This window comes from Limosilactobacillus panis DSM 6035 (genome assembly GCF_001435935.1).
GTDB lineage: Bacteria > Bacillota > Bacilli > Lactobacillales > Lactobacillaceae > Limosilactobacillus > Limosilactobacillus panis.
Window position 1 is genome coordinate 1 of record NZ_AZGM01000150.1, and the last position, 49,576, is coordinate 49,576.

The 49,576-nt window shown below is 48.3% G+C and carries 51 protein-coding genes, 1 riboswitch and 1 other annotated feature; of the genes, 45 read left to right on the plus strand and 6 right to left on the minus strand.

Going from position 1 to position 49,576, the window contains the following annotated elements; translation table 11 throughout:
- Window positions 1–143: 143 nt before the first annotated feature.
- Window positions 144–638: an antibiotic biosynthesis monooxygenase family protein gene (locus tag FD32_RS09435; RefSeq protein ID WP_047767450.1), complete on the minus strand. Its 495-nt coding sequence runs from the start codon at window positions 636–638 to the stop codon at window positions 144–146.
- Window positions 639–834: 196 nt separating this feature from the next.
- On the opposite strand from FD32_RS09435, the gene spxA reads away from it, so the two are divergent.
- The 3 genes from spxA to FD32_RS09450 all read left to right on the plus strand — a co-directional run bounded on the left by spxA (window position 835) and on the right by FD32_RS09450 (window position 3,112).
- Window positions 835–1,236, plus strand: a complete 402-nt coding sequence (gene spxA / locus FD32_RS09440) for a transcriptional regulator SpxA (protein WP_047767452.1) — start codon at window positions 835–837, stop codon at window positions 1,234–1,236.
- Window positions 1,237–1,359: 123 nt separating this feature from the next.
- A complete protein-coding gene (locus FD32_RS09445; RefSeq protein WP_047767454.1) occupies window positions 1,360–2,040 on the plus strand; it encodes an adaptor protein MecA in 681 nt (226 codons plus the stop codon).
- A 40-nt stretch (window positions 2,041–2,080) separates the two neighbouring features.
- Complete coding sequence (locus FD32_RS09450; protein ID WP_047767456.1) at window positions 2,081–3,112, plus strand: competence protein CoiA; 1,032 nt, start codon at window positions 2,081–2,083, stop codon at window positions 3,110–3,112.
- Between the two features lie 115 nt (window positions 3,113–3,227).
- Here FD32_RS09450 and FD32_RS09455 read toward each other — a convergent pair whose 3' ends face one another.
- Entirely contained in the window at window positions 3,228–3,863 is a 636-nt protein-coding gene (locus tag FD32_RS09455; RefSeq protein WP_047767458.1) for a DsbA family protein, read from the minus strand.
- A 155-nt stretch (window positions 3,864–4,018) separates the two neighbouring features.
- Here FD32_RS09455 and yjbM point away from each other — a divergent pair, with 155 nt between their 5' ends.
- From yjbM to FD32_RS09470, 3 genes are read left to right on the plus strand one after another with little or no spacing between them, the layout of a single operon-like run.
- Window positions 4,019–4,708 carry a GTP diphosphokinase gene (gene yjbM, locus FD32_RS09460; protein ID WP_047767460.1) on the plus strand — a complete coding sequence of 230 codons (690 nt, stop codon included), beginning with the start codon at window positions 4,019–4,021 and terminating at the stop codon, window positions 4,706–4,708.
- The gene (locus FD32_RS09465) at window positions 4,590–5,504 is read left to right on the plus strand and encodes an NAD kinase (RefSeq protein ID WP_337588847.1); all 915 of its coding nucleotides are present in this window, start codon (window positions 4,590–4,592) and stop codon (window positions 5,502–5,504) included. The genes yjbM and FD32_RS09465 overlap by 119 nt, the downstream gene beginning before the upstream one ends.
- Window positions 5,504–6,391 (plus strand): RluA family pseudouridine synthase, encoded by an 888-nt coding sequence (locus FD32_RS09470; protein WP_047767464.1) that lies wholly within the window; start codon window positions 5,504–5,506, stop codon window positions 6,389–6,391. The genes FD32_RS09465 and FD32_RS09470 overlap by 1 nt, the downstream gene beginning before the upstream one ends.
- 67 nt (window positions 6,392–6,458) lie before the next feature.
- Here the strand turns inward: FD32_RS09470 and FD32_RS09475 are convergent, their stop codons facing one another.
- Entirely contained in the window at window positions 6,459–7,484 is a 1,026-nt protein-coding gene (locus tag FD32_RS09475; protein WP_047767466.1) for a lactonase family protein, read from the minus strand.
- A 113-nt stretch (window positions 7,485–7,597) separates the two neighbouring features.
- Here FD32_RS09475 and FD32_RS09480 point away from each other — a divergent pair, with 113 nt between their 5' ends.
- The 3 genes from FD32_RS09480 (at window position 7,598) to FD32_RS09490 (ending at window position 11,459) form a co-directional block, all read left to right on the plus strand.
- Window positions 7,598–8,455, plus strand: a complete 858-nt coding sequence (locus FD32_RS09480; RefSeq protein ID WP_047767468.1) for a methyltransferase domain-containing protein — start codon at window positions 7,598–7,600, stop codon at window positions 8,453–8,455.
- A gap of 169 nt (window positions 8,456–8,624) precedes the next feature.
- Window positions 8,625–9,134 carry a tRNA (cytidine(34)-2'-O)-methyltransferase gene (locus FD32_RS09485; RefSeq protein WP_047767470.1) on the plus strand — a complete coding sequence of 170 codons (510 nt, stop codon included), beginning with the start codon at window positions 8,625–8,627 and terminating at the stop codon, window positions 9,132–9,134.
- A gap of 15 nt (window positions 9,135–9,149) precedes the next feature.
- Window positions 9,150–11,459: an FtsK/SpoIIIE family DNA translocase gene (locus FD32_RS09490; RefSeq protein ID WP_047767472.1), complete on the plus strand. Its 2,310-nt coding sequence runs from the start codon at window positions 9,150–9,152 to the stop codon at window positions 11,457–11,459.
- 225 nt (window positions 11,460–11,684) lie between these two features.
- On the opposite strand, the gene FD32_RS09980 is transcribed toward FD32_RS09490, so the two are convergent.
- Entirely contained in the window at window positions 11,685–11,765 is an 81-nt protein-coding gene (locus tag FD32_RS09980; protein ID WP_082126020.1) for a DUF4044 domain-containing protein, read from the minus strand.
- A gap of 129 nt (window positions 11,766–11,894) precedes the next feature.
- On the opposite strand from FD32_RS09980, the gene FD32_RS09495 reads away from it, so the two are divergent.
- The 27 genes from FD32_RS09495 (at window position 11,895) to FD32_RS09625 (ending at window position 38,496) form a co-directional block, all read left to right on the plus strand.
- Entirely contained in the window at window positions 11,895–12,248 is a 354-nt protein-coding gene (locus tag FD32_RS09495; RefSeq protein WP_047767475.1) for a hypothetical protein, read from the plus strand.
- 127 nt (window positions 12,249–12,375) lie between these two features.
- A complete protein-coding gene (gene mraZ, locus FD32_RS09500; RefSeq protein WP_047767478.1) occupies window positions 12,376–12,804 on the plus strand; it encodes a division/cell wall cluster transcriptional repressor MraZ in 429 nt (142 codons plus the stop codon).
- Window positions 12,805–12,820: 16 nt separating this feature from the next.
- Entirely contained in the window at window positions 12,821–13,771 is a 951-nt protein-coding gene (gene rsmH / locus FD32_RS09505) for a 16S rRNA (cytosine(1402)-N(4))-methyltransferase RsmH (RefSeq protein WP_047767480.1), read from the plus strand.
- 14 nt (window positions 13,772–13,785) lie between these two features.
- A complete protein-coding gene (locus tag FD32_RS09510) occupies window positions 13,786–14,139 on the plus strand; it encodes a cell division protein FtsL (RefSeq protein WP_047767482.1) in 354 nt (117 codons plus the stop codon).
- The gene (locus tag FD32_RS09515) at window positions 14,139–16,277 is read left to right on the plus strand and encodes a penicillin-binding transpeptidase domain-containing protein (RefSeq protein WP_047767484.1); all 2,139 of its coding nucleotides are present in this window, start codon (window positions 14,139–14,141) and stop codon (window positions 16,275–16,277) included. The genes FD32_RS09510 and FD32_RS09515 overlap by 1 nt, the downstream gene beginning before the upstream one ends.
- Window positions 16,278–16,289: 12 nt before the next feature.
- Window positions 16,290–17,261, plus strand: a complete 972-nt coding sequence (gene mraY, locus FD32_RS09520; RefSeq protein ID WP_047767486.1) for a phospho-N-acetylmuramoyl-pentapeptide-transferase — start codon at window positions 16,290–16,292, stop codon at window positions 17,259–17,261.
- Window positions 17,262–17,286: 25 nt separating this feature from the next.
- Window positions 17,287–18,663, plus strand: coding sequence for a UDP-N-acetylmuramoyl-L-alanine--D-glutamate ligase (murD, locus tag FD32_RS09525; protein ID WP_047767488.1), 1,377 nt, complete (start codon window positions 17,287–17,289; stop codon window positions 18,661–18,663).
- Entirely contained in the window at window positions 18,663–19,769 is a 1,107-nt protein-coding gene (gene murG / locus FD32_RS09530; RefSeq protein ID WP_047767490.1) for an undecaprenyldiphospho-muramoylpentapeptide beta-N-acetylglucosaminyltransferase, read from the plus strand. The genes murD and murG overlap by 1 nt, the downstream gene beginning before the upstream one ends.
- A 16-nt stretch (window positions 19,770–19,785) precedes the next feature.
- Complete coding sequence (locus tag FD32_RS09535; RefSeq protein ID WP_235803802.1) at window positions 19,786–20,622, plus strand: cell division protein FtsQ/DivIB; 837 nt, start codon at window positions 19,786–19,788, stop codon at window positions 20,620–20,622.
- A gap of 127 nt (window positions 20,623–20,749) precedes the next feature.
- A complete protein-coding gene (ftsA, locus tag FD32_RS09540; protein WP_047767494.1) occupies window positions 20,750–22,117 on the plus strand; it encodes a cell division protein FtsA in 1,368 nt (455 codons plus the stop codon).
- A gap of 19 nt (window positions 22,118–22,136) precedes the next feature.
- Window positions 22,137–23,393, plus strand: a complete 1,257-nt coding sequence (gene ftsZ, locus FD32_RS09545; protein WP_047767496.1) for a cell division protein FtsZ — start codon at window positions 22,137–22,139, stop codon at window positions 23,391–23,393.
- Between the two features lie 76 nt (window positions 23,394–23,469).
- Complete coding sequence (locus FD32_RS09550; RefSeq protein ID WP_047767498.1) at window positions 23,470–23,892, plus strand: cell division protein SepF; 423 nt, start codon at window positions 23,470–23,472, stop codon at window positions 23,890–23,892.
- A gap of 11 nt (window positions 23,893–23,903) precedes the next feature.
- Window positions 23,904–24,167: a YggT family protein gene (locus tag FD32_RS09555; protein WP_047767500.1), complete on the plus strand. Its 264-nt coding sequence runs from the start codon at window positions 23,904–23,906 to the stop codon at window positions 24,165–24,167.
- 4 nt (window positions 24,168–24,171) lie between these two features.
- Entirely contained in the window at window positions 24,172–24,963 is a 792-nt protein-coding gene (locus FD32_RS09560; RefSeq protein ID WP_047767502.1) for a YlmH family RNA-binding protein, read from the plus strand.
- An 18-nt stretch (window positions 24,964–24,981) separates the two neighbouring features.
- Complete coding sequence (locus tag FD32_RS09565) at window positions 24,982–25,752, plus strand: DivIVA domain-containing protein (protein ID WP_047767504.1); 771 nt, start codon at window positions 24,982–24,984, stop codon at window positions 25,750–25,752.
- 23 nt (window positions 25,753–25,775) lie between these two features.
- Window positions 25,776–25,989 (plus strand) — a binding site (T-box leader).
- Between the two features lie 54 nt (window positions 25,990–26,043).
- On the plus strand, window positions 26,044–28,839 hold the full coding sequence (gene ileS / locus FD32_RS09570) for an isoleucine--tRNA ligase (protein WP_047767506.1): 2,796 nt from the start codon (window positions 26,044–26,046) through the stop codon (window positions 28,837–28,839).
- 207 nt (window positions 28,840–29,046) lie between these two features.
- Window positions 29,047–29,250 (plus strand): cold-shock protein, encoded by a 204-nt coding sequence (locus FD32_RS09575; protein WP_047767508.1) that lies wholly within the window; start codon window positions 29,047–29,049, stop codon window positions 29,248–29,250.
- A 10-nt stretch (window positions 29,251–29,260) separates the two neighbouring features.
- Window positions 29,261–29,812: an NUDIX hydrolase gene (locus FD32_RS09580; RefSeq protein ID WP_047767509.1), complete on the plus strand. Its 552-nt coding sequence runs from the start codon at window positions 29,261–29,263 to the stop codon at window positions 29,810–29,812.
- Window positions 29,805–30,059, plus strand: coding sequence for a hypothetical protein (locus tag FD32_RS09585; RefSeq protein WP_047767510.1), 255 nt, complete (start codon window positions 29,805–29,807; stop codon window positions 30,057–30,059). The genes FD32_RS09580 and FD32_RS09585 overlap by 8 nt, the downstream gene beginning before the upstream one ends.
- Window positions 30,060–30,073: 14 nt before the next feature.
- The gene (locus FD32_RS09590; RefSeq protein ID WP_047767511.1) at window positions 30,074–30,772 is read left to right on the plus strand and encodes a 5'-methylthioadenosine/adenosylhomocysteine nucleosidase; all 699 of its coding nucleotides are present in this window, start codon (window positions 30,074–30,076) and stop codon (window positions 30,770–30,772) included.
- Between the two features lie 14 nt (window positions 30,773–30,786).
- A complete protein-coding gene (locus tag FD32_RS09595) occupies window positions 30,787–31,953 on the plus strand; it encodes a cysteine desulfurase family protein (RefSeq protein ID WP_047767512.1) in 1,167 nt (388 codons plus the stop codon).
- 1 nt (window position 31,954) lies between these two features.
- Window positions 31,955–32,305 (plus strand): DUF1831 domain-containing protein, encoded by a 351-nt coding sequence (locus tag FD32_RS09600; RefSeq protein WP_047767513.1) that lies wholly within the window; start codon window positions 31,955–31,957, stop codon window positions 32,303–32,305.
- A gap of 102 nt (window positions 32,306–32,407) precedes the next feature.
- A complete protein-coding gene (gene mnmA, locus FD32_RS09605; RefSeq protein WP_047767536.1) occupies window positions 32,408–33,541 on the plus strand; it encodes a tRNA 2-thiouridine(34) synthase MnmA in 1,134 nt (377 codons plus the stop codon).
- A gap of 120 nt (window positions 33,542–33,661) precedes the next feature.
- Window positions 33,662–34,318 (plus strand): histidine phosphatase family protein, encoded by a 657-nt coding sequence (locus FD32_RS09610; protein ID WP_047767514.1) that lies wholly within the window; start codon window positions 33,662–33,664, stop codon window positions 34,316–34,318.
- Window positions 34,319–34,333: 15 nt separating this feature from the next.
- Window positions 34,334–35,023: a tetratricopeptide repeat protein gene (locus FD32_RS09615; RefSeq protein WP_047767515.1), complete on the plus strand. Its 690-nt coding sequence runs from the start codon at window positions 34,334–34,336 to the stop codon at window positions 35,021–35,023.
- A 20-nt stretch (window positions 35,024–35,043) separates the two neighbouring features.
- The gene (recD2, locus tag FD32_RS09620; RefSeq protein ID WP_047767517.1) at window positions 35,044–37,446 is read left to right on the plus strand and encodes an SF1B family DNA helicase RecD2; all 2,403 of its coding nucleotides are present in this window, start codon (window positions 35,044–35,046) and stop codon (window positions 37,444–37,446) included.
- A 75-nt stretch (window positions 37,447–37,521) separates the two neighbouring features.
- Window positions 37,522–38,496, plus strand: a complete 975-nt coding sequence (locus FD32_RS09625; RefSeq protein WP_047767518.1) for a ribose-phosphate diphosphokinase — start codon at window positions 37,522–37,524, stop codon at window positions 38,494–38,496.
- Between the two features lie 36 nt (window positions 38,497–38,532).
- Here the strand turns inward: FD32_RS09625 and dapF are convergent, their stop codons facing one another.
- Window positions 38,533–39,540, minus strand: coding sequence for a diaminopimelate epimerase (dapF, locus tag FD32_RS09630; RefSeq protein ID WP_056962185.1), 1,008 nt, complete (start codon window positions 39,538–39,540; stop codon window positions 38,533–38,535).
- Window positions 39,541–39,554: 14 nt separating this feature from the next.
- Complete coding sequence (locus tag FD32_RS09635) at window positions 39,555–40,913, minus strand: aspartate kinase (RefSeq protein WP_047767523.1); 1,359 nt, start codon at window positions 40,911–40,913, stop codon at window positions 39,555–39,557.
- 209 nt (window positions 40,914–41,122) lie between these two features.
- Window positions 41,123–41,307, plus strand: a riboswitch (Lysine riboswitch).
- Window positions 41,308–41,399: 92 nt separating this feature from the next.
- On the opposite strand from FD32_RS09635, the gene lysA reads away from it, so the two are divergent.
- The 9 genes from lysA to FD32_RS09675 all read left to right on the plus strand — a co-directional run bounded on the left by lysA (window position 41,400) and on the right by FD32_RS09675 (window position 49,468).
- Window positions 41,400–42,713 (plus strand): diaminopimelate decarboxylase, encoded by a 1,314-nt coding sequence (gene lysA, locus FD32_RS09640; protein WP_047767524.1) that lies wholly within the window; start codon window positions 41,400–41,402, stop codon window positions 42,711–42,713.
- 31 nt (window positions 42,714–42,744) lie between these two features.
- Window positions 42,745–43,455 (plus strand): 2,3,4,5-tetrahydropyridine-2,6-dicarboxylate N-acetyltransferase, encoded by a 711-nt coding sequence (gene dapD / locus FD32_RS09645; RefSeq protein WP_047767525.1) that lies wholly within the window; start codon window positions 42,745–42,747, stop codon window positions 43,453–43,455.
- Between the two features lie 2 nt (window positions 43,456–43,457).
- On the plus strand, window positions 43,458–44,606 hold the full coding sequence (locus FD32_RS09650; protein ID WP_047767527.1) for an N-acetyldiaminopimelate deacetylase: 1,149 nt from the start codon (window positions 43,458–43,460) through the stop codon (window positions 44,604–44,606).
- A gap of 13 nt (window positions 44,607–44,619) precedes the next feature.
- Window positions 44,620–45,540, plus strand: coding sequence for a 4-hydroxy-tetrahydrodipicolinate synthase (dapA, locus tag FD32_RS09655; RefSeq protein ID WP_047767529.1), 921 nt, complete (start codon window positions 44,620–44,622; stop codon window positions 45,538–45,540).
- A 4-nt stretch (window positions 45,541–45,544) separates the two neighbouring features.
- Window positions 45,545–46,324: a 4-hydroxy-tetrahydrodipicolinate reductase gene (gene dapB / locus FD32_RS09660; protein ID WP_047767531.1), complete on the plus strand. Its 780-nt coding sequence runs from the start codon at window positions 45,545–45,547 to the stop codon at window positions 46,322–46,324.
- An 11-nt stretch (window positions 46,325–46,335) separates the two neighbouring features.
- Entirely contained in the window at window positions 46,336–47,517 is a 1,182-nt protein-coding gene (locus FD32_RS09665) for an aminotransferase class I/II-fold pyridoxal phosphate-dependent enzyme (RefSeq protein ID WP_047767532.1), read from the plus strand.
- Between the two features lie 186 nt (window positions 47,518–47,703).
- Window positions 47,704–48,579 carry a LysM peptidoglycan-binding domain-containing protein gene (locus FD32_RS10375; RefSeq protein WP_235803803.1) on the plus strand — a complete coding sequence of 292 codons (876 nt, stop codon included), beginning with the start codon at window positions 47,704–47,706 and terminating at the stop codon, window positions 48,577–48,579.
- 213 nt (window positions 48,580–48,792) lie between these two features.
- A complete protein-coding gene (locus tag FD32_RS10380; RefSeq protein ID WP_268872424.1) occupies window positions 48,793–49,059 on the plus strand; it encodes a C40 family peptidase in 267 nt (88 codons plus the stop codon).
- Window positions 49,060–49,261: 202 nt separating this feature from the next.
- Entirely contained in the window at window positions 49,262–49,468 is a 207-nt protein-coding gene (locus tag FD32_RS09675; RefSeq protein ID WP_047767534.1) for a hypothetical protein, read from the plus strand.
- The last annotated feature ends 108 nt before the right edge of the window (window positions 49,469–49,576 follow it).

Here is a 49,576-nt window from a genome sequence, read left to right on the forward strand (position 1 = left end):
TCTCTTTTACCATGGGCAGAAGAAGTACAGCAGGTATGTCATGAATAGAAGAAGGGAGTGAACCACAAGAAGCCGTGGTTCACGCCCTTTCATTCGTTTTCAATACGTATCGTTATTGACTGCTTACTTTTTAGTGGCTACCTTTATGCAATTGGACGATAAGTTTCGTCATAGTAGTAGTTGTCTGATCCCATACTGGTGAAGTTAGTCAGTGCTGCAAAAGAATCACTGTTCTTCCAAGCAGTCAGGTCTTCGAAGCTATCCCAGACAGTCAGTAAGATAAGGGTAGCACTTTCTGCCTTGTTAGCGACCGACATCATCAGTCCGGCGTTCATATTGCCTGGCTTATCATTAACAACCTTCTGTAAACTATTGTAAAGGACCTGTTGACGGTCGCCGTTAACCTCAAAGGATTGATAGTAGAATAAGCCGTTGTAGTTACTATTCATGGTTTCGTCAAGGACGTTTAAAATAACGGGAGTCTTGAAGATGGTCTCCAGACTTGAAAGATCAAAGAGAGCTAACTTATTACTGTGGGTAGACGCCTGCATTAATTTGAACTTCCGGTCGGGGTGCTTACTCATGATCCCTTGCAGGATTTGATGTGACCCAAACGTAAAGCTGAGTTTTGTTAACACTGAAATTCCTCCTCATAACAATTGTCTCTTTAATTATAGTACATAATCGAATTTTTATTAAAAATATTTTTAACGATGTTACTTACAAAAAGTTAAGAAAAATTGTTAGAAGCCCTTTTATCAGCCTATAATACATAGTATAATACTAGTTGTATTGATGAATGTTGTCGTAGTTTAAAAAGGAGGCTTTTACTTAATGGTTATTCTTTATACGTCTCCAAGTTGTACCTCTTGTCGGAAAGCTCGCGCTTGGTTGCAAGAACACAACATTCCTTATAAGGAACGAAACATCTTCTCCGATCCACTGTCAGTCGATGAAATTAAGAATATTTTACGAATGACAGAAGACGGGACTGAAGATATTATCTCGAAGCGCTCAAAAGCTTATCACAATTTAAAAGTTGATTTAAACGCTTTACCGATGAAAAAACTGTATCAGTTAATTAGTGAAAATCCAGGTCTGCTCCGTCGGCCAATCATCATGGATGACAAGCGGCTGCAGGTTGGGTACAACGAGGATGAAATTCGTCGTTTCCTGCCCCGGAAGGTTCGTGAAATTGAACTGGCCGAAGCACAACGAAAAGCGGATTTAATCTAAAAATACGGGCTGGGAATCGTTCCCGGCTTTTTCTTTTGCCCACCGGTCAATCACCCGGCTTTACATTTAGGTGAAAACATTTAGAATAGTAGTAAGTATTTGTAATTAAGGAGGTGCTGCAGAATGGAAATGGAAAGAATCAATGAGAATACTATCCGCGTATTAATCAGTAATGAAGATTTAGACGCGCGAGGAATAACTATTCTCGACTTGCTTGGTGATCACCAGCAGATTGAAGATTTCTTTTACAGCATCTTGAGAGAGGTGGACACTGACCACCAATTTGCTGATAACGACTCCGTAACCTTTCAGGTCATGCCGACCGGGAATGGCTTAGAACTCTTCATCAGTAAAAATAATCCAGATGGTAAAGCAAACGCAGACGATAGTCAACAGGTTGCTAAATACATTCAGAAGCGTGTAATGGAAGTACACCGCCAGCAAGGTGAGGGTGGCGCCACGCAGCCGCTTTCTGGTACCCAGGAGAAGGCCAAACCGGCACCGGCGCAGCCAACTATTCGCTGGCAGATTGTTGATTTTCCTTCGTTTGAAGACCTAATCGATTTCGCCCGCATTCCTGAAGATCCCGATGTTAGCAGTGAACTTTATAAGTATAACCACCATTATTACCTTGCCCTGCGTTACCGCCAAGATGTGACAAACGACAATGCGGTTAAGGATAATCTGGCGGTGGCTTACGAGTACGGTAATCCGACAGCCACGACAATTGACTTTCTTAGCGAACACGCGAAAAAAATAATGTCGGGTTCAGCTTTGGCGACCGTCCGTCACTATTTTAATTAATTCTCAGAAATCTCCCGTTTTTAAAAAGTGGGGGATTTTTTTGTTAGTAGCAAAACATAATGGCCAGTTAATAATGGCCAACGTAGCGTACCCCGGCTTGAAGTATGCTTGCCCAGTTTGTAATCAAGAGGTTCACCTTCGCCGGGGAAAAATCAAGGTTGCGCATTTTGCCCATTGCCGGGGTGCGGGATGTTCCTACGGCGAGGGTGAGACGGAAGAACACCTGTTAGGAAAGCTGCAGATTCATCAGTGGCTGGCCCAAAAGGGAATTACGGCTCGGGTAGAGTATTATTTGTCCAAGATTTCTCAACGTCCAGACATCATGTTCCAGTGGCGGGGCCAACAGGTCGTAATTGAATTCCAGTGTAGTCCGTTAAGTGTTCAAAGAATAAGGGAGCGTAATCAGGGGTATCGTTTTCTGGGAATTCACCCCTATTGGTATCTCGGCAGTCCTTACCGGCGCCGGCTGGGCAGCGAGAAGGTGACCCAGTTCACACAGTTAATTAATGGAAGACCTGGAATCTGGTACTGGGATACCAAGCAGGGCCGATTAAGGGCTGACTTTAAACACTATCACTGCTCTTTGACCCGCCGCGCGAGAGTACCAAGGAGAATAATCAATGACCAGGTACAAAAGCTCATGTCCACTACCAGCCGGCAGCCAGCGGTTAGTCAGCTGGCTACACAAGTTTGGCAGCGTCACCAGGTCCCACTGAGTTGTTGCCCGTTGGTCTGTCATGATGTTAAGCCTAGCTGGCCCGTCACGCGGGCGCCGATTATTTTTTGGCGAATTAGGGTCGTTGATTGGCTAGGTGAGCAACCACTCTTTACTGCCTGGTCATCTAGTGCCTGGGGAGTGCGCCTGGCAGAAATTGGTCAGGCGGATTGGCTAAATTTCCCGTGTTTGGTAGATGGAGGTTTAATTCGTCAGCGGTTGATCACTGCCTTTACGCAAGAACTTTGCCAGTGGGGGATTATTGCTCTCGTTGACCAGCAGTATGTATTACTTAAGCACCCCCACTGGTTTGAACAGGTCAGCGATAAGATCCTAGTTAACAAGCGCGAGCACTAAAAGCTGGTTTTTTATCACCTTGTTTGCCAGCAACGGGTTAGCTAAACAGCTAGCAAATCCTAAAGAAAAAGGAGTATCACTGTTCTTCATAACGAACAATGGTACTCCTTATTTATCAATTACTTTTGATAATCCGGAACGGACCGGAATGGTATTGAGCGGCAAAGTCCTGGACAGACTGCTCAGAATTGAAGGTATGGTTACGGTACGATTCAATCAGGGTTTCATAATCGAACTGGGGGATCAAGTAGCCATAGTTTGGCTCCGTTGAATCGTAAATGACGGCGGTGGCCGTGGTCGTAATTCCTAACGAGTTGGCAATTGCCTGGTCTTTCTTGAAGGCCTGCTTGGCGATTGCTGAATGGCGGTCTTCCATAAACATTTCCAAATCTAGCTGGCTCTTTTCTGCCACTTTTTTGGCAAGGTGGTCAGAATAATGCCACCCCTTTTTGGTCATTACATCTTGTAACCGCAAGAGGTATTGGCGACCACGCCGGCCACCCTGAAAAAGTGCCGCTTTATAATCTAAAATTGTTTGGCCGAGGGTGGTACTAACTTCCTGACGAACTTTAAGACTGCAAGCATCGAGATGGTAAAGATCAATTGTGTCCGCAATCGTCTGCATGTTAAAGAGCGGAATGAATTGGTAACTAATCTTTGTATTCAAATCATGATCAACCCGTAAGACGTCGTTTTCACACCGAAAACAACACATTCCCAAAGGATTGACAAATAGATGAATCTCAAGCATTAACTGCCCCTCCGATCAAGAAATAGTAACATTAACAATTGTTATTGTGACAAATTGCCCGGCCTTTGTAAAGTAATTTGTTTCCAAGATAAAAGCATTCGAGAATGTTTTAAAGTATGCTAAAATAAGAGCGAGATTTAACAGGAGGCTAGATTATGATTGAAAATTGGCAGCACTTTTTATTGCCATATCAACAAGCCGTAAATGAATTGAAAGTTAAATTACGGGGGATGCGCAAGCAGTACCAAGATCAAAAGCAGCATTCACCGATTGAATTTGTCACGGGTCGGGTAAAGCCGGTCGAAAGCATTAAGGAGAAGATGGTCCGCCGCCACGTTCAAGAGGACCGCCTCGAACAAGACATGCAAGACATTGCTGGATTGCGGATCATGTGCCAGTTCGTTGAGGATATCTATAAGGTTGTTGACCTGCTGCGTCAGCGAAGTGATATGACAATCCTTGAAGAACGGGACTACATCTCAAACGTTAAGCCGAGTGGTTATCGTTCTTACCATATCGTGATTGAGTATCCGGTTCAGCTGGTGACTGGTGAAAAAAAGATCCTTGCCGAGATTCAGATTCGGACGCTGGCAATGAACTTCTGGGCAACGATTGAGCATTCGCTGAATTACAAGTATAAGGGGGCCTTCCCCGAAGAATTGTCGGCTCGTCTGCAGCGCGCGGCGGAGGCAGCGTTCAAGCTTGATAATGAGATGTCGGAGATTCGTGAAGAAATCAAGGAGGCACAGACCCTCTTCTCGTACAAGAAAAATGCCGAGCAAAACACGGCTGGTGATGAGGGCCATCGGTCAGAGGAGGAACAAAGTGAAAGTCGCAATATTTAATAATGAAACCAGTGAGTCCCAGCGGGTTACCAAGCTTCTCCGGGCAGAAATCGACCGTGTGGGCTTGGAATACGATGCCGCCCATCCGGAAGTGGTAATTACCATTGGCGGTGATGGGACCTTGCTATCGGCCTTCCACCACTACGTTGATAAGCTTGACCAGATTCGCTTTGTGGGGATTCACACCGGCCATTTGGGCTTTTACACGGACTGGCGGAACTTTGAAATTGATGACCTGGTCGATAGTCTCGTTCAGGATAGTGGGCAATCTGTGTCCTACCCGCTGCTTGATATGCAGGCAATCTATTCCGATGGAACGGTTGATAAATACATTGCCCTTAATGAGGCCACAATCCGTAATATTATTCGGACGATGGTGTGTGATGTGTATATCAACAACCAACTGTTTGAAAACTTCCGGGGGGATGGCCTCTGCATCTCAACGCCAACCGGCTCGACGGCTTACAACAAATCCGTCGGTGGGGCGATTATGGACCCGAACAGTATTGGCTTTCAGTTAGCGGAGATGGCTTCGCTTAATAACCGGGTCTTCCGGACGCTGGGCTCACCAATTATATTTGGTGCCCAGACCAAGCTAATGCTGCGCTTACGAGATGTTAATGACCATGTAATGACCTGTGACCGCGAAAAACTCCGCTTGAAGGTTCAAAAGGGGAGCCGGTATCTGATGGAGCTGTCGTTCCAGGTTTCCCAAAAGAAAATCTACTTTGCACGGTATCGGCACAGTAACTTCTGGAACCGGGTCAAGGACTCGTTCATCGGTGGCGCAAAATAATGCAGTTTACTTGGCAGTACAATCATCAGACCCCGCGTAAGTTGCGTTCGGCCCTTAAAATGAGTGGGGTTACTTCGACCCTTATGAAGGTGGCCATTTACCATGGTGGTAAGATGCTCATCAATGGTCAGGAAAAGTGGGCAATTGACATGGTCCATTACGGCGATACATATTCGCTGGTTCTCCCACCGGAAGTGGCAAATGACCAGGTTGACGAAAGCACGGCACCAATCAACATTGCATATGAGGACCGGGACTTTCTGGTTCTGAATAAACCGGCGGGCGTCGCCACGGTTCCTGCCCATAATGTTCCCGTGGCGGATAGCCTCGTTAACCGTGTCAAGTACTATTACCACCACCAAGGTTATGAGAATCAGGTGACCCACGTGGCGACCCGCCTGGATAAGGACACCAGTGGCTTGGTCGTCTTTCCTAAGCACCGTTTCGCCCACGCCGTCTTGGACCGGCAATTAAAGCGTTATGAGGTCAAGAAAAATTACCTGGCCCTGGTTAGTGGTCGTTTGCAAACCAGCCATGGTTACGTTGATGCGCCAATTCGCCGGGATCCAGAATCGTTTGTTAAGCGTGAAGTGGCGCCTGGGGGCAAGGCATCGGTGACTGAATACTGGTTGAAAGAACCACACCCGGCCTGGTCACTGGTGAAGGTCCGTCTACACACAGGAAGGACGCACCAGATTAGGGTCCATTTTGCGTTTCTTCACTACCCGCTAATCGGGGATGCAATGTATGGTCAGTCGACAAATTTGATTGGTCGTCAGGCCTTACACTGTTACTGGATCCAGTTTTACAGCCCTTTTAAGGAAAAAATGATTACGGTTGAAGCATCGCTACCTGCTGACTTTCGCCGGGTTTTGCATAAAAAATAAAAAAAGCGTCACCACTTGGTTGAAGTCAAGCGGTGGCGCTTATTTCTTACTTATTACTGTTTAGAACCTAGAACCGCATTACGCAGACAGGTTCAGGGCAGGCCACATCCTTTTGGAGCAGGGTCAGCTTACCAGTTGCTGAGTCGCGCTTGTAGAGGGTGAGGTTGTCGGTATTTTGGTTTGAAGCGAGCAGGTAAGACTCGTCTGAACTGAGGTTGAAGTCACGAGGAAAGTCACCCTCAGTTGAAATCGACTGAATGTGTTTGACGGTGAAGTCCGGCTGGATTGCGAAGACCGCGATGGTGTTTTCACCACGGTTGGATGTGTAGATGTATTTACCGTCCTTAGACATCCGGATGGCGGCAGCACCGTTGTGGGCGGTCCAATCGGTCGGAATGGTCTTCACTGTCTGCAGATGGGTGAAGCTGGCATCATTAGCGTTGTACTTGAGGACAGCCAGCTTACTAGATAATTCCCCGAGAACGTAGACGTACTTGCCGTTCGGGTGGAAGATCAGGTGACGGGTCCCAAAGCCCGGTTCGAACTGATAACGGGAAACAGCCGTCAGCTTTCCATCATCGCTAACGTTGTAAACCACGAGCAGGTCCATCCCCAGGTCACAAACAATCAATCGTTGATCAGGTGTTAGGTCGGCATAGTGAACGTGTGGTGCTTCTTGTTCTGGTTCAGGACCAGTTTCACCCTGGTGAGTGACCTTATCGGTTTCTACCAGTTGTCCGTCGTCCTTAATCTTAAATACTTCCACATTAGCAGTGTGGTAGTTGGCACTGTAGAGAAGGTGCCGCTTTTCATCCAAGCCAACGTATGCTGGTGCGGGACCAGTAGCGAGAACAGTACTCAAGGTCTTGGCAGTGCCGTCTGCTAGAGAGTAGTCAGCAACACCGGCAGAATCACCATCTTGCTTTACCGCGTAAACGCGCTTGTCGCTACCAACTTGCAGGTAAGCTGGCTTTTGGGAAGGGACAGCGAGACTAACATCGGTCAGCTTTCCTTCGTCAGTATCAAGGGTCACTTTATAGATTCCCTTGCTATCTTTCAATGTATATGTACCAATTAAAAATTGTTCAGTCATGGTTAATCATTTTCCTCCTTCTGAAAATGCTTACTCTATTAATATAACAATTCACCATGATTAATTCTACCGTATGTTAAACTATTATTAGAAATGCGAGGGGAAGATCAAAAATGAAGAAAAGTGAACGTCAGCGCCAGTTTGTTCAAAAACACATTGCCCTGTTCCGGTGTCCGGTATGTAAGGCGCCGATGGAAGAGGTCGATAAGAACAGTATTATTTGCCAGCGGGGCCACCGAATCGACTTTAACCGCCACGGCTACCTTCACTTCTTGAGTGGGGCCGCGGATACCGAGTACGGTCGGGAAATGTTTGTTGCCAGACGGCGGTTACTATCTGCCGGGCTCTTTTTACCAATCATTGAGGCGGTAAGCCAAAAGCTACCCGAGCAACCGTTACGGATCTTGGACGTTGGTACCGGAGAGGGGACACCCTTAGCGCAATTAGCGCAGATTCGAAAGTCACTTGCCGATACGTTAGTCGGCTTTGACATCGATAAGGCTGGCGTTACCCTGGCCACCCAACTACCGATAACGGCGTTTTCCTGTGTTGCTGACCTCAGACAGTTACCGTTTAACGGGGAATCATTCGATGCCCTAATAGAGCTATTCTCGCCGTCTGATTACGCTGAATTTAACCGGGTTTTGGCGCCGGGCGGCTGCCTGATAAAAGTTGTTCCTAACGCTGGTTACCTGAAGGAAGTGCGACAACTTTTGTATGGGGACCACCAGCAAAAGTCAAGTTACGACAACCGCCGGGTCCTTGACCTTTTCAAGCAGCACTATCCTGACTGTCAACAGCAAACGATTCACTACCAATTTACCGTTCCCCAGGATATGAAACAGGCGCTGGTGGAAATGACGCCCTTACACTGGGGGCGGGGGGGCCGCCGGTTAACCACCGCTGATTATGCTCAGCTCGACAAGGTGACGGTTGATGTCAGTTTATTAATTGCCAAAAAATTTGAATAATGTTTGCACTTTTTCAAAAATCGTGCTAAATTATATTGCAGAAATCGTTTAGCAATTGATATCGAACAGTGTCGTTAGTAATTGCTAAGGAGTACTTCACTAAAGCAGCGTTTCGCCGTGCCCACACCGAGACCCTGCTTTTTTTATTTATCTGAGGAGATATACTAAGATGACAAATCACATTGCACTTTTTGAACCGCTCTTTCCTGCTAACACCGGGAACATTGCCCGGACCTGTGCGGGAACTAATACTGAGCTTCACCTGATTAAGCCCCTGGGCTTTTCAACGGATGACAAGCACATGAAACGGGCTGGATTGGATTACTGGAATAAGGTTAAGATCACCTATCACGATGACCTGCCGTCATTTATTGACACAATCCCGGACATGAGTAAGCTTTACATCGTTTCCAAGTTTGCTAACCATGACTATACGGACGTCGATTACACGGGGGCGGGCGACCACTACTTCCTTTTTGGAAAGGAAACGACGGGGTTACCGGAACAGTTCATGCGTAAGTACCCGGATAACGCAATCAGGATTCCCCAAAATGACGATAATATCCGGGCACTGAACCTGTCTAACAGTGCGGCAATTGTGATTTATGAGGCCCTCCGGCAGCAAAGTTTCCCGAACCTTGCCCGGGTTCATACCTACCATTTTGATAAATTAAAGTAACGAGGAGGATTAAGGATGGCGAGAAAAAGGCGTCCGGCAACACGCAAATCAAAGAAGCGGGGAAGTAGTAAAAAGGATGCCCAGCTTATCAATAACCTTCTGGGCTTAATCGTGACGCTTTTGATGCTTCTGGGGTTAACAAACTTAGGCGTTTTGGGAACGGTCATTGCCAATGGTTTTCGAATCCTCTTTGGCGCGAGTTACCAGCTTGCAATCATTGTGGTAATGTTCTTTGCCTTGTCCTTTACCTTCTTTGCCCGCTGGCCGCACCTGAAGGGCCGGTGGATTACAGGCTTTATAGTCTCCTACCTAGGCCTGTTGATGTGGTTACATGTCCTTATGGTCAACCAGCAGGGGGTTCACGCGAAGTTTATTCAGGTGACCTGGAGTAACCTTGGTAAAACGATCTTTAATGGTGATACGACAGTTCCCATCGGTGGGGGGATGATTGGTGCCTACCTATATAACGTCAGCAACCTCCTGATTGCCCACATTGGGACCACAATTCTCTCCTGGGTACTGATGATTCTCGGGATCGTCATCTTCTTTGCCTTACCGTGGCGTAATTTTTTGGCCACCGTTGGAATTGGCTTGAAGAAGGCGGGCAACCAGGTGCAGGGCGCTAGTCAGCGACTTCACAAGTTCGTTGACCAACCGGCCGTCAGTCCCCACATAAGAAATCAGGAGCCAGAAAAAAATCCAACCCCGATGGAGTCAGCGGTACCACCAACCACGGCCAAAGAGAAGACGGCGGCCCAAAGTGCTGTTGCCCAACCGGACCCCACAATTACTGTTGCAAGCAGTAAGCAAACGGCAGTAGACAGCCAAGCAGTCACGGAGAAGAAGGATGACCCAATGCCGCTCACTGGGGTTGTCGCTCAGGAAGATAAGGATTACCAGTTACCGCCCCTTGACCTGCTGACCAAGGTGAAAGCTACTGACCAACAGGCCGACCTCAAAAACATCAAGAAGAATACCCACACCCTCCAGACAACCCTGCAGTCGTTTGGGGTGGATGCGACAGTTGAAAACGTCAACCTGGGCCCTTCGGTAACGAAGTATGAGCTGCGGCCAGCGGTCGGGGTGAAGGTAAGTCGAATTACCCATCTGGCGGATGACTTGGCCCTCGCCCTTGCCGCTAAGGATATCCGGATTGAGGCCCCCATTCCGGGTAAATCGTTAATTGGAATTGAAGTCCCTAATAAGCAGGTCGCAACGGTTGGCTTCCGGAACATGTTTGAAGCGGCTCCTAAAGACGACCGTCCGTTAAATGTTCCCCTCGGACGAACCGTTACTGGGGATGTTGAGATGGCGGACCTTACCAAGATGCCCCACCTCCTGATTGCCGGTGCTACCGGGTCTGGTAAATCAGTGGCGATCAACGTTATTCTGACGAGTATCTTGCTCAAGGCCAAGCCCCACCAGGTTAAATTATTATTAATTGACCCGAAAAAAGTTGAACTGAGTGTCTACAATGGAATTCCCCACCTGTTAAGCCCGGTTGTTTCAGAACCGAAAAAAGCGGCCCGGGCCCTGGCTAAGGTTGTCGCGGAAATGGAACGGCGGTATGAACTATTCGCGAAGTTCGGTGTCCGCAACCTCAAGGGGTATAATAAGCTCGTTCAAAATAATAATGCCCAAGAAGAAAGCGACAAACAGCCGACCCTTCCCCTAGTGTTAGTTGTTGTCGACGAACTGGCAGACTTAATGATGACCGTTTCGAATGATGTTGAGGATGCCATTGTCCGGATTGCCCAGATGGGACGGGCTGCCGGGATTCATATGATCCTTGCCACGCAGCGGCCGTCAGTTGATGTCATCACGGGACTGATTAAGGCCAATGTCCCATCACGGATTGCCTTCGCAGTCTCCAGTGGGATTGATTCGCGGACAATTATCGACACGAACGGTGCGGAAAAGCTACTTGGCCGTGGGGACATGCTGTTTGAGCCAATCGATCAGAACAAGCCGACCCGGGTCCAGGGGGCTTTCATTTCTGACCAGGACGTCGAAGCAGTGGTGGACTTTATCAAAAAGGAACAGCCAGCTGAGTATGACGAGAATATGGTGGTTACGGATCAGGAAATTGAAAACGAGGAGGAACATGAAGAAGAGGACGAACTCTTCCCTGAAGCTCTTAAGTTCGTGATCCAGGAACAGAAGGCCTCGACCTCTTTAATCCAACGACGCTTTCGGATTGGGTATAACCGCGCGGCCCGGATTATTGATGACATGGAACAGCGGGGCTACATTGGCCCAGCTAATGGTTCTAAGCCGCGTGAGGTGTTCAAACAAGACGACAGTGAGGATACGAATAAGCAGTAATGAAAAAGAAACAGGGGGCTGTGACATAAGTACTTTTACCAAGTTCAAATACGAACAGCGCGGTACGCAAATGGGCTCCAGTGTCCGGTATAACCGAACTCTGGAGCCCTATTTGCGCTCGCGGGGGCGTGAAAACGAAGTCATAAATGACTTCTGTCACGCTCCCGTTTCCTTAATCATTTCTAATTAAATCAAATTTAACGAAGCAATGGCACCGAAGATAAGCTAGCCTAGCATCGCGATGAGCATGAGCCAGATTGCGACCATGGTGATCTTTTGGAAGCGCGTTTTCTTTTTCCGTTGCATTATGGATTCCTGCCTTTCAGCTTTGTTGACTGTATGTAGTTTAACGCAAGTTGAAGATAGATTTCAAACTTTAACAAGTCCTTTTATGGTAAACTTGACTTATCTCATCGCTGGAAAGGAATAAGTAGGGTGTTTATTAACTGTCGGAAAGTGTTTTTACAAGTTCTTATTATCCTCATTTACGTGGGAGTAAGGTATTTAGCGCGGCGGCTCTTTCACGCCCAGCGTCACCAACAGGAGTGGCGGATTTGCACGGTAATCCTCTTCTGGGTCCTGGCATGTTGGAACCTGGGTTACTACTGGAGTGCCTTTCCCATCGCCGTTTGGATGCTGTGGTCACTAATCTTGGTTGTTCTTCAGGTTGTCCATAACCATGAATTCTTGTACCGCCGTTTCTGGCCACCATTCTGGTATTCGTCAATGGTAATTGCGGTGATTACGTTTGCCCTGTCACTGTTTGCCGGCGCGTTACCATTAATTTAATAATTAATTTTTTATTTTGGCAACTGGTAAAATCTGCTGGTTGCCTTTTTTATTTGTGAAAATACCATGGTGAGAAGTGGGGGAATGTGGTAGACTGTTCCTATAAAGTGGTTTTGGGGGGATTGTCGTGCTAATGGGTGAATACAAGCATGTTATTGACTCAAAAGGGCGCTTGATTATCCCCGCTAAATTTCGTGATCAACTAGGGACACCGTTTGTCATCACCAGGGGACTTGACGGGTGCCTTTTTGGTTACCCTCAAACTGAATGGCAAAGTTTAGAGGCCAAATTAAAGACGCTCCCACTAACGAAGCGGGACGCGCGGGCGTTTGTCCGCTTCCTTTATTCGGCAGCAACTGAATGTGTCCTTGATAAGCAAGGACGGGTGAATATCCCACCAGTACTTCGCAAACATGCCGACCTGACAAAGGATTGCGTGATCATTGGGGTATCAAACCGCTTTGAAATTTGGAGTGCGGATCGGTGGCAGAGTTACTCTGGCGATACGGCCGCAAACTTTGATGAAATTGCTGAGGACTTAGAGATTGATTTTTAAGATGAGGTGGATTTGAATGGCCGAGTTTAAACATATAACGGTTCTGCTAAAAGAGGCCGTTGCTGGTTTAGATATTAACCCCGCCGGAAAGTATGTTGATGCGACTCTCGGTGGGGGCGGCCATACCAGTGCAATCTTAAAGCAACTCGATTCTGGCCACCTTTTTTCGTTTGACCAGGACAGGACCGCCATTGATTACAACAAGGCCGCACTTGCCGACCAGATTAGTGCGGGAAAGCTAACCTTAGTTGAGGATAATTTCCGCAACCTGAAGAGGAAAATGGCTAAGCAAGGAGTCGCCGCGGTTGATGGGGTTTTATATGACCTAGGTGTGTCTTCACCTCAGTTTGATGATGCCCAGCGGGGATTTAGCTATAAGCTAGATGCCCCCCTGGACATGCGGATGAACCAGGACCAGGAACTGTCGGCAATGGAAGTGGTGAATGATTGGCCGTACGAAAAACTGGTTCGTATTCTTTACCGGTACGGTGAAGAGCGCTTTGCCAAGCAGATTGCCCGTAAAATTGAACAGCGACGCAGTCATCAGCCGATTCGGACGACCTTTGAACTGGTTGACGTCATTAAAGAAGGAATTCCAGCGGCAGCGCGGCGTCACGGCGGGCATCCCGCAAAGAAAAGTTTCCAGGCGATTCGGATTGCGGTCAATGATGAACTCGGTGCATTGGAGGAGTCACTTGAGCAAGCCTTTGACCTTTTGAATGTTGGGGGCCGGATCAGCGTAATCACTTTCCAGTCACTAGAAGACCGGCTGGTGAAGACAATGTTTCGGGAAAAATCGTCTTTAGCTGCTGACCTTCCGCAGGGGCTTCCGGTCATTCCAGCCGGGATGACGCCAAAATTCAAACTAGTTAATAAGAAGCCAATTCTACCTAGTGCGCAGGAGTTAGCTAATAATCATCGAGCACACAGTGCCAAGTTGCGCATTATTGAAAAAATTAAAGATTAAGGACAGTGGATACAATGGTTTCGAATGCAGCACGAAAATACGAAAGTCAACAGGTTAAGCAGGTTAAGCAAACACCGTTGGCACGGCAGCAGCCGAAAGGGTGGAACCGGTTAGAGCGGGCCCTGATGGTTGTGGGTGGTGCCATTAGCCTGCTGTTGATAATTACCTTACTTTCAACTAAAATTTCTATTAATAATCGTCAGCACGACCTGCAGGACCTGCAGGCCCGTGTTTCGCGAGTAAAAAACAGTAATTCGAGTGACCGTCAAGAAATTGCTGCTTTAACTAGTCAGGCCAGCTTAAAGCGGGCCGCTCACAAGTACGGTTTATCTGATAAAAATTCAAACGTAAGGAACATTAATAGATAATGAATAAAGAGCCACAGCGAACGAGAAATAAGAAAAATAATAGCAATCAGGGGAACTTTGGGAAATGGCTTTTCCTAATCACGATTGGATTATTTTCCTTATTTTTCGTTCGTTTTGCTTACATTGCGATTAATAAAGATGTCCAGCACGTTAATCTGAAATCGCAAGCAGAACAGATCTACACCCAGCGGCAAATAATCCAGGCCAAACGGGGCAATATTTACGACAGCAAGGGGACCACCATTGCAACGGATACCAGCAAATACACAATCTATGCGGTCTTGGACCATAACCAGCGGTCTTCAAAGGGGAAACCACTTTACGTTACGAACAAGGCCAAGACGGCCAGGGTGTTAGCCAAGTACTTAAACATGACGCCTAAACAAATTAAGAAACACCTGGATGCTAAAAATCAGCCCTACCAGGTTGAGTTTGGCTCGGCCGGCAATAATTTATCAGTGGCGACAATGGAAAAGATCAAGCAGGAACACTTGCCGGGAATTAACTTTGTAGCGACCCCCGCCCGTCAATATCCAGAAGGGGAATTTGCCTCCCAAATTATTGGGATGGCGGGCCCTAAGGTCAATACTCAGACCGGGCAGACGACCCTTTCTGGTCAGCTCGGTCTTGAAGGTTACTTTAACAAGGAACTGACTGGTAAAAACGGGATGCGGCAAGATAAGCGGGATATTTACGGTTACCGGCTGGCTAACTCGAAAGGGGTTACCCGGGAAGCCGTTAATGGTGACGACATTTATACCACCATTGATGCCCAGACCCAGCACCTGCTGGAGAGCAAGGTCAACAACGTATATAAGACCGCTAACCCGAACGCTGTCACCGCAATTGTGATGGATGCCAAGACGGGGAGAATTGTTGCCGCAACCCAACGGCCAACTCTCCGCTCGAAGAATCCGGTATGGCGGAACATGTTTGTCCAGGACGCCTATGAACCCGGTTCGACAATGAAGATCCTGGCTTTAAGCGCGGCAATTGACTCGGGACACTTTGATCCGAACGCCACCTTTAATTCCGGAACCTGGGCAATGGGTGGTGGAAAAATTGTCGACTGGTCCTCTGGTGGCTGGGGGATGATTTCCTTTAAGGACGCCTTCGACATGTCCAGTAACGTTGGTTTTGCCCACATTGAACAAAATATGGGAGCAAAGACATGGATGAAGTATATCCGGCGCTTTGGCCTCCTCAAGCGGGTTAACGTGCTTGGTATGGGCAATGAGGTTTCCGGCTTTACCCAGTTCAAAGGGATCCTGGAACAGGCGAACACCGCCTTTGGTCAGGGGATTACGGTCAACCAGATGCAAATGCTGCAGGCGTTTAGCGCGGTCAGCAACAATGGTAAGATGATGCGGCCGTACATCGTCAAGAAAATCGTTAACGCCGACGGTAAGGTTGTTAAGCGCGTTAAACCGGTGGTTGTTGGTCACCCTATCAAGGCGTCAACGGCCAAGCAAGTGCGCGGCTACATGGAGGGCGTTGTCTATGATCAAAAGGGCTTAGGCCATGACTTCCAGTTAAAGGGTCACCGCATCGCTGGTAAGACCGGGACTGCTCAAATTGGGGGTGCCAACGGTTACAGCAATGGTGATACCAACTATCTTTACTCGTTTGCGGGGATGGCGCCCGCAAAGCACCCGCGTTACGTAATGTACATCACATTACGGCAACCAAAGAACCTGAGCCAACCGGCAACGAAGCAGATGGCGTCGATCTTCAAGCCGGTAATGAAGAGCCTGCTCGAAGATAAGCAGGGGGCAAATACCAGTGTCATTAAGATGGTCAACGTGGTTGGCCAAACACCAACTGCTGCTTCTGACCGCTTGAACAAGCTGCATGTTCAGCCAGTGGTAATTGGTGATGGCAAGAAGGTTCACCACCAGTCAACCGCACCGGGCAAACAGCTTCTTAAAAACCAGCGCGTAATTCTTAATACGGGTGGCAAGTACCATATGCCTGACATAAGTGGCTGGAGTGCGGCCGACGTCCAACAACTAGCTAACGAATTGGATATCAAGCTGGTTGAACACGGTAGTGGCTACGTAAGTAAACAAAGTATTAAAGCCAACAGCAAGGTTAATGGTCACCAGACCCTTATTGTTGAGTACCAAAATAGACAGTAATAGGAGGACAATATGAATCTATTAAGTGGTGTTTTAACGCTTATCAGTGCGTTTCTAATTACTTTTTTACTAATGCCGTCGTTGATTCGGTATTTCCGGGCCAAGAAGGAGGGCCAACAGATTAGAAAAGAGGGCCCAACTTGGCACGCCAAGAAGGCGGGAACGCCGACAATGGGGGGCTTTCTATTTATCATCTCGGCAGTAATTACGATCCTCTGGGTGGCTGCCTGGCGGGGGCTAATTGACAATACCCTCTGGGCCCTTCTGTTGATTCTTGTTGTCTACGGCCTGATTGGGATGTGGGACGATAGTATTAAGATCTTCCACCACCAAAATGAAGGGTTTAAAGCATGGCAAAAGGCCCTCTGTCAGGTAATTGCGGCGATGGTGTTTACCGTGATTTACCAGCACGAAGGCTTTCAAATGGGCTTCGGAACTAACCAATACGGCTGGCTGTACGGCCTTTTCATCATCTTCTGGATTGTCGGCTTCTCTAACGCCGTTAACCTGACTGATGGGTTGGATGGCTTGGTCAGTGGCCTATCAATCATTTCGTTCTTAGCTTACCTGGTAATTGCCCTGGTTAACTTGAACCAACCGGGCTATCCAGAAATTGCCCTCTTCTGTTTGGCAATGATAGGGACCATGCTAGGTTTCTTCCCTTACAACCACAAGCCGGCCAAGATCTTCATGGGTGATATGGGATCATTAGCAATTGGTGCTTCTTTAGCGGCCGTTTCCCTGCTCTTACACCATGAATGGTCGCTGCTGGTCATTGGAATTGTTTATGTTTGTGAAACGGCTAGTGTGATCCTCCAGGTAGCTTCCTTTAAGCTAACTGGTAAGCGGATCTTCAAGATGAGCCCAATTCACCACCATTTTGAAATGTGTGGGTGGAGTGAATGGAAGATTGATATTGTCTTTTGGATTGTTGGATTAATTGGGGCAGTTATTGCTGTCAGCACGATTTTGTTAGTTGGTTAAATTTAAAACGGGAGAATGAGTTACGATGAAAGAGATTGAAGATTATCAAGGGAAAAAGGCCCTCGTGATCGGTTTTGGAATTAGTGGATTAAACGCTGCCCACCTGCTTGTTAAGCTCGGTGCCCAAGTAACGGCAAACGATATGAAGACGCCGAAGGATCCACGGGTGGTTGCCGATTTAAAAGCGGACGGTATTACCGTCATCACCGGAAGTAACCCCTTGTCTCTGGCTGATCAGGGCTTTGATGTGGTGGTAAAAAACCCGGGTATTCCGTATGATAATCCCCTGGTTGCCAAGTTTGTTGAGAAGAAGACGCCAATCATCACCGAAGCCGAGTTAGGCTGGGAAATCTTTGACGGCCACCTGGTAAGTGTTACCGGGAGTAACGGTAAGACAACGACGACGACTTTAACACAACTGATGCTAGCAAAAAGTTCCACCCATACGGTGAAGTATGCCGGAAATATCGGGGTTTCCTTCAGCAAGGTTGCCGAAGAACTGGGCCCTGATGACACCTTGGTCACGGAACTCTCGAGCTTCCAACTGTTGGGGGCACCGACAATTCATCCCCACATCGCGATTATTACTAATATCTTTTCCAATCACTTGGACTACCATAAGACCCGTGAAAACTACATCAACGCTAAATTAAATATCACCCGGAACCAAACCAAGGATGACTTTTTGATCATGAACTGGGACCGGGATGAGTGGCAAGAGATTGCCCGCCGCAGTCAGGCAACCATCGTTCCATTCTCACGGCAAGACAAGAGTCATGAGGGTTCATACGAAGAAAATGGTGATATTTACTGGCGGGGTGAACGAATTATGGCGGCAAAGGATATCCGCCTGATTGGTCCCCAAAACGTCGAAAACGCGCTGGCGGCAATTGCGGCTGCTAAGCTAAGTGGGGTCGCCAATGAAGACATCGTCAGTGTCCTCACGACCTTCAGTGGGGTCCGTCACCGTCTTCAATACGTCCTCGACTACAAGGGGCGGCGCTTCTACAATGATTCAAAGTCCACCGACATTGAAGCTACTGAGGTTGCCTTACAGGGCTTTAAACAGCCGGTAATCCTGTTGGCCGGTGGCTTAGACCGGGGTTACACCTTCGAACGGCTTGTACCGTACTTTAAAAAGCACGTTAAGGCCATCATTGTCTTTGGCCAGTGCAAGGATAAGATGAAGGACGCGGCTGAACAAGCCGGCATTTCAACAATCTTGGAGAGTGAGAATGCTATTACGGCGGTGCCCGCAGCATGGAAGGTTAGTGAACCGGGAGACGTAATCCTTCTTTCACCAGCCAACGCCAGCTGGGATCAGTTCCCCAGCTTTGAGGTGCGGGGGGACCGCTTTATTGAAGCTGTTGAAAAGCTGACTGGACGAAAGGAGAATAACTAATGCGTTTACTAGTTTCTGGAGGCGGAACGGGTGGCCACATTTACCCGGCTCTAGCATTAATTGAGCGTCTTAAGCAGGTTGAACCGGGGACCGAGGTCCTGTACGTGGGAACGACCCGCGGTTTGGAAAACAGGATTGTTCCGGATGCGGGAATCAAGTTGGAAACGATGAAAATGCAAGGTTTCAAGCGGTCCCTCTCTCTAGAAAACTTTAAGACCGTCTACCTTTTCTTGAAGTCGGTCCACCATGCTAAGTCGATTATTCGGGATTTCAAACCCGACGTTGTTTTGGGAACGGGTGGCTACGTTAGTGGGGCCGTTCTATATGCGGCGGCCAAACACCATATCCCGACGGTTATTCACGAACAAAACAGTGTTGTCGGGGTCACTAATAAGTTTCTGAGTCGTTACGTTGACGAGATTGCAATCGCCTTTGAGGCGGCCCGGAGCCAGTTTCCTCAAGAAAAGGTAACAATGGTTGGTAACCCCCGAGCCCAACAGGTGGTTTCGCAAACAGATAGCCAGTTCTCCTGGACGAGCTACGGTCTTAAAGATGACGTCCCAACCCTGATGATTTTTGGGGGAAGCCAGGGCGCACCCAAGATTAATAAGACCGTTGTTGACGCGATTCCGCAGTTCAATAAGCGGGAATACCAGGTTATCTTTGCCACTGGTCAAAAACGCTACGATCAGGTTAAAGAACAGCTGAAGGGTATCCAAATTGCGGATAACGTTAAGGTTGTCCCTTATATCAAGGACATGCCGGCGAAGATGCCCAAGGTGGCGGCGCTTGTTTCGCGGGCAGGGGCAACCACGATTGCGGAGGTTACCGCGCTTGGTGTACCAACTATCCTGATCCCAAGTCCCTACGTTACGGCGAACCACCAGGTTAAAAACGCCCAGGCCCTCGTGCGGAAGAATGCTGCAGTAATGATCACGGAAGATAACCTTGATGCCCGGTCGTTGATGGTTCAGGCAGATAAGATTATGGAAAATGCTGACTTGCGCAAAGAGATGGCAACTGCTTCACGGAAACTAGGAAAGCCGGATGCTGCTGACCACCTGATCAAGGTCTTGCATAAGGCGATTGATGACCACCAAAAGTAGTAAGGAGGAGGTTGGCTTGGATAAATCTCATTTTATTCCAGAACACCAACAATACGCACAACGTTTAACGGCCCTGGAAAAGCGTCGTGCCCAAGCTGACCATCCCCATAAGGGTGGCGAAAGAATTGGTCATAAGGCTCACAAAATCAAGTGGTACCGATATTTCACAAGTGGGGAACGGGTCGCCAAACTGGTTTGCCTCTTTGGTGGGGGCCTCCTGCTCGCCCTTTACGTTATTTCGCCGCTAAGTAAGATAAAACAGATCCAGGTGGTGGGTAACAATGAGTTAAGCGCCGGCCAGGTTGAAAAAGCAACCCAGATTCACCCGGGACGTTACATTTGGGGGGTCTACGCTGACCGGAATGCCCTCAGCCAAAGTGCTCACAAGAACAACCCGCAAGTTAAAAGCATCCGGGTTCGCGTCACCGGGCCACAGGCAGTTAAAATTACTGTTCAGGAAAATCCGGTTGTTGGGCTGGTTGAAATCAAGCAGCGTGACTATGACGTCTTAGCAAATGGTCAGCTGCAGGTGGCCAAGAGTGACAAGAGTAAGATTACATACCAGGGATTCGGTAAGAACCGGACAGTGTTAAGAAAGACGGCAGTGCAGATTGGTAAAGTCAAACCAGTAATTCGAAATGGTATTTCAGCAATCGCGTACCGTCCTACTAAGATTTCGCCACGGCGGTTAGTTATCTACATGCGGGACGGCAATACCGTATACGCGGATTATAAAACGGTGGGTAAGAAGTTAGCCTATTACCCTGGAATTGCGGCTACGATGAAGGATCCCGGAGTCGTTGACCTTCAAGTAGGTGCTTACTCGTATAGCTACGGGTCCCATGACAAATGATTTTAGAAAAGATTGGGGAAAGCATTTTTGAAGTGAATAATATGTGGTAAAATCTTATTTAGGTATAATTTAAAATACAAAATTTTTAATTGAGTATATTTAATAGTTTTAGGAAGGTGCCGTTCAGATGGATAATTCAGAAGTGCTTGTTGGATTGGATATTGGAACCACCTCGATTAAGGCATTAGTATGCGAGAATGTTAAAGGGCAATTAAAAGTTGTCGGGGTGGGTGTTGCTCCTTCCATCGGACTTAACCATGGCGTAATCGTTGATATCGATAAGACCGCCCATGCTATCTCACAAGCGGTTGCTAAAGCAGAGGAAAAATCCAATCTTAGTATTAAAAAACTTATTGTTGGTCTCCCAGCCAACTACTTACAAATGCAAAAGGTTCATGGAATGATTACCATTGCATCACAGGGACAGTCACGCGAGATTGTAAACAGTGATGTCAATGATGTTGCCAGAGAAACCCTAACGCAAAACATTCCACCAGAGCGGACGGTTTTAGACCTGATTCCTACCGAGTTCTCTGTTGATGGCTTCGGTGGAATCAAAGATCCACGGGGAATGGTAAGTGTCCGTCTGGAAATGAAAGCAACGCTGTATACCGGTCCTAAAACCATTATTCATAACACTAAAAAGGCAGTTCAAAGAGCTGGTTATGAAATTAAAGACTTTGTTATTGAACCAATTGCAACGGATTTTAACCTTCTTAATGACGGTGAGCAGGACTTCGGCACGGTCGTGATTGACCTTGGTGGTGGTCAGACAACCACCAGCATCATTCATGATCACCAGTTGAAGTATACCTTTGTTGATCCGGAAGGTGGCCAGTACGTTACTAAAGATATTTCGACGGTGTTGAATACTTCATTAAAGAATGCTGAACAGTTGAAGCTTAACCATGGTTATGCTGATCACACGCTTGCCGATGAAGAAGCGGAAATCAATGTTAACGTTGTTGGCAAGAATGAACCTGTTCAATTTACCGAGGAATATCTGGCCGAAGTAATTGAAGCCCGGATGCGGCAGATCTTCGAACGAATCCACCAACGTCTGGAAAGCATTCATGCTCCAGAATTGCCTGGGGGAGTCACAATTATTGGTGGCGGTGCAGCGATGCCTGGCGTCAAGGAGTTGGCTCAGCAATACTTTGCGGGTCGTATTAAGATTTATGCACCTGAACAGATGGGGATTCGTCACCCTGGTTATGCTGCCGGTTTGGCATTGGCCATGTACGAAAGCCAACTATCAGATGTTGATAAACTCATTAAGCAGACGATCCAACAACCTGATATAATAGAAAGCCCACGAGAAGACGAAAAGTCTGCTGATGGTGGGCGTCAAATGGTTCACCAGTGGTCAAACAAGCAGACTCAACCAGCACGCGAGACTAACCATTCGCGGCAAGAAAAACGGTCAACGCCCAAAAAGGAAAAGCATTCGTTTGGTAACCGGTTAAAAGGTATGTTTGACAACCTATTTGATTAAAGTCACGGAGGAGAAGTAAATGGATAACGATACAAGCACAATGGAAAACGAATTTGCCGGGGCACGTATTAAGGTCATTGGTGTCGGTGGCGGTGGTGGAAACGCCGTTAACCGGATGATTACCGAAAAGGTTCAGGGGGTTGACTTTATTGTTGCCAATACTGACCTTCAGGCCCTTAATAGTTCCAAGGCTTCCACAAAGATTCAATTAGGACCTAAGCTTACCAAGGGTCTTGGTGCGGGTTCTAACCCAGAAGTCGGTGAAAAGGCAGCCCAAGAAAGTGAAGAAGCAATTAAGAAGGTCCTTGAAGGTGCAGATATGGTCTTCATCACCGCTGGTATGGGTGGTGGAACCGGGACTGGCGCAGCGCCGGTTGTCGCTAAGCTTGCCAAGGATAGTGGTGCCTTAACCGTCGGCGTTGTTACCCGGCCATTCTCCTTTGAAGGGCCGCGGCGGGGCAAGTTTGCGGTTGAAGGACTGGAAAAACTGAAGTCTAACGTCGATACCTTGATCATTGTCGCTAATAACCGCCTGCTGGAAATGATTGATAAGAAAACACCGATGATGGAAGCATTTAAGGAAGCCGACAATGTTCTACGTCAGGGTGTCCAAGGGATTTCAGACCTGATTGTTACTCCAGGGTACATTAATTTGGACTTTGCCGACATTAAGACGTTGATGTCCAATCAAGGAGCAGCCTTGATGGGTGTTGGTTCTTCTACCGGCGAAAACCGGGCCACTGAGGCAACTAAGAAGGCAATTTCTTCCCCACTTCTGGAACTTTCCATTGATGGTGCGCAACATGTCTTAATGGACATCACTGGTAGCGAAGACATGGCCATGTACGAAGCTCAGGAAGCTTCTGATGTGATCAAGCAGGCCGCTGGTACCAACGTGGATATTTCCTTTGGTATGTCTCTAGACAAGAATATGGGTGATGAAGTACGAGTTACGGTCATTGCTACTGGTATTGACAAGCCGAAGAAGAGTCAGCCACAAGTTAAGCAGGCTCAACCGCTCAACCGGCCAAGTCGTCCCGCTACTGACCGGCCTGCCAACCAGAATAATGGCGACCAAGAGGAGAACAGTGACCCGTTTGATGGTTGGAATGACCCAACGGCAACTGCCGATGACCAACGGGAAAATAGTGATAATCAATTTTCACATGTTGATAAGCCGGAATTTAATGTCTTCAATGATGATACGGCTAATTCCGATGATAACGATGACACTAATTTATCGACGCCACCATTCTTTAAGAATCGTCGTAAATAGTTAAAACTAAGGGGGAGTGGTTTAACAAGCGAGTTAGATTACACCTCTTTTTAGTATTTATGAAGGAGGTCTAATAATGGCTGCAAAATTTCTTAAGAGTCTTTTTGGCGATGACGAAATCGAAGAAGAGTATTATGACGATGCCTCTGCTGCACCAGTAAAGGGAAATAACAAGGTTGTTTCCTTTAACGAAAGTCGCGCCAAACGGGGCAGTCAGAACATCAGTCAGATTTCACTGTACGAGCCACGGATGTATGCGGATGTAAAACAAATTGCTTCCCAGCTTCTAGCCGGGCGGGCAATCGTTGTCAACTTTACCCAGATGGACACCAAGGCGGCGGCCCGGATGGTTGATTTTCTAAACGGCGCAGTATACGCCATCAATGGTGAAATGAAACGCATTGGTAAGGAAATTTTCCTTTGCGCCCCGAATAATTTTGAGCTTTCGGGAAATCTGTCCAGTAATTTAAAAGCAGAGACAGACAGTTTTAATAATTAAGGAGAAAAAGCATGCTTGGCTTTATTTTTTGGGTCTTGAACAGCTTAATTGATGCTTATATTTGGGTGATCGTGATTTGGTGTCTCCTTTCATGGTTCCCCAATGCGCGGGGGACACGTCTGGGTGAAATCATTGACCGGCTGGTTGAACCGTACATGAGCTGGTTTAACTTTATCCCACCACTGGGCGGGATTAGTTTTTCACCGGTCGTGGCGATTTTTGTCCTTTACCTTGCGCAGTCAGGTCTTTCTGCTTTAGCAGGAATGTTTGGTTAGAAAAATGGCAGAAGAAAACATTAAGCAACATTTTCGACCGAACGAAGGTCCTTTTATCGATCAAGTCGCGGACTGGATTAGTACGACAATTGTCCAGTACCGCCCGGTTCTTACTTCCTTTTTGAACCCGCGACAGCGTTATATTGCACAAACAATGGCCAACCGTCACGATGACCAGGTCAAAGTGGTTAGTAATGGTGGTTGGAAAGGTGCCGAAATGCAACGACTCCTATTTTATCCACCATATTACGAACCCCAGGATAGTGACTTTGACCTCCAAGTCTTAGAGGTCGACTACCCAACTAAGTTCGTGGAACTCCACCACCGGCAGATTATGGGAACCTTAATTGGCGAAGGGATGGAACGGAGCGTGTTTGGTGATATCCTAGGTGACCAGGGACGGTGGCAAGTTGTCGTGACAACTTCCATGGCCCAGTACCTACGGACAAGTGTGCACCATGTTGGCCGAGCAAAGGTTAAGTGGCTTTCAGTAAATGATCCAGCCGCGGTGTTAACTCCCGTCGAAGATTGGGAAGCGGTAGCGACTACCGTAACCTCCCTACGCCTTGACAGTATTGTTGCGGCCGGCTTTAATTACTCTCGTAACCGTGCGAAGACATTAATTGAGCATGGTATGGTCCGGCTTAATTGGGAGGATGTCACCCGGCCGGATGAACAAGTCGTTGTTCATGACCTAATCTCGGTTCGCCATGCTGGCCGCTTACGGCTGGATGAAGATGATGGCAAGACACGGAAGGGTAAGGATAAAATCAAACTATCAGTTGTGCATGCATAGTATTTGGAGGAAATAAAAATGGCTTTAACTGTGGAACAAATTAATAAACAAAACTTTTCAACCAAAATGCGGGGCTTCAACCAGGAAGAAGTTAAGAACTTCATTCAAGAGGTTTCACAAACGGTTCAAGAATTAACCGAAGAAAATCATGCGTTAAAAGAGACCGTTAAGGCGGATGAGGAGAAGCTGAAGTACTTTAGTGAACTGAAGGACTCCCTTAATAAATCAATCCTGGTGGCCCAGGAAGCGGCTGACAAGGTTAAGAGCAATGCCAAGCGGGAAGCGGACATCATGGTTCGTGAAGCACAGAAACAGGCTACTGATATTGTTTCTGAAGCAAATGAAAAGTCCAACCAAGTTATTGACCACACAACTGAAGAAGCCCGGAAACTGACGACCGAAACCAACGACTTGAAGAAGCAGACCCGGATCTTCCGGCAACGGTTGCAGGTTATGCTGGAATCACAACTGGAAGTGGTTAAGAGTGATGAATGGGATAAACTGCTCGCGGATGATAATCCGGAACAATACGACGAAATTCAAAAGATGTTTGGAAATGACCTTGACAAGAATTCATCGGAAAGTGTAGAATCAACAGCAATTAGTTCCGCATCCCCAGCAGATGAGAGTTTTGCTGACCAACCAGCTGTTGAGCCGGCGTCATCTGCACCAACCAACCCGGAGCCGACAGCATCAGAACAACCAGCAGCTTGTGAACAGCCTGTTGTTCCCGCGGATTCAGGGGAAACGGTGGTTGTCTTCCCGGACAGTGACGAGGAAAAGAACTAGAGATAAATTAGCTAGTAAACTTAAATAAAACGTTGAAGAGAAGTGGATTTTACCACCCGACCCCAGCGAGTCAGTATTTTTGGTGTGAGACTGATGGTCGACGTTTAGTCCTGATCGTCTCTGAGTGTCGTGCTCAACAATAGTAGGCGCGACCGGCTCATGACCGTTATCAATGACAAGAGGAGGCCCAAATTTGGCCTTAAAAATGGGTGGTACCACGATAGCTTCGTCCCTTCAGGGATGGAGCTTTTTTATTTCGGTTTACTAGGGTAAGAGAAAGGAGTAGTTGTTATGCGGGTTAAAGACACGTTAAATCTTGGCCGGACAAAGTTCCCCATGCGGGGGAAGTTGCCGGTAACCGAAGCTAAGCGTGAGCAGCTTTGGGAAGAAAATAAAGTTTACCAATTACGACAAAAATTGAATGAGGGGAAGCCAACCTTTGTGCTTCACGATGGCCCCCCGTACGCCAATGGTAATATTCACATTGGCCACGCTATGAACAAGATTTCCAAGGACTTCATTGTTCGTTACAAGTCGATGACGGGCTTTCGGGCACCCTATGTTCCTGGTTGGGATACTCACGGGCTGCCAATCGAACACCAATTGACTAAGTCCGGTTACGACCGCAAGAAGATGTCCACATCCGAATTCCGGGACCTGTGTCGCAAGTACGCCTTAGAGCAGGTCGACAAGCAGCGGACCGACTTCAAGCGGCTTGGGGTTAGTGGCGAATGGGATCACCCGTACTTGACCCTTGATAAGGAATTTGAAGCTGCCCAAGTTCGGGTCTTCGGTGAGTTTGCCAAGAAGGGTTTACTCTACCAAGCTAAAAAGCCTGTTTACTGGTCTTGGTCCTCAGAATCAGCACTGGCGGAAGCCGAAGTTGAATACCACGACGTTGTTGCCAAGACAGCCTTCTTTGCTGAGCAGGTAAAGGACGGTAAGGGTATCCTTGATGACAATACCTACTTAGTTGTTTGGACAACGACGCCATGGACCGTTCCCGCTTCTGAAGCCGTGGCGGTCAATGGTAAGTTCGATTATTCGGTTGTTAAGCCAGCTGATGATGAACGGCAATTTGTGATTGGCACTGAATTGCTTGAAGGAGTTGCCGAAAAGCTCGGTTGGAAGGACTATTCGGTTGTTAAACACCTCGCCGGAACAGACCTTGACGGGATGGTTACCAAACACCCTTACCTCGACCGTGACATTTTGGTAGGGACGGCTAACTACGTTACTGCTGATGCCGGTACTGGCTTAGTTCACACGGCTCCCGGCTATGGTGACGATGACTACCATTTTGGCTTGGAACACAACCTGCCTATCTTTGCCCCAATCAATGACCAAGGGGTCCTGACTAAGGAAAATGGTGCCGATTTTGACGGGGTCTTCTACCAGGATGCGGACGATGTTTCCTTGAAGAAGCTAGAAGAAAACGGTGCCCTCCTGCTTGAAGAACCTTTGAAGCACTCCTACCCATTCGATTGGCGGACCAAGAAGCCAATTATCTTCCGAGCCACTGACCAGTGGTTTGTCTCCATTGACAAGATGCGTCAGGATATCCTGAACGCCCTGGAAGATGTTGAATACAAGCCATCCTGGGGGAAGGTTCGTCTCAGAAACATGATCAAGGATCGTGGCGACTGGGTAATTTCCCGGCAACGGGTTTGGGGTGTTCCATTGCCAATCTTCTACGCTGAAGATGGGACGCCAATCATGGAAGAAGAGACTATTAATCACGTTGCTGACTTGTTTGCCAAGTATGGCTCCAACGTCTGGTTTGACCGGGATGCTAAGGACTTGCTTCCAGATGGCTACACTAATGAACATTCACCACACGGTAAGTTTACTAAGGAAACGGACATCATGGATGTTTGGTTCGATTCCGGTTCTTCTCACCAGGGTGTTCTGGCAGAACGGGACTATCTGACCTACCCTGCTGACCTGTACCTGGAAGGTTCTGACCAGTACCGGGGTTGGTTCAACTCTAGTCTGATTACCAGCGTGGTTTGCTCTGGTAAGACCCCTTATAAGGGCATTGTTTCCCAAGGCTTTACTCTTGATAAAAAGGGTAAGAAGATGTCAAAGTCAATGGGGAATGTTATTGACCCGAACAAGGTCGTCAAGCAGATGGGGGCCGAAATTATCCGTCTGTGGGTAATGTCTGCTGATACCTCTGCCGATGTCCGGGTTTCAATGGGAACCTTCCAGCAGATTTCCGAGGCTTACCGGAAGTTGCGGAATACCTTCCGCTTCCTGTTAGCCAACACGGGTGACTTTAAACCAGCAGAAAACACAGTCTCCTATGAGAAGATGGCCAGTGTCGACCAGTACATGATGGTCAAGCTGAACCACTTCTTGAAGAAAATGCGGGACTACTTTGACGAGTATGACTTCCTGGATGCCTACAAGCTACTCATCAACTTCGTCAACAATGATCTTTCTGCCTTCTACATGAACCTGGCAAAGGACGTTCTGTACATTGAGCCAGCTGATTCACATGCACGGCGGTCAATGCAGACGGTCTCCTACAACATCTTACTAACGATGGTTAAGCTTTTGACGCCAATCCTTCCCCACACCACTGAAGAGGTTTGGGAATACATGGACGAGCCAGAACAATTTGCTCAACTGACGGAGATCCCTGATGCCCGGACTTTTGCTAATGAGACTGAACTCCTGGACAAGTGGGAGCAATTCATGGAGGTCCGTTCCCACGTTCTGAAGGGATTAGAAGAAGCCCGGAATGATAAGCAAATTGGTAAGTCCCTTGAAGCAGCGGTTGATTTTTACCTGGATGCCAACCAACAAAAGCTGGTCGATAGCTTAAACGAAAACGTTGCGCTCCTGCTTGGGGTATCTGCCCTGCACTTGCACCCATTTGACGAAGCACCGGCGGATGCTGACAAGTACGAAGACGGTGTTGCTGTTAAGGTTTCACCAGCAACGGGTGAAACCTGTGCACGTTGTCGGATGGTCAAGGAAGACGTGGGCACCGATGATGCTTACCCAATGCTTTGTGCACGGTGTGCTAAGATTGTCCGGACGAACTTCCCGGAGACGGTGGAGACCGGATTGGAAAAGTAAAAAAAGTGATATAATTTCTTGCTCAAGGCGCCAAACGGTGACATTGATTTTCTTGCGGTGTAAAATGGGAAGAGATAATGTAAAAGGGCAACCTTTCGTATCTTAACCCCGCAAGGCTACTTGAGTAGTGATATATCAATCAGACTTATTTTTAATAGGGGTTGCGGGAAATTTCCACAACTCCTATTTTTATTGGCAGGTGAAAATATGCTTAAAGGAAAAGTCAAAAGTTTTGACGAACAAAAGGGGTGGGGGTTCATTACCGTACCCCACGAAGGTGAGATCTTTGTTCATTACAGTGGTATTGAAGGCACCAGGCGCCGGGTCCTACAGGCCGGTGAAGATGTTTCACTGGTGATTGTTCAGGGACATAAGGGCCCGCAAGCCGCCCACGTCAGAGTAATTCGCTAGGAGGGATACGATGAATTTTACGGAAAAACCGATTAGCAGCAAAGAGGTATTTAAGGGCCACCTGATTAATGTTGAAGTTCAACAGGTAAAGACCCCTGAGGGCAACATCGCCCAACGGGAAATTGTTCACCACGCTCCAGCCGTGGCTATTCTGGCCATCACTAATGATAATAAGATGTTGTTGGAAAAGCAGTGGCGGGCCCCAATTGCTAAGACCACCTTGGAAATCCCGGCTGGAAAAGTTGATTCCCGGGACCAGGCAAGTGTGGACCATGCTGCAAGACGGGAACTGAACGAAGAAACCCGTCTTCAGGCCGGTAAACTAGAGAAGCTTTCTAGCTTTTATACCTCAGTTGGGTGCATGGACGAATACATGACCCTGTACTTGGCAACTGACTTATCACCAGTTACCAACGCCCTTCCCAAGGATCAAGACGAAGAGTTAGTCGTGAAAAAGGTTAGTTTGGATGAAGCACAAGCAATGATTGCGTCCGGTGAGATTGAAGATGCAAAAACAATTATGGCCATTTATTATTGGCAGGGAATGAGGGCCAATGGATAATCAAAAGCCGCCGTTTCCTAAAGAGCAGCTTTCGCGAAAGCAGTACCGTGAGCAGCTTGCCAAAAAAAGAGCTGCTGGACAGGAAGAAGAAGGCGAAGGGCAAACCCGCCAGCACTACGCGCAAGACCAGGAGGGACAAAACCGTGAAGAAAAAACAGCTGTCCTGAAGCGGAAGCTTAACATTGCAATTGTTGGCCTCATCGTGGCAATCATTATTGTCTATTTAGTTTTATTTTTTGTCGGGTAAAGGAGTTATTTAAAATGCGTTTTGGAATTATCTGTGCGATGCCAGAGGAGATCAAGGAACTTAAGGCCCAGTTGGTTGGTGGTGTTGCCAAAAAGATTGGTGGTAAGGACTACTTCATGGGACAAATCAGCGGTCAGGATGTTGTCCTGGTAGAATCAGGAATTGGTAAGGTTGAGGCCGGAATTACGACTGAACATCTGATTACGGACTGCCAAGCTGACGTGGTGATTAACTCAGGCTCCGCTGGTGGAATTGGCCAGGGACTTCACGTGGGGGATGTTGTTATCTCTACGGCAACTGCCTATCATGATGTTGACGCCACGGCGTTTGACTACAAGTACGGCCAGCTTCCGGGAAAGGAACCCCGTTTTATTGCCTCTAAAGAGTGGGGGGAGGCACTGAAGAGGGCGGGTGAAAAGACCGGTTTGAACGTTAAACAGGGATTGATTGTTTCTGGCGACCAGTTTATTGCCAGCAAGAAGGCAATTGACCAGATCCTTACCTACTTCCCTGATGCCCTCTCCAGTGAAATGGAAGGAGCAGCAGTCGGTCAAGTTGCCACTGATCACGATGTCCCATACGTAGTTGTCCGGGCAATGTCTGATACTGGCGATGAGGATGCCGGTGTCAGCTTTGATGACTTTATTATTGATGCCGGAAAGCGGTCAGCCAAAATGCTTTTGCAGTTGTTTGCTGACCGGGCTGCACAGTGAAAGGAAGGTTGGTCGTGAACGAAATTTACCTCGATAATGCGGCAACAACGCCGATGACTCCGGAAGTCATTGATGAAATGACCAGGCAGATGAAGGAATCATGGGGGAATGCGTCAACTGGATACTCCTACGGCCGGCACGCTAAGCTAGTAATGGAGAACAGTCGCCACGTAATCGCCCAGAGTATTAATGCCGATGATAACGAGATTGTATTTACCAGCGGCGGAACGGAGAGTGACAATACCGCCATCATCCAGACCGCTTTCACCCGACAGAGATTGGGGAAGCACATTATCACCACTGCCATTGAGCACGAGGCGGTTCTCAAGCCACTACATTTCCTTGAACAACACGGCTTTGAGGTAACTTACCTCCCCGTCGATGAGCACGGTAATATTTCCCTGGCTGATTTTAAGGCGGCACTCCGCGATGACACGATTCTCGTTACAATCATGATGGGGAATAACGAGGTTGGTAGCCGGATGCCAATTCACGAGATCGGTGAAATTCTGAAGGACCACCAGGCCTGGTTCCATACCGATGCCGTTCAGGCTTACGGCTTGTTGCCGATTGACGTAAAAAAGGATCATATTGACCTCTTATCGACCTCTGCCCACAAGTTAAACGGGCCGAAGATGATGGGCTTCTTGTACCGCCGCGAGGGAATTAGCTTTCCAAGTTTCATCAAGGGTGGGGACCAGGAAACCAAGCGTCGTGCAGGGACCGAAAACGTTCCCGCAATTGCGGCCTTTGCCAAGGCAGTGGCAATTGATACAGCAGATGAAAAGCAAGCCCGGCAGACACGCTATTACCACTTCAAACAGAAGATTGTGCAGGGGCTCAAGGACAACCACATCCCCTTTGAGGTGAACGGTCAAATCAGTCCGGATAATCTAAACCACGTCCTGAACATCTGGTTCAAGGGCATCTCAACCTATGTCATGCAGACCGACTTAGATTTAGCTGGCATTGCGGTCTCTGGTGGATCGGCATGTACCGCGGGGAGCATTGAACCCTCCCATGTCTTGACGGCGATGTTTGGCCCGGATAGCCCGCGGATTAGTGAATCAATCCGGATTAGCTTTGGGGCGCTAAACACGGATGAAGACATTGATAAGTTGATTGCGGCAATTGTCAAGATTGTCGATAAGCTTAATAAGCTCGATAAGGGGGCAAATTAAAGTGGATTTTGCTAAAAAAGTTAAGGTGCCGGGGGACCAGACTACTTATTCGCTAAGTCCGGAAGTCAAACGGTACGCGCTAATCGACCTCGGCTTTGAAGAAACCAAGCGGGGGAACTTCGAGTACAAGGGGAGCCTTGATACTGATAACCCCTTTAAGCCCGTCGCCCGGCTCCGGATTCTAATTAATGCTGACCTGACCGGGTTCAAGATGGAAACCGTCACCGGTAACGGAGCGCGGAAGATCAATATTTTTAACCACCAACGGTCAGCGGAATTTGTTGAGCAGTATCACTTTATTTTAGATGAAATGCTCAAAAGAAACGTATTTAAAAGTGACGGGCAAAAATAGGTGCAGTCCCGAAAGGACTTTGGTACAATGTACGATACTGGATGCATGCGACCTTCAATCGTAGATTATTCCAGAATCTATTTGAAATGATGGTGATTAATGATGACTGACCACAGTCATACCCGTGTCGTTGTCGGGATGAGTGGGGGGGTCGACTCTTCAGTAACCGCGCTGCTGTTAAAGCGGCAAGGCTATGATGTCGTTGGCGTCTTCATGAAGAACTGGGACGATACGGACGAAAACGGTGTCTGTACCGCGACTGAAGACTATAAGGACGTCGCCAAGGTAGCGGCCAAGATTGGTATTCCTTACTACTCGGTTAACTTCGAGAAGGAATATTGGGACCGGGTCTTTAAGTACTTCATCGCAGAATACAAAAAGGGACGGACGCCCAATCCAGACGTTATTTGCAACAAGGAGATCAAGTTCAAGGCCTTCATCGACTATGCTAACCAGTTGGGTGCAGATTACGTGGCTACCGGTCACTATGCCGATTTAAAGCGGGATGCCGATGGGCGGATGCACTTGATGCGGGCAAAGGACCAGCATAAGGATCAGACCTACTTCTTAAGTCAGCTGGACTACCACCAACTGGATAAGGTGATGTTTCCCCTGGCTAATTACACTAAGCCGGAGATTCGTCAGATTGCCAAGGAAGCCGGCCTGGCCACGGCGGATAAAAAGGACTCCGTCGGGATCTGCTTCATTGGTGAAGACGGCCATTTCCGTGAGTTCTTGAGTCAGTATATTCCCGCCCAGCCAGGAAATATGGAGACCGTTGATGGCCAAGTTGTTGGCCACCACATGGGATTAATGTATTACACCATTGGTCAACGCCGGGGCCTCGGCCTGGGTGGCAATAAGAAGAGTAACGAGACTTGGTTTGTGATTGGCAAGGATATTAAGAAGAATATCCTCTACGTCGGTCAGGGCTACCACAATGAGCACCTCTATGCCACCCATCTGGAAGCCAGTGACATCCACTGGGTTGACGATGTTGTCAGCAATTATGGACATGACTTCCACTGCACGGCTAAGTTCCGCTACCGGCAAAAAGATGTCGGGGTAACTGCCCACATCGCTGAAGATGGTCAGCATGTGACGGTTGAATTTGACGACCCAGCGCGGGCAATCACCCCGGGACAAGCGGTCGTCTTCTATGACGGCCAAGAGTGTCTGGGAAGCGCCATTATTGACCGGGCATACAATAACGAACGGCAGTTACAGTACGTTTAACTAACATAGAATTTGATCAAGCGGGCATGCCTATTGCCTGCTTATACATATTTCACAATCAATGTGAACATTCATAATATTTTTGGTAAGATAATATATAAAAAAGGTCCGCGATTAACAATGACAAAAGTTTATCTAATTCGACATGGAAAAACTGAATGGAATCTTCAGTCCCGCTACCAGGGAGCCCATGGCGATTCACCACTTTTAAAGACAAGCTACCAGGAAATCGAACTGCTTGCCCAGTCCCTAAAGAAAGTGTCCTTTGCTCATGCATATGCGAGTCCTTTACGGCGGGCACGGGTAACAGCACAAAAATTGGTTAGCCACCTTGACCAACCGATCCCGTTAACGATTGATAGCCGCCTGATGGAGTTTAATCTGGGGAAAATGGAAGGAAAGCACTTCGATGACGTTGCTAAGAAGTGGCCAGACGAACTAAACAATTTCCGCCACCATCCTGACCGTTATAATGAAGAAGTCACGGGTAGTGAAAGTTTCCAGCAGGTGATTGACCGGGTGGGCTCAGCCGTTAAAGAGTTTTGCCGTGTTAATCCGGATGCCAATATCTTAATTGTTTCACACGGGGCGGCACTGAACGCCACGATAAACGCCCTGATTGGGACCCCCCTTCCGCATTTAAAGGACCGGGGCGGGTTGAGTAATACCTCAACAACTATTTTAAAGACGGATGATGCCGAACACTTCACACTTGAGAAGTGGAATGATACAACTTATCTACACAAGACCAAGGTCGATCCAACTGATACAATCTAATAAGGGGTGGCAGTAATGACAGAGAAGAATGAGTTAAAGCAAAGTGAAAAGCGGGAAACGGAAAAGTTAGTTCATAAGCTGATCCGAGCAATTGATGAACATCCGGAAAAGGTGAACAACTACTATGACCTTGGTTCCTTACTGACCCGGCTAAACGACTATGAACAGGCGGAAGAACTGTTTATGAAGGCCCTGGGAATTTTTGAGGCTAAAAAAGATCAGTCAGCAATCAACCTGTTAAACTACGGACTTGGTAACCTTTACTACGAAGTGGGGAAACCAAATGCGGCAATTAAGCTTTACAATAAGATTGATGATGACAAGTTAAAGGCCGACTCATACTTGATGCTTGCCCAGAGTTACATGAAGAAGGGGCAGCATAAGCAGGCGGTTGCATACGGCTTAACGGCTCATGAGTTACGGGCCCAGGATCCGGAAATCAACCAGGTCATTGGTGATTCTCTCTTGGCCCTTGGTGAATTTGCGGAGGCTAAGAAATACTATGACGCAATTTTGAAACGTCACCCCGGTCGTGCGGATACCCAGTTTAACCGGGGACTGGTAGCCATGGTGCTGGGGGAACCGTACACCGATTACTTAACCCAGGCTAAGCAGTTAAACCCAACTTATTACCAAAAGAGTGAACAACGGTTAGCGGATATTGAAAAGACGCTCCAAAAAACACAATCAAAAAAGAATAAATAGTGCTGGAAAGGATGACTTCAATGGCAACGGAAATGGATTTATTTAAGACGCCACAGGAGCCGTCTTTTTTTGTTGGCCAGGTTCAGTCCGAGATTTTTACCAGCCCGGATTCCTTTTACAAGGTGTTGGCGGTCTCGGTGGAAGACGCCAACTTTGATTGGGACGAAAACGAGATCACGGTAACGGGAAGCTTTGGTGACCTGAGTGATGACCAGACTTATCGTTTTGAGGGACAACTTGTTGAACATCCCCGTTATGGTTGGCAGTTTCAGGCGCAATCATACCATGTCAACCGGCCGACCAGTCGTGGGGGCCTGGTGGAATTCCTGGCCAGCAAGCAGTTTCCAGGTATTGGTCAGAAGACGGCCGAAAAGGTGGTTGATGCTCTAGGCACTAACGCCATCGATAAGATTACTGCTGATCCCCATGTCTTAGACCCCCTAAACCTTCGTAAGACTGTCCGTGATTCACTGGTAGAAAACCTCCAGGCCAACCAGGGACTTGACCAGGTAATAATTGGCCTTAATGACTTTGGCTTCGGAAGTAACCTGATTTCCTCCATTGTCGACCGTTACGGTGAAGATGCCCTCCAGGTGATTAAGGAAAATCCCTACCAACTCGCGGCGGATATTGATGGTATTAGCTTCAAGCGCGCTGACCAAGTTGCCGCTAAGTTAGGGATTGCTGGTAACGACCCCCGCCGGATTAACGCGGCGGTTGTCCAGTCCTTAGATGACCTCACAATGGCCACAGGGGATACCTACACCAGTATCAAGCCCCTCCTCGCTAACAGCCTCCAGCTCCTTAATGGTGATGGTCGCTTTGCGGACAGTAATACCGTTGCGGATCAGATCGTTGCGATGGAGAAGAAGCACCAAATTAACTATGAAGATGATCGTCTGTACCCGACCAGCCTCTACCGGGCCGAGTACCAAATTGCCGACCACCTGCAACGCCTGATGGGCACGGACGAGGAGCAGATTGCTGATGAGACGATCATGGCAACGCTGAAGCGAACAGAGAAGGAAACGGGTATCAAGTATGACCGGGTCCAGGTTCAAGCAGTAAAAACCGCTCTCAACAATAAAATCATGCTGTTGACGGGGGGACCAGGGACCGGGAAAACGACCATTATCCGGGCCATCGTTGAATGTTATGCTAAGGTCCACCAATTGTCTTTGGAAGTCAACGATTACAAGGGGAAGGCCTTTCCCATCCTGCTTGCCGCCCCGACTGGCCGTGCTGCTAAGCGGATGAGTGAGACGACTGACTTACCGGCAAGCACTATTCACCGTTTGTTAGGGTTGAATGGCCGGGAAATGCCAACGGACATTAGTGCCCGGGACTTGAAGGGGTCTTTGTTGATTGTTGACGAGATGTCGATGGTGGACACCCTCCTGTTTAAAACGTTAATTCAGGCGGTCCCAACCGCCATGCACGTTGTCCTGGTGGGTGATAAGGACCAGCTACCGTCAGTGGGCCCGGGACAGGTATTCCATGACCTCCTGTCCTTTGACGAGTTACCTAAAATTGAACTAGTCGATATTCACCGTCAGGCGGCTGATTCGACGATTATTCCACTTGCCCACGCAATTAAGGAAGGCCACCTGCCCGCTGATCTGATGGCCAAGAAGGCGGACCGGTCGTTCATTCCCTGTCATGCGGGTCAGGTTCCGGACGTCGTTGAACAAATCATTGAAAAGAGTGAGGAGCGGGGCTATTCATCAGCGGATGTGCAGGTCTTGGCCCCGATGTATCGGGGAATGTCCGGTGTAGATAACCTTAACGAGCTTGCCCAGGATGTTTATAATTCCGCCAGTCAGTCCAAGCAATCGGTTGAGTACCGGGGGCAGACCTTCCGGGTTGGCGATAAGGTTTTACAGCTGGTCAACAGTCCAGAGAACAACGTCTTTAACGGTGACATCGGTAAGATCGTTGCCATTGAAGGCACGGAAAAGGGGCAAAAGGCTACGAGCATGACGATTGATTTCGACGGAAACGAGGTTAAATACTCCCGGATGGAATGGAACCAGCTACAGTTAGCTTACGCAATTTCAATTCATAAGTCGCAGGGGAGCCAGTTTAAGATGGTCTTGCTGCCGATAGTGCGCCAGTTCAGCCGGATGTTACAGCGGAACCTGATTTATACCGCAATTACGCGTGCCGCAGACAAGCTAATCATGATGGGCGAGGCTTCGGCAATGGCAATGGCGGTCCGCAATGTTGGTACTAATCGCCAAACGACCCTGCTGCAACGGTTAAATGAAAAGTGGGATAAACAGTCAACCGCAGGGGATGTTCAGTCACCTTCGCCGTCTGCCCCCACGACTGGCGGCGAAACGGTCTTAACACCGGCGCTAATCGAGCAGGGCACGATTGACCCACTGATTGGCATGGACGGAATCCGACCAGGGGACCTTTAAACTAAGGCTTGATTGCGCCACCATTTGTTGCGATAATAGGGTTTAAACAGCTAGAAAATTAAAGGGAGTACAATAATGACGCAAATCAAGAATGCTCAAAATGTCCGTTTGTTTGCATTAAATTCAAATTACCCGCTGGCAGAAGCAATCGCTGAGAAAATTGGTCTACCTCTGAGTAAGGCTTCTGATAACCACTTTGCTGATGGGGAAATCAAGATTACGATTGACGAAAGTGTGCGGGGCTGTGAGGTATACGTAATCCAGTCCGTATCCGATCCTGTTAATACCAACCTCATGGAGCTACTGATTATGGTGGATGCCCTTCGCCGGGCAAGTGCCGCCAAGATCAATGTGGTGATGCCTTACTATGGCTACGCTCGTCAGGACCGTAAGGCACGCAGCCGGGAGCCAATTACGGCTAAGTTGGTTGCTAATCTGCTGGAGATGGACAAAATTGACCGGCTAGTGACAATTGACCTTCACGCTGCCCAGGTGCAAGGATTCTTTGATATTCCGGTCGACCACTTGCAGGCGACGAGCTTGTTTGCTAATTACTTTAATAAGCAAGGGCTAATCAACGATGACACCGTTGTTGTTGCTCCCGACCATGCTGGTGTCAGCTTTGCACGTAAGTTTGCGGAAAGAATTAAGGCCCCGATTGCAATTATCGATAACCGGGCCGATGAAGTTCGTGAACAGACAGTTCAAGAGGTTCCCGAGTACGTCATTGGTGACGTTAAGGGTAAGACCGCACTGGTTGTTGACGACATTGTCGATACCGGTGTCCGAATGAAGCTTTCTGCTCAAGCACTGAAGAAGTTCGGGGCAAAGGACGTTTACGGCGTTGCTACCCACGCGGTTCTTTCTGGTAATGCGGTTCAAACTCTGCAGAACTCGCAGCTTGAGAAGTTAGTCGTGACTGACACGATTCATCTTCCCGAGGAGAAGAAGTTTGATAAATTGGTCCAGTTATCAGTTGCGGACCTGTTGAAGGAAGCAATTGTGCGCATTCACAATCACCAATCAATTGATACGCTGTTTAACCGGTAAACTAAAAAAGACGCGGAATTGATTTCCGCGTCTTTTTTAGTTTCGTTGACTCAGATTAAACTTCGGCAAGTGGCGAATGAATTGCTCATAGGCCACTTGCTCACCAGTTGCTGTAATCGTACAGTTTTCCGCGTTTACACTTGCCTGGTGGAGGTCTGCTTCTTCAACCTTGATATGGTGGGTGAAGGTGGCATTGCCGACCAGTTCGACCCAGTAACGACGATCCTGGTAGTGGACAACTGTCTTGACCATCCCGCCCGGATTGTAAACGGTAATTGGTTCATCGAAGGCTCCCTGGTCACCATGCAAAAGGACAAAGGCTAAGCTAGTGGCAGACATCCCGGTCCCGCAAGCATTGGTGAACCCGACGCCCCGTTCATAGGTCCGAACAAAGAGGTGGTTTGGACCTAGGATATGGGCAAAGTTGACGTTTACGCCATCACTGAAGTAGGGGTTGTCACCGTTTAAGTAGGGCCCTAATTCACCGAGGAGCGGGCCCTCAATTACTTCCTGACTCACGAATGAGATCAGGTGGGGGTTAGGAATTGCGATTGCGGAGAAGGTCAACTGTGGAGCAAATTCCGGTACTGGGGTTCCCAAAAGACGATCGTGACCGAGATTGTCAAAGGGGAGGGCTTCCTTGTTAAAACGAACGGGTGATATCTCCACGGCGAAGGACGGTACATCTGGAGCGAAGTCCTTTTCACGGCGTACCTGGAGACTTGCGTCCATGGTATCCACCTTAAAGGACTCCTTTTGGTCCCGTTCTGCAAGGTAGCGGGCAACGGTCCGCAGACCATTACCGCACATTGAGGCTTCACTGCCGTCCGCATTGATTACCCGCATTTGGGCAAGTGCTCCGGGCCGGGTCGGTTTATTAACGACTAAGAGACCGTCAGCACCGCCAAGGACTCCCGTTTGGTGGTTAGTAAGGTGCTGGGCGAGCTTGCGCAGTTGGTCATCAGTTAATGCCGTCTTTAGCTTGGTTTGGTCCAAGATGAAGAAACTATTTTGTGATCCGTGGACTTTTATTAAGTTTGCCATTTGTTAATCTCCTCCTAGTTTGCAAAGAAGCGGTGGTAAATTGCCCGAACAGCTTTATCAGCGTCGCGATCGTAGGTACCAATCATAATTGATATGCGGGATGCCCCCTGGTTGATCATTGGGACGGGGATGTTTTCCTCCGTTAGGGGCGTCAAGATGTCGTTAATCACACCGGTTCGGTTACGCATTCCCTCACCAACCACCATCGTAATTGCGTAGTTGTCGATCCATTCCAACTGGTCGGGGTTAATCTCTTCTTGAATTTCGTTGCAAATAACGTCGACCAATTCGTCATCCAGCTGGTTCCGGTCCAGAATTAGGGTTATATCGTCAATCCCGGATGGCATGTGCTCGTAAGAAATATCGTGCCGGGCGAGAATATTCAGGATCCGGAGGGTAAATCCGGATTCCTTGTTCAGGAGGTACTTATGCAGGTAGAGCGCGGCAAAATGCTTGCCACTGACAACCCCGGTAACAATGTCCGCTGGCTGAAAGCCCTTATCGGGAACAATTAAGGTTCCGGGCTTTTCCGGGTGCTGAGTATTCTTAACGTTAATTGGAATATTACCCTGGATAGCGGGGATTAGGGCCTCATCATGAAAGACTGAGAAGCCCGCGTAGGACAATTCCCGCATTTCCCGGTAGGTCATCTTAGTGATTGCTTGTGGATGGTCAACTACGGCCGGATTAGCTGCGTAAATGGCGTCAACATCGGTGAAGTTTTCATACATTGTTGCGTGCAGGCCCCGGGCAAGGATGGCGCCTGTGATGTCTGAACCTCCCCGGGAGAAGGTTGCAATGTGACCAGCCAGGGTGATGCCATAAAAGCCAGGGAAAACGAGGAGCTCGCTGTCGTTAAACGAGAAGTGGTCCAATAGAGAATAGGTTTCGGGCATTACAGTTGCGTTATTTGGCGTCCCCGTAACCCGGATACCAGCCTCTGTCGGGGTAACAAAGCGGGCTTCGTAGCCCTGCTGCTGAAGGATTAGGGACATCAATTCGGCATTTGATCGTTCGCCATGGGCTTTGAACGTCGCCATCAGGTAATTATGGTTAGGAAAGTGCCAGCTGGGTAACTCCTTCAGGCGGTCAATGATGGGAGCCAACTTTTTTGGGGGAACGTTAAAATAGTTTGCAATTTCAACGTAGCAATTGATAATTTGGCCAACCGTTTGCTGGTATGGTTTGTTGTTTAGGACTTCATTAGCATACTGAATTAAAAGGTCAGTAACTTTCGTATCCTTACTGTTTCGCTTCCCGGGGGCTGAGGTAACGATGACCCGGCGCTGGGGGTCAGCAGTGATGATATTAATTGCCTGGGCAAAGTGTTCGCCATCAGCGAGTGAACTGCCACCAAACTTTACAACTTTCATTTCTTAAGAACTCCTTCTGGAAAACGCCAAAAATGCTAATTTTCCGTAAACAATTTTAATCGAATTCTAACATGTTTCACCAAACATGCAAGTAAAATAATTTTGTGATGTTGATGATTAAACGTTTTACCAAATGCTGAAAATGAGGAGATCTTTTCCGGACCTCATTATCCCTATTGACTTTCTCATTATTTTTTTATAAGCTTAATACAAATCGAAGAGGTGCAGCCAACACAAGTAGGGTAATGGAGCCACTGTCGGGCAGTGAGGTTACCTCAACAGGGCGGTTGCCGAAGTGCTTGACTTGACAGGAGCCAGGTTAACTGGGGCGTGGTTGAATAAGCTACGGACTGTCGCAGGACGAATATCAGCCTGCGTTGCGCTATCGACAAATGAGAATGGAACTTAGTCCACTGTTTGTTCTGCGCAAACAGTGGATTTTTTATTGGTCGACTTCCCCGGCAACATGAATTGGAGGAATTGATTATGAATGAACAGATTACCGCTGACCAACTCAATGAGGCAGGGCACCTGCTGATTGGGGGCTGTGACGCGATTGACTTAGCTCATGAGTACCAGACACCCCTGGTTGTTTATGACGTTAGCCAGATTCGCCAACAAATTCGAGCCTTTAAGCGGGTCTTTGAAGAAAACGATGTTTCATACGCGGTTTCTTACGCTAGCAAGGCCTTTGCCGCCGTTGCAATGTACCAGGTAGTTAACCAGGAGGGTGCCTACATCGACGTGGTCTCTGGTGGTGAAATGTATACCGCTATCCAGGCCGGCTTCCCAATGGAACGGGCCAGCTTTCACGGCAATAACAAGTCTTATGATGAGCTGGTAATGGCTGTTAAGCACCACGTGGGGGTAATCGTCATTGACAACTTCCACGAAATTGACCTCCTAAGTCAGGTCTTAAACGAATTGGATGCAAAGACAAAGGTAATGATCCGGATCACTCCTGGGATCTCTGCCCACACTAATAAGTACATTCAGACCGGCCAGGTTGACAGTAAGTTTGGTTTTGACCTTGCTTCTGGACAGGCAGATGAAGCCCTGCAAAAGGTACTGGCTAACCCGCGGATGGACCTGATTGGCCTGCACGCCCATATTGGCTCGCAGATCTTTGAAGTTGCGGGCTTTGAAGGGGTGGCTAATAAGCTGGTTGAGGTTGCTGACCACTGGCAAAAGAAGTTTGGTTACCAGGCAAAGGTAATCAATGTTGGCGGTGGCTTTGGAATCCGCTACGTTAAGGATGACCAGCCCCTTCGTCCTGAGCAATTTGTTGATGCTATCATCAAGGCGATTAAGAAGGCTGTTCAGCCAACTAACTTGGGAAAGCCGGCAATCTGGATTGAACCAGGCCGGTCAATCGTTGGGCCAGCCGGTTATAACCTTTACACGGTGGGGTCACGGAAGGACCTTCCAGGGCTAAAATCGTACGTCACAGTTGATGGGGGGATGGGTGATAACATTCGTCCAGCCCTCTACCAGGCCAAGTACGAAACGGTTCTGGTCAGTGATCCACAAGCACCGTTTACTGAGCACGTTCGCTTAGCCGGTAAGTATTGTGAATCGGGCGATATCCTGTGTCAGGACCAAGCCTTACCAAAGACCAAACCGGGTGATGTTTTGGCTATGCTGGACACGGGTGCCTACGGTTATTCAATGGCCTCAAATTACAATCGGAACCCACGACCGGCCGTGGTTTTTGCGGAAAACGGTCATTCTCAAGTGGTTATTAAGCGGGAAACTTTTGCGGACCTGACCCACCTAGACCAACCTTACGAGCAAAATTAATCTATAATATAGGAAGAAAGAGGAATAAAAAATGGCAAAACTAGATGCACAAGCAATCATTAACTACATTGGCAATGCTCCTAAGAAGACTCCAGTGAAGGTCATTCTAAAGGGGGACATTGACGGACTAGCCTTTCCAGAGAGCCTGCAGGTATTTCCGGAAAAACAGACCGCCACGCTCTTTGGTGACTGGGCCGACGTTAAGCCTTTCCTAGAAGAAAATAAGGAGAAGGTTACCGACTACCATATTGAAAATGACGCCCGTAATTCGGCTGTACCGTTGCTCAATTTGAAGGAGATCAACGCCAGGATTGAACCAGGGGCAATCATTCGTGACAAGGTCCTAATTGGTGATAATGCCGTCATCATGATGGGGGCAATCATCAACATTGGTGCGGAAATTGGTGCCGACTCGATGATCGACATGGGAGCGGTCCTCGGTGGCCGTGCCATCGTTGGTAAGCATTGCCACATCGGTGCAGGGACCGTCTTAGCAGGTGTGGTTGAACCAGCAAGTGCCCAACCGGTGCGGATTGATGACAACGTTTTAATTGGAGCCAACGCCGTTGTAATTGAAGGTGTCCATGTCGGTGAAGGTGCTGTTGTGGCGGCCGGAGCAATTGTTACCCACGATGTTGCTCCCCACACGATGGTGGCCGGAGTACCAGCAAAGTTTATTAAGAATGTTGACCAACAGACCAGTGACAAGACGGCCCTGCAGGATGACTTGAGGAAGTTGTAATTATGACACTAACAAACGAGCAACTTATTCAAATCCGTCGCCATCTCCACCAGATTCCGGAGTTGGCCCTTCATGAGACCCAGACCCACGAGTACCTCCTTTCCGTAATCAAGGGCTTTAACCAACAGTTCCTCGAAATTCGGGAGACGCCAGAACTACCGACCGCCTTGTTTGTCCGTGTTCAGGGGAGTAACCCCCAACGGACAATTGGTTACCGGACAGACATTGACGCTTTACCGGTGGAGGAAAAGACGGGACTACCATTCAAGTCCCAGCACCCGGGTGTTATGCACGCCTGTGGTCATGATATCCACATGACGGTCGCCCTTGGTGTGCTAAACTACTTTGCCGAAAACCAGCCCAAGGACAATTTACTCTTCTTCTTCCAACCGGCAGAAGAGAGTGATTACGGTGGTAAGCGGGCTTACGAAGCGGGGCTGTTTTCCGGTAAGTGGCGCCCGGACGAGTTTTATGGCCTTCATGACAATCCGGATCTTCCCGCCGGGGCAATTGGCTGCCGGATGGGAACGCTATTTGCGGGGACCACAGAAGTTAACATTGATTTGAAAGGGAAGGGCGGGCACGCAGCCTACCCTCAAGACGCCAATGATACGGTTGTTGCGGCCGCGGCGTTAATAATGCAGGTGCAGACGGTTATTTCCCGGAGTATTGACCCCATTCATAGCGGCGTTATTACCCTGGGCAAAATTCGCGGGGGCAGTATTCGCAATGTAATCGCTGGCCATACCCGGATAGAAGGAACCATTCGCGGCCTAACGCAGAAGATGATCGAAAAAATTGATGGTCGCCTTCAGGATATCTGTGAAGGAATCGGGCGCTCCTTTAACATGGATGTTAGGCTGGGACTCAACCAGGGTGGCTACTGGCCAGTTGAAAACAACCCGCAGTTAACGAAGTTCTTTATTGACTACATGCAAAAAGCCCCCGATGTCAACTTTATCGAAACAGCGCCGGCAATGACCGGCGAAGACTTTGGCTTCCTGTTGGCGAAGTTTCCGGGAACAATGTTCTGGCTTGGCGTCGATGATGATTCGCAGCTCCACTCAGCGACCTTAACACCCGATGAGGCGGCAATTAAACGGGGCGTTGATGCAATCATTGGCTTTATGAATGCGCGGATGGCAAAGTAATGGAGGAATTAAAATGAAATTAGCAGATGCAGATCTCTTAACAGCAATTGTCACCCCCTTCGATGATAAGGGGCAGATTGACTTCGCAAGCTTGAAAAAGTTAACAAATTACCTCATTGACCAGGGGAGTAACGGTTTTGTAATCGGTGGGACCACCGGTGAGACCCCGACGCTAAGTCATGATGAGAAAATCAACCTTTACCAAGAATTTGGTAAAATCGTTGGTGGTCGGGTTCCGGTAATTGCCGGGACAGGGAGCAACAACACCGCCGAAACGATTGCCTTTACCAATGAGGTTGCAAAGATTCCGGGGATTGACTATGCCCTGGTAGTTGTTCCCCCATACAATAAGCCTAACCAGCGGGGGATGATTGCCCACTTTATTGCGGTTGCGGACCAGGTGAAGATGCCAATTGTGATGTACAACATCCCTGGTCGAACAGGGGTTAAGATGGCGGCAGAAACAATCATTAAACTTTCTGCACATCCAAACATTGCAGCCGTTAAACAGTGTGCTTCCCTGGAGGAACTTGAAGAAATTGTTGAAGAATGCGACAAGGACTTTGCCGTCTTCACTGGTGAAGATGCGCAGGCTTTGACCGCCCGTGTTCTCGGGGCTAACGGGGTCATCTCGGTTGCTAGCCACAGCTACGCTCCTCAGATGCGGGCAATGTATGACGCCCTCTACAAGGGTGATTACCAGGCCGCTGGAAAGCTGCAACGGTGGCTTACCCCAAAGATGGCGGCACTGTTCATGTACCCGTCACCATCACCGGTTAAGGCGCTCCTCAATGCTCAGGGCTTCAGCACGGGAAGCTGCCGCTTACCGATATTGCCACTCAACGATGACGAGAAGAAGGCCCTGGCAAAAGCCCTCGACTTGCCGAGCGATAAGTTATTAAATAAGCAGTTACCATTGAACTTGGGGGAATAATAAGATGAAAAAAGTTTTAATTGCCGGTGCTGCCGGAGCAATGGGCCAAAAAGCCGTTGCCTTGGTAAACGGGATGGATGATGTTGAATTGACAGCCGTCCTGGCCCCGCACATGGCCGATGACCAGCGCGCTAAGTTCCAGCTTGGCCCGGACGTGAAAATCTACCACTCATTAGATGAGATTCCAGAGGGCGCTGCCGATATCTGGGTTGACTTTACGATTCCAGCAGTCGTGTACGACAACGTTAAGTTTGCCATTGATCACGGCTTTGCACCGGTCGTGGGGACCACCGGGTTGACGGATGACCAGGAGGATGAGTTAATTAAGACCAGTGCCGCTCGTCACCAAGGGGGACTGATTGCTCCTAACTTTGGGATGTCAGCGGTCCTGTTGATGAAGTTTGCTAAGGAGGCTGCGCAGTACTTCCCGGATGTTGAAATTATTGAGATGCACCATGCCGACAAGAAGGACGCCCCATCGGGCACGGCCCTGAGCACCGCCAAGCTGATTGACCAGGTGCGGCCAGCACACGAGAGCAGTCCCGATGAGGTCAGCACCCTGGACAATGTTCGCGGTGGTGACTACCACGGAATTAAGATTCACTCAGTTCGCCTACCAGGCTATGTTGCCCACGAACAAGTCCTCTTTGGGGGTGCGGGTGAAGCACTAACGATTCGGCAAGATTCTTTTGATCGCCAGTCGTTCATGAGTGGGGTCAAAGTTGCCTTAGAAAAGGTGCTGGACCTTGGCGAGTTAGTATTCGGACTAGAGAATATTTTATAGGAAGTGACAAGATGCCGACCTTACCAAGTGAAATGAAAACAATTGTTAACCACCGGGTTGCTGCCCTTCCACCGGCACAGATTCGGGCCTTTGACGACGAAATATCTGCGATTCCAGGGATCGTCAAGTTAACCCTCGGCGAACCGGACTTTAATGTTCCTGACCATGTCAAGCAAGCTGCGGTACGGAGTATTGAGGAGAATGATTCCCATTATTCCGCCAGTCGGGGAACAATGGCCCTGCGAAAAGCAATTAGTAAGTACCTGCAGCAGACCCGCCAGGTTAACTATGATCCCGCTGTAGAACTGATCGTGACGGTGGGGGCCACGGAGGCAATCACGGCTACGACATTTGCCTTGCTCAACCCTGGCGATAAGGTGATCATCCCGACGCCAATCTTCTCGCTTTACTTTCCCAGTGTTGCCTTGACAGGGGCGGAACCGGTCTCGGTAAATACCGTTAACGATAACTTCCTATTAACGGCTGATCGCCTGGAAGCAGAAGTTAAAAAGGGGGGTGCTGCGGTCAAGGCCGTAATTCTCAACTACCCCAATAATCCTACCGGTCGTTGCTACTCCAAGGAGGAGCTAACGGCACTGGTGGCGGTTATCAAGAAGCACCACCTACTTGCGATTGTGGATGAGATATACAGTGAACTGATTTACGACCAACCCTTTACCTCGTTAGCCAGTTTACTGCCTGATCAGACGATCCTGATCGATGGCCTTTCAAAATCGCACGCGATGACTGGCTACCGCTTAGGTTACGTCGCAGCACCGGGCGATGTTATCAACCAGATTTCAAAGATGCATTCCTTTATGGTTACTGCGGCTAACGATACCGCCCAGGCTGCAGCTCTGGAGGCCTTGACGAACGGTTCGGCAGACCCAGTTGCCTTTCGTTCCCACTATCAAAAGCGGCGGGATAAGTTAGCAAGTGCTTTGCAGAAGATGGGCTTCTCTTTTGCGGTTCCAGACGGTGCCTTTTACCTGTTTGCAAAGGTTCCTGAAAGATTTGGCAGTGATGACTTTGCCTTTGCGCGTCGGTTAGCACACGAGGCCAAGGTCGGTGTAATTCCCGGCAGTGCTTTTGGTGCTGGCGGAGAAGGGCATGTTCGTCTTTCTTACGCGGCCGCTGATTCAAGCATTGATCAGGCAATTGAACGTTTAACCGCCTTTATGGAGAAAAATTAGTTTGAAATTAGGCTGCCTGGTTACCTTAACGGTGCTGGACAGCCCTTTCCTTCATTCCGACCAACCAGGTGTTCGCTATACCAATTATAAAAATAATGGTAAAATTAGGAGCATGAGAGCGCATTCTTGACGGAGCGCTGTGTTTATTATGATGTTGTATAATTTTTGAGAAGGTGTTTATTCAGTATGACTAAGAAACATTACCAGAGTCACCACTTACGGCATGCCGTAACGGGAACCTTGAGTGCGTTTGGTTTCTTGGCAATTACGTCGCAGCTTGCCTCAGCAAGTCAAATTACAGTTAAACCAGGTGACACTGTTTGGGGGATTGCCCAACAGCACCAACTGACGGTCCAGTCAATTGACCAGGCCAACCCAAACACGATTAAGAAGATCAGCAATACCGTTGACCTGATTCAGGTGGGGCAAAAGCTAACCTTACCGGATGGCCAGACTACCCAAACGGCGGCGCGTCCACAGGTAGGAACCTACACCGTTAGCAACGGTGATACGCTGAATAGTATTGCCCAGCATTTCAATGTGAGTGTCAACCAAATCGTTGCCTGGAATAATCTGACAACGCCACATATTTATGTTGGTCAGCAATTGACGGTTAACGGGGCTAACCAAGCAGTAACTAACAACGCCACAGTGGTAACCACTAGTCCGGTTAGTGCAGCTCCGGTTGTATCAACCCAGTCACAAGCGGCTAATACAAGTACGACTAGTCAGGTTAGCCAAGCAGTCACTAGCCAGGCTAGTGTTCAGTCATCGGCTAACACCACTAACCAGACTAACGTTCAGCCAGCATCCACTGCAACTATGGCGGGGAGTGAAACTGCGCAGACGACTGAAGTCTTGGCAGCAGCGACACCGAACAATTCTGCTCGTGTTCAGCAACTAGCAGCGCCATCTGCTGCCAATGCAGCTCAAACAGCTAGTGATGAATCAGCAACAGTGGCGAATACGGTTACGACGCAAGCAATTGCTAGTCAAACGGTTACTAGTCAAGCCGCTCAGCCAAGCCAACAACCAGTTAGTGCTGCTCCCGTTAGCCAATAACCGGCACCGGTTGCTTCATCAGCAGTTGCAGGGCAAAGTCAGGCTACTTCAGCAAGCTCAGCTGCACAGTCAACTGCTTCGGCCGCTCCTGTTAACTCTAGTCAGCCCCAACAGCCTGCCAGTCAGGCAGCAGCACAACAACCAGCTGCCAATAATCAGGCCACTTCAACGACTGACCTGCAGTCTGGCTCTGTTGTCAGCTTAGCAGTCAAGATCGCTAACTCTAACAGCGTTCCATATGTCTGGGGCGGTAATTCACTTAGTGGGATGGATTGTTCTGGGTTTGTGGACTATGTATACGCTCACGCTGAAAATAAACAGTTGCCACATAATTCGGTTGCACTGGAAAGTTGTGTTAACCAGCATGCGGTCAGCCAGGCCCAACCAGGCGACATCCTCTTCTGGGGCCAACACGGTAGTACTTACCACGTTGCAATTTATACTGGTAACAACCAGTACGCAGCGGCGGCCCAACCGTGAACAAACGTATCGGTTTATACTTTGAGCCCTTACTTTGCACCTAGTTTTGCGGGGACAGTGAAATAATTAGAATTTTACCATCATAAAGTAACCAAGATGTAATCACCACAGGGGTTAACTTTTGGTCAGTTTCATGATATCTTGTCAGTATGCAATTATTGAAATTGCTTTAAATATTTACCATTTACAAGGGGTGTTTAAAGTGAGCAATAAGAATGAGATTGAAACTGATTTGCGCCGGGCAGAGGACCAACTGGCAAGCCTTTGCCGGTCAGAAAACGTAACTGATGCCAGCGATGGGCAGACGGTTACGATTCAGCCAACTTGTGGCGATAAAATGCAAAAATTACGGGATGAATGTAGCCAATTGCGGATAATTCTCGAGGCAATGGAAGCTTCTGAAGATTAGCTTGATTGCGATAATTCCCATTTTATAAAAAAGGGGCTGTGACATAAGTCCAAAATAATTAATGGAGTTAGATGAAATTTTCGGATTTCATTTAACTCCATTTTCCTT

Coding starts and splice junctions, on each gene's coding strand:
- spxA (WP_047767452.1), top strand. CDS start 835: ATGGTTATTCTTTATACGTCTCCAAGTTGTACCTCTTGTCGGAAAGCT.
- FD32_RS09445 (WP_047767454.1), top strand. CDS start 1,360: ATGGAAATGGAAAGAATCAATGAGAATACTATCCGCGTATTAATCAGT.
- FD32_RS09455 (WP_047767458.1), bottom strand. CDS start 3,863: ATGCTTGAGATTCATCTATTTGTCAATCCTTTGGGAATGTGTTGTTTT.
- yjbM (WP_047767460.1), top strand. CDS start 4,019: ATGATTGAAAATTGGCAGCACTTTTTATTGCCATATCAACAAGCCGTA.
- FD32_RS09470 (WP_047767464.1), top strand. CDS start 5,504: ATGCAGTTTACTTGGCAGTACAATCATCAGACCCCGCGTAAGTTGCGT.
- FD32_RS09475 (WP_047767466.1), bottom strand. CDS start 7,484: ATGACTGAACAATTTTTAATTGGTACATATACATTGAAAGATAGCAAG.
- FD32_RS09480 (WP_047767468.1), top strand. CDS start 7,598: ATGAAGAAAAGTGAACGTCAGCGCCAGTTTGTTCAAAAACACATTGCC.
- FD32_RS09485 (WP_047767470.1), top strand. CDS start 8,625: ATGACAAATCACATTGCACTTTTTGAACCGCTCTTTCCTGCTAACACC.
- FD32_RS09490 (WP_047767472.1), top strand. CDS start 9,150: ATGGCGAGAAAAAGGCGTCCGGCAACACGCAAATCAAAGAAGCGGGGA.
- FD32_RS09980 (WP_082126020.1), bottom strand. CDS start 11,765: ATGCAACGGAAAAAGAAAACGCGCTTCCAAAAGATCACCATGGTCGCA.
- rsmH (WP_047767480.1), top strand. CDS start 12,821: ATGGCCGAGTTTAAACATATAACGGTTCTGCTAAAAGAGGCCGTTGCT.
- FD32_RS09510 (WP_047767482.1), top strand. CDS start 13,786: ATGGTTTCGAATGCAGCACGAAAATACGAAAGTCAACAGGTTAAGCAG.
- FD32_RS09515 (WP_047767484.1), top strand. CDS start 14,139: ATGAATAAAGAGCCACAGCGAACGAGAAATAAGAAAAATAATAGCAAT.
- mraY (WP_047767486.1), top strand. CDS start 16,290: ATGAATCTATTAAGTGGTGTTTTAACGCTTATCAGTGCGTTTCTAATT.
- murD (WP_047767488.1), top strand. CDS start 17,287: ATGAAAGAGATTGAAGATTATCAAGGGAAAAAGGCCCTCGTGATCGGT.
- murG (WP_047767490.1), top strand. CDS start 18,663: ATGCGTTTACTAGTTTCTGGAGGCGGAACGGGTGGCCACATTTACCCG.
- ftsA (WP_047767494.1), top strand. CDS start 20,750: ATGGATAATTCAGAAGTGCTTGTTGGATTGGATATTGGAACCACCTCG.
- ftsZ (WP_047767496.1), top strand. CDS start 22,137: ATGGATAACGATACAAGCACAATGGAAAACGAATTTGCCGGGGCACGT.
- FD32_RS09550 (WP_047767498.1), top strand. CDS start 23,470: ATGGCTGCAAAATTTCTTAAGAGTCTTTTTGGCGATGACGAAATCGAA.
- FD32_RS09555 (WP_047767500.1), top strand. CDS start 23,904: ATGCTTGGCTTTATTTTTTGGGTCTTGAACAGCTTAATTGATGCTTAT.
- FD32_RS09560 (WP_047767502.1), top strand. CDS start 24,172: ATGGCAGAAGAAAACATTAAGCAACATTTTCGACCGAACGAAGGTCCT.
- FD32_RS09565 (WP_047767504.1), top strand. CDS start 24,982: ATGGCTTTAACTGTGGAACAAATTAATAAACAAAACTTTTCAACCAAA.
- ileS (WP_047767506.1), top strand. CDS start 26,044: ATGCGGGTTAAAGACACGTTAAATCTTGGCCGGACAAAGTTCCCCATG.
- FD32_RS09575 (WP_047767508.1), top strand. CDS start 29,047: ATGCTTAAAGGAAAAGTCAAAAGTTTTGACGAACAAAAGGGGTGGGGG.
- FD32_RS09580 (WP_047767509.1), top strand. CDS start 29,261: ATGAATTTTACGGAAAAACCGATTAGCAGCAAAGAGGTATTTAAGGGC.
- FD32_RS09585 (WP_047767510.1), top strand. CDS start 29,805: ATGGATAATCAAAAGCCGCCGTTTCCTAAAGAGCAGCTTTCGCGAAAG.
- FD32_RS09590 (WP_047767511.1), top strand. CDS start 30,074: ATGCGTTTTGGAATTATCTGTGCGATGCCAGAGGAGATCAAGGAACTT.
- mnmA (WP_047767536.1), top strand. CDS start 32,408: ATGACTGACCACAGTCATACCCGTGTCGTTGTCGGGATGAGTGGGGGG.
- FD32_RS09610 (WP_047767514.1), top strand. CDS start 33,662: ATGACAAAAGTTTATCTAATTCGACATGGAAAAACTGAATGGAATCTT.
- FD32_RS09615 (WP_047767515.1), top strand. CDS start 34,334: ATGACAGAGAAGAATGAGTTAAAGCAAAGTGAAAAGCGGGAAACGGAA.
- recD2 (WP_047767517.1), top strand. CDS start 35,044: ATGGCAACGGAAATGGATTTATTTAAGACGCCACAGGAGCCGTCTTTT.
- FD32_RS09625 (WP_047767518.1), top strand. CDS start 37,522: ATGACGCAAATCAAGAATGCTCAAAATGTCCGTTTGTTTGCATTAAAT.
- dapF (WP_056962185.1), bottom strand. CDS start 39,540: ATGGCAAACTTAATAAAAGTCCACGGATCACAAAATAGTTTCTTCATC.
- FD32_RS09635 (WP_047767523.1), bottom strand. CDS start 40,913: ATGAAAGTTGTAAAGTTTGGTGGCAGTTCACTCGCTGATGGCGAACAC.
- lysA (WP_047767524.1), top strand. CDS start 41,400: ATGAATGAACAGATTACCGCTGACCAACTCAATGAGGCAGGGCACCTG.
- dapD (WP_047767525.1), top strand. CDS start 42,745: ATGGCAAAACTAGATGCACAAGCAATCATTAACTACATTGGCAATGCT.
- FD32_RS09650 (WP_047767527.1), top strand. CDS start 43,458: ATGACACTAACAAACGAGCAACTTATTCAAATCCGTCGCCATCTCCAC.
- dapA (WP_047767529.1), top strand. CDS start 44,620: ATGAAATTAGCAGATGCAGATCTCTTAACAGCAATTGTCACCCCCTTC.
- dapB (WP_047767531.1), top strand. CDS start 45,545: ATGAAAAAAGTTTTAATTGCCGGTGCTGCCGGAGCAATGGGCCAAAAA.
- FD32_RS09665 (WP_047767532.1), top strand. CDS start 46,336: ATGCCGACCTTACCAAGTGAAATGAAAACAATTGTTAACCACCGGGTT.
- FD32_RS10375 (WP_235803803.1), top strand. CDS start 47,704: ATGACTAAGAAACATTACCAGAGTCACCACTTACGGCATGCCGTAACG.